The organism is Heyndrickxia sp. MSNUG (genome assembly GCF_049532715.1).
Classification (GTDB): domain Bacteria; phylum Bacillota; class Bacilli; order Bacillales; family Cytobacillaceae; genus Mesobacillus.
Genome location: NZ_CP150978.1, coordinates 703,503 through 761,173 on the forward strand (window position 1 = coordinate 703,503; position 57,671 = coordinate 761,173).

Below are 57,671 nucleotides of genomic sequence, written 5' to 3' on the forward strand. Positions count from 1 at the left end.
ACTGTCAAATCGTATATTCCTTCTGTATATATGGGAATGGGTGTTATTTATATAACGGCAGGATTCATAAGGAATTCGTTTGAGTTCCTTCCATACATTGCGCTTTTATTACAAGTTAGTTTAGGCTTTTTACAGGGTTACCATCATGCATGGCATATCGAGCAGAAAGCCTTCCGACTGCACGCGATTCATCACTATCTCCTAGTTGGAACAATTATGGTCGCACTCTCTTTTGTAAAAATACTATCACCAGTGACCTTTATTACGGTTTTTGGAGCTGTTTTATTCAGTTGCGGGATTTGGCTGACATTTCAAATGAAAGTTCTAGAATCATAATTTAAGAAAGTGGAAGTCTTCTCATGACAACTCGTGGTTGAAAAATCGAGGATGAGTTGTTCTCGGATCGCTTCCCATGACAACTCGCTCGTGAAAAATCGGGATGAGTGGTTGTCGGAGTGCTTCTCATAACCACTCGTGGAAGAAAAATTGGGTTGAATGGTTCTAATAAGTCCTCTCACGACCATTCGCAAAAGAAAAACCGAAATGAATGGTTGTAATAAGTCCTCTCATGACCATTCGCAAAAGAAAAACCGAAACGAATGGTTGTTATAAGTCCTCTCACGACCATTCGAAAAAAAAAACCGAAACGAATGGTTGTAATAAGTCCTCTCATGACCATCCGCAAGAGAAAACCCGAAACGAATGGTTGTAATAAGTTTTCTCGTGCCACCATTCGCAATAGAAAAAGTAAAACCGGGTGACCATCGCTCTAGATGCTCGCCCGGTTTTTATGTATCATCCTTCACGGCGTACAATTAACAACGCTTGGCATCCTGCTACTTTTTCCTCTTTGACATTTTCCTGACATGCAAGAAACGGCAAAAAACATAAATGAATGGCTAGACTTATGCTTTCTAATAAATTTCAGCTTGTATAATATTTTTTTGATTTTTTTCAGTCTGACATTTTGCTGACATATTCAACCGTTACATTATGAGTATAAGGTTCATGTCCACCTTGAACCTGAAAACAAAGAAATTAGGAGGATGTCAAATATGAAGAAATCCGTTTTAGGTTTTACAATCGCGGGAGCATTGCTTTTAGGAGGTTACGCAACAACGTCATTGGCGAATGATGACATCACAAGTTCCACTGTAAGCTCAAAGCTAAGTTTTATGGGAAAAGGGTTTGGACATAAAGGGTTTTTCGGAGGCAATTCTGAGGAACTGATTGCCAAGGCAAAGGATCTTGGAATCAGCACATCAGGTAAAGATGCAGAGACCTTAATGGGAGAGATCCGTGAGGCTACTATCAAGAGTGAAGCGAAAGAGCTTGGAATCAAGACAGCAAATAAGGATATCGATACGCTTGCAGAGGAAGTTCAATTGGCCAAGCTTAAGGAAACAGCAAAGGATCTTGGCATCTCGGCTGATGGAAAAGATGCAGCTGCCCTTCATGATGAGATCCGTTTAGCGAACCTTCAAAAAGAAGCGAAAGAACTTGGCGTATCAACAGCTAATAAAGATGTCCAAACATTAATGGAAGATATTCGAACAGCCTCATTGAATAAAAAGGCTAAGGAACTAGGCGTTTCTACTGATGGAAAAGACCTGCAGACATTGCAGCAGGAATTGTATACAGCTTCAGTAACCAAAGAAGCGAAGAAACTTGGGATCACTGTTGATGGCAAGGACATCAGAGAAGTAGCACAAGAAGTTCAGGCTGCTATAGTAAAAGCAGATGCAAAAGAATTGAAAATCACCATCGATGGAAAAACAATCAGAGAGATTTCACAAGAAGTACAGGAGAAAAAAGTAGTGAACCTCGCGAAAGAGCTTGGAATTTCAACTTCTAATAAAGATGCACATGAACTTATTGAAGCAATCAAGGAGAAAGACGCTGCTAAATTGGATGAATTAACAGATGATGAATTCGGTCTATTCGGAAAAGGCGGATTCGGTCACGGTGGAGAATTCAGAGGAAAAGGCGGTTTCGGGCATGAGGGCGTCTTTGGAGAAAGAGGCGGATTCGGACCTGAAGGCGGCCGTGGCGGTAACCACCATGAAGGCGGTGGACGCGGTTTCTAAGGGATAAAAATAGGTCAGGAAGTCCCCGGTATTAAACTGGGGATTTTTCTTGTAAGATAAGAATAAGGTGCCATTTATAGTCGACGTTATCCACTATTAAGGCGTTTTCAGCTTTTCATGATGGAGGGGCAGCAATGAAGACCATATTAATTATTGAAGATGAACAAACGATTTCTAGGGTATTAGCTGTGTATCTAAAACATGAAGGCTATGATGTGGTTCAGGCATTCGATGGGCTGGAAGGGCTGCATGCGTTTACAGCAAATCAACCAAATCTCGTGTTGCTTGATGTTATGCTTCCTGGAATGGATGGCTGGGATGTTCTGAAGGAGATTCGCAAAACCAGTCCGTGTCCGGTCATCATGCTGACTGCCCTCGGAGATATCGATTATCGGCTGAAAGGACTGAATCAAGGCGCGGACGATTACATTTCAAAGCCGTTTGTTGGAGAAGAAGTGGTTGCCAGAGTCAATGCCGTGCTTCGCCGACCTTCAAATGTCCTGGATTCTGACCACACGAAACAGTTTGGCAGCTTGAAAATTAATTTGGATTCACATGTTGTCTCGATTGGTGGCGAACCAGTTGTCTTAACGCCAAAAGATCTTAACTTGCTCTTTTTTTTAGCAGAGAGACCGAATCGAACCTTTACGAGAGAAGATTTGATTGAAAATATATGGGGAATGGATTATGACGGCAGTGACCGGGCAGTGGATTTATCGGTGAAACGAATCCGCCAGTCGCTGTCAGCCTGGCCTTCATCGCAGGGAGAAATCCGGACGCTAAGAGGATTGGGGTATCAGTTCAGTGTTTACGAAAAGTAAAAAGCAAACTACTTTGCTGCGGTACTGGACAACACGGTACCTCTTCACTCTAATTGCCGGACTAGCTCTTCTTGCGGCTGGTTCGATGTGGTGGATTAAACAAACCACACTGGAGAATCGCTTGAATTTAATGGAGTACCTGGCCGTCGAAACAGCAGACCGCGTTGCTCAATCCAATAATAATGATGATTTTGATCGTTTTGACCGCAGGCTTGAGGAGCGCGCAAAAATCCTTCAAATGGAAAATCAGCCTCAGCTTTATATTACCGATTTGGATGGGAATGTTTTAAACCTTGGGCCATCACACCGTGGTCCAGGTGGCGGTCCGAGACATAATGCTGGGCAAGTCCCTCAAGAGGTGTTTGAAAGGGAAGATACTGTACAGGAAATCGCGGTAAATGGTGTTGACGTTTACGCCGTTAAATCCCCTTTGAAAATTGATGACAGGCAAACCGGCTGGGTTGTCGTCATGCAAAGTAAAGCTGATCTGTCGAACGTCGATCAAGAATATCGGCTGTTGATTATTTTGCTGGTAGGATTAGGTCTGCTTGGGTGGCTCGTCATCTATTTACTTTCCAAAAAAATCCTGAAACCAATCCAGGACGTTGCACAGGCAGCAGCCAGGGTGAGAGAGGGAGATTACGATATCACTCTCGATACAGAGCATACCGAGCTGGAAATCTATCAATTGGTCACCTCATTCAAGGAAATGACCAACCGTCTCATCCAGCTTGAGCAAATGCGTGCAGAGCTATTGGCAGGTGTGACGCACGATTTAAAAACTCCCGTAACTTCCATAAGCGGTCTTGTTCAGGCTGTCAGGGATGGAATCGTGACAGGTGATGAGAGTAAGGGATTTTTGGATATCACGCTAAAAGAGATTCAAAGACTGCAGACGATGATCGCTGACCTGCTTGATTTTAACTCATTAGCTGCCGGTGCTTTTACGATACGTACAGAAAACTGCAATATGAACAAACTTGTTCAGGAGATTGGCAGGCAATGGCAGGTAACACAAAATGAGCCTGTTGATTTGAATGTAATAATGCCTGATTATACCATCGATAAAATGACGGACCCGCTTCGGCTTCAGCAAATCATAATCAACTTATTGAATAACTCTTTTCAGGCAATAGGTAAAAATGGTTCCATATCCATCATTCTTTCCGATGGAAGGATTGATATCAAAGATACTGGTTCAGGCATTCCTGAAGCAGAACAAGCTTTTGTATTTGAACGCTTCTTCCGAGGTGAACAGAAGAAACTCAAAGTCAGAGGACTTGGTCTGGGGCTCCCTTTTAGCAAAATGCTGGCCCGTGCTTTAGGAGCAGATTTGATTTTAAAAGAAAGCAGCCCACAGGGAACTACTTTTTCAATTGTTTGGGATAAAGAGAATTAAAGGGTTAATAGTAGTAAAAGGCTGCAATCATAAAATTGCAGCCCTTTACGATCAAATATTCATTAACAACTCTCTAATTTTAACATCTAATTCAGCAAACTCTCTGGATTCAATCCAGTGATCAGGAATGATGGTGAATCTCGCATTCGTGCTATTCAAATAACTATATATGATTTGAGCTTGATCGAGATTTCCCTTGCTGATAGTGAGGGATTCCCTATGAGCGTTCTCTTGAAAATGTCTCCTGATTGTTTTAGATAGCTGCTCTACATTCTCAAATGCGAATTTTTCGCTGAAGATGATTTCATGCCCCTTAATCAGAAATAATTTCACCGATTGATCACTCAGACGTTCAATGACTGCAATGTTATTATTCTCCTCAGAAAAATGGATGACACTTTCCTTATATATTAGGAGAGATGAGGACTTAATGTAATTCCTGTATTTAACCGCTCTTTCAAATCGAAATTCCTCAGAAGCCTGCTCCATTTTTCTCTGCAATCCTTCAAGAATTTCCGTGTCAGTTCCTTGAAGCAAAGCTATAAACTTATCAACAATCGCGTTGTATTGTCCAACAGCATCTCCACCCAGGCACAAGCCATTGCATTTCCCGAGAGAGTAATTCAAGCATGGAAAACCCTTGAGCGGATGAAGGCAATTCATATGGAAAGCTTCTTTCAGGTTCTCGATTGCTTTTTTTACATAAATTGGACTGGAATATGGTCCGAAATAGAGGGCAGCATCATGTTCTTCCCTGTCTGGAGTGATGAAGACTTGGCGGTAAGGGCCATCTGTTTTTATTTTGATATAGGTATAGGAAAGATGGCTTTTCATTCTCTTATTAAACAAAGGCTTTAATTCTTTGATCAGTTTACATTCAAGCATGAAAGCCTCAAATTCTGTATCTGTAAGGATATAGTCAAAGTCATCGACGTTTGCGACCATTTTCTTTATCTTTTGGGGATGGGAGGCCGTGTTTTGGAAATACGTTTGAACCCTCTTTTTAAGGCTTTTAGCTTTTCCAACATAAATAACGGTTCCTTGTTGATCCTTCATAAGATAAACTCCCGGAGTTAATGGAAGCTGTTTTACTTTTTCTTTTACATTCATCGTTTTCATTCCTTATCTGCATAATAAGTAGAATGACTCGAATCTAGTATATCAATTTCTATTTGAATCGTACGTTTTCTGAACTTGGTATATAGAACCGAAATTATCACTTCTCATATTTACTCTTATTTGGACGAAATCGAGGAATGAGCCTCTTTATCGCCAACAAATCACAGTCATATTCCATTTGTTAGCGCTTTTCTTCACTATCTCGCCCATTTCCTCACCAATCCTGGCAATACCCTTGAATCTATTTTTCAGCGTGTTACCATAAGAACCGTTGATAAAATGCGAACGGTGTACGAACAAAAATACTTTTCGAGGTGAATGCTCTTGTTGAAAAATAAAAAGGTTGCCTTCCTGGGTGCAGGGTCGATGGCGGAATCGATGATTGCCGGAATAGTGAAGTCGGGCAAAATCTGTCCGGAACATGTCTTTGTGACGAATAAAAGCAATGGGGCAAGACTGCAGCGGCTTGAGAACAAGTACGGAATAAATGGAGTCCTTCAAGCTGAGGTTCCTTATGATGAAATTGATTTATTTATCTTAGCGATGAAGCCAAACGGAGCATCGGAAGCTCTAGAGGCATTGAAGGATAAAATTACTCCATATCAGGTTGTTGTATCTGTTTTGGCTGGAATTTCAACAGGGTTTATGGAAGAGAACCTCAAGGATAGACAGCAGGTGGTGCGGGTTATGCCTAACACATCGAGCATGATCAAGGAGTCAGCCACGGCCATGTCTCCGGGAAAGAATACGACAAAAGCAAACATGGACGACGTGAAAGAATTACTGAGCTGCATGGGGAAGGTGTTCCTTATTGAAGAAGCCCAGATGGACATCTTCACTGGACTTGCCGGCAGCGGCCCGGCTTATTTCTATTATTTAATGGAGCATATGGAACAGGTAGGAACTGAAAATGGCATGGAAGAGAAAATGGTCCGCGAAATCATTGCTCAAACGATTTTAGGTGCAGCGAAAATGATCATGGAAAAGGACGAAAACCCAGCCGTCCTCAGAAAAAATGTGACCTCTCCAAACGGAACGACAGCATCAGGACTGAATGCCTTACGAAAGTATAACGGCGGCCAGGCCATTACTCAGGCTGTTAACCATGCGGCTAAAAGGTCCAGGGAAATGAATAGAGAGCTTGAAGGTATTCTAGTATCTTCTTAAAAAATTATCCTCCTGTTTGGGAGGATTTTATTTTTTTACAGAATTATTGAAAAAGTGTAACTCCTTGGCATATAATCACTTGAAGAACGCAAAGGAGATACAGAAATGATTAGAAGATTTTTTACATACTATCGTCCTCATCGGCGGTTATTCATCATTGATTTTAGCAGTGCCGTCATTGTCGCACTGCTGGAGCTGGCGTTTCCGCTTTCGGTCCAGTGGTTCATCGATACGCTTTTGCCAAGCGGGAACTGGAATACGATTGTTGGCGTGAGCATCGGTTTATTGTCACTTTATGTGCTGAGTACCTTTCTCCAGTTCATTGTCAACTACTGGGGGCATAAACTTGGGATTAACATTGAAACGGATATGAGGCAGCAGCTTTTCCAGCATGTCCAAAAGCAATCGTTCCGCTTTTTTGATAATACGAAGACGGGTCATATTATGAGCAGGATCACCAACGATTTGTTTGATTTAGGGGAACTTGCCCACCATGGTCCAGAGGATTTGTTTATCGCGGCGATGACATTCGTGGGTGCGTTCTGGATCATGCTTACGATTAACGTCAAGCTGGCAATGATTACAATGATCATCGTGCCGTTTCTCATCTGGCTGATTACGTATACGAATCTTAAGATGAATGCTGCGTGGAAGAATATGTACAGTGATATTGCTGACGTCAATGCGAGAGTCGAAGACAGCGTCTCCGGGATCCGTGTCGTGCAGTCTTTTACGAATGAAGACTATGAGATTGAGAGATTCACAACGAATAACCGCAAGTTTCGCAGAGCGAAATTGACAGCATACAAGGTGATGTCATTCAGCGCCTCGAGCATCTATATGCTGACAAGATTGATGGTCCTTGTCGTTCTTGTGTATGGTGCGTGGCTAAGTTTCCGCGGCACATTGAGCTATGGGGAACTGGTCGGCTTTGTCCTGTATGTCAATGTCTTGTTTAAACCGATTGATAAAATCAGTGCAATTCTTGAGCTTTATCCAAAAGGAATGGCGGGCTTTAAGAGATTCACTGAGCTGATGGACCAGGATCCGGACGTCGTCGACCGGGAGGATGCCATTGAGGTTGCTCATTTAAAAGGGAATATTGAATTCCGTGATGTTACCTTCAGCTATGATGATAAAAAGCCTGTTCTTGAAGGCATTGATTTGAAAATCAACCATGGAGATACAGTCGCGTTTGTCGGTCCATCGGGGGCTGGAAAGACGACGATTTGCTCGCTGATTCCGCGTTTCTACGATGTGAAAACCGGCGGAATTTTTATTGATAGCATGGATATTCGTGATATTACTAAGAAATCGCTGCGCTCCCAGATTGGAATCGTCCAGCAGGATGTGTTCCTTTTTACGGGCACGCTTCGAGAAAATATCGCCTATGGTTCACTTGGTGCGTCGTTCGAAGATATTGTCCGAGCGGCAAAGCAGGCTCACCTCGAAGATTTCATCGCTTCTTTGCCAGATGGCTATCAAACGCAAATCGGCGAACGAGGCCTGAAGCTTTCAGGCGGACAAAAACAAAGGATTGCGATTGCCCGGATGTTCCTGAAGAATCCGCCGATCCTCATTCTGGATGAAGCAACCTCAGCACTAGATACTGAGACTGAAAGAATCATTCAAGGCGCGCTCGCCGATCTATCAAAAAATCGTACGACACTCGTCATTGCACACAGGCTGGCAACAATCCGAAGCGCTGACAAAATCGTCGTGGTAACGGAAGACGGAATTGCCGAAGAGGGCAGCCATGATGAGTTGATCGAACAGGGTGGCATCTTTGCCAATCTTCATAAAGTACAGTTCGAGACTTCTGTGTAAATATCTGGTTTAATTTTCCTGGTAATTTGCTATGATAGTCCTATAGTCTAAAATAATCTTGCTGGGGTGATGTTCCATGACAGGAACGATAACAATTATCATGGTATTTTCTATACCACTTACCGCCATTGTTACAAGCCATTTCCGAAAAACAGCCAAGATCAAACACAACATGATAAAAGACGAAATCGAACTAGAAAAACTCAAACATGAAAACTTCCTGCTGGAAACAGAGAAAATGAGAATTGAATTGAACCAGATGACGCTTGAGAGCCCTCTGGAAAAAACAAAAATATTATAAACAGGAAATACCCCTTTTTGCTAGCGAAGGGGTATTTTTTATTTGTCCAGCTCCAGCGCCTAGCCCCTCGAGTCGCTTGTCTAGTTTCGCCTCCTAGAAACTCCGAAACTTCAACTCCGCCGGCAGAAGCAAAAAGCGCTTCTTTGTCGGAGTCTCCAGTTTCTGCGTTTCTGGGCAGTCGGCTATACATTTCAATTTCGGTCCTGCCAATGAAGTCAAAGAACGACTTCACTGTCAGGCCCTCCAGCGCTTTTCTTATTTTTTGGGTAAAAAACCCTTGTTAAATTATAGAAAATATTATATAGTACATTACAACAGTAATGTACTATGGAACTGTTAAAGGAGGTACGGTATTGATCCTTAATTCAGATAGCATGAAACCAATTTACATCCAAATAGCTGAGTGGCTGGAAACGGAGATCCTTAGCGAGAGTATCAAGATGGATGAGAAGGTGTATTCCCAATACCAGCTTGCGGAGATGCTGAACATCAATCCAGCGACAGCGGCAAAAGGGTTGAATATTTTAGCGGATGAAAACATCCTATATAAAAAGCGCGGTCTTGGGATGTTCGTATCCGCAGAAGCGAAGGAAATTATTACTGTGAAACGGAGGAATCAGACATTGAAGTCATTGGTGGCAGAATTGGTGAGAGAAGCTGAACACCTCCAGGTGACGGTAGAGGAATTGATTGCAATGATCCAGGAAGCGAAACGGGAACTAAAGGGGGAGTAAACGGTGAGTGTACTGGAATTCAATATGGTAACTAAAGCATATGGAAAGAAAAAAGCCCTGGATGATCTTACTTTTTCACTCGGGGAAAATAAGATTACAGGCCTTATTGGCAGGAATGGTGCCGGAAAGACGACGATGCTGAAAATTGCAGCCGGTTTTATAAAGGAAACGTCAGGGGACGTCAGGGTGTTTGGCGAACATCCATTCAATAATTTAATGGTATCGGCGAATCTGATCATGATTGATAATGACATGAATTTGCCGGCGGCCCTGAACCTGGAGGAACTTCTCGAGACAGCAGCGTACTTTTACCCGAACTGGGACATGAAACTGGCCAGGAACCTGTTCGACTATTTTTCTCTCCACCCAAAGCAGACACATGCAGGGCTTTCAAAGGGAATGAAGAATACATTCAACGCGATTTTAGGATTGGCAGCACGCTGTCCTTTGACCATTTTCGATGAGCCGACAAACGGAATGGATGCAGGAGTCAGGAAGGATTTTTACCGGGCCTTGCTGAAGGATTACATCGCCCATCCGCGGACAATCATCATCTCAAGCCATCATTTGAGTGAGGTCGAGGACATTCTGGAAGATATTTTACTTTTAAAGGATGGAAAACAATTTCTCCATATGCCCGTTGAAGAGCTGCGTGAGTATGCCGTAGTCGTCAGCGGGAAAGAAGAAGCCGTCAACCATTGGATTCGCGGCCATGAGGTATTCCATAAGAGCGAAGAAAGTTTCGGCCGGACGTTTGGAGTGATCCGGAATGAACTTTCCGATGACCAGATTGCGGCTGCGATAAAAAGCGGCCTGGAGTTCTCGACGATTTCAAATGAGGATCTCTGTCTGTACTTGACGAGCCAGGAGAAGGGTGGGATTGATGATGTATTTAACAAAGGTTAGTCTGTGGGATATTGTAAAAAAACAGTTCCGCTTCAAGCTGAAATCTTTTCGAGGTATGTTTACTTCACTGATGATCCTGCAGGTAATGGCCCTCCTGTTCTCTCTTGGCGGAGAAGGGGGAGGGGGCGGCGGCTCTGATACATTCAGCTACGATATGAAAAACTATTCGGGCAATATCATTATTGCTTTCATGATGATCTGGGCGTTCATTTCAGCCATCGTCGTCACCACTCAAGCCTATCGTTTTGATGATTACGCTTTTGTGTCCAACAGACTGAGCAGCCATTTAGCAAACATCCTGTTCCTCGGCTGGGCAAGTGTGATCGGCGGGGTTACATTTGTGCTTGCAAGTCAATCGTTAAAGCTGGCTATTTTTTTCCTGAAGGATCGGGAGTTCATCGTAAGCCAGCATTTGACAGTCCTGCAAATGGCTGAGGGTGCTGCTGCCACCATCCTGTATCTGTTCTTATTCACCGCAATCGGATACCTGGTCGGTATGCTGGTCCAAAGGAGCAAGGTTTTTATGATCATTATTCCTGGGCTCCTTTTCGGCAGTTTGTTCCTAAATGTATTCCTGGCCAGTGAGTCAACTTTTGTGATTGATATCGGACAAATTTTTGTGAGAGAAACTTCCTTTCTGTTATTTGTGTTAAAAGTACTGCTTGCTTCCGCGTTTGCCTACGGAATCTCGGCCTGGGTCTCAAATAGTCTGGAGGTGAGAAAATGAGTGTAGTCTTTCTTTTATTCATTATCATCCTGCTGATGCTCAGTTTCGGAGGGATTTCCAATAAATTTTTTGGTGCGAGGTTCATGAGCGGATACGGGACTACGAAAATTTTCGCGGCATACTTCATGATCCTGCTGGGGGCTGGAATTCTATCTCTAGTGGTATCGGTGGAGGACACCTTCGAAGGTGATCATCTGACTGATAAAGAAATAGAGGAACACGATAGGCTGAATAGCGATATTTATCCCACCCTTGAATCCGGAAAGATTGATGAAGCGGAAGGACTCATCAAAAAAGACTCCTGGGAATTTTCGCTCAAAGAACAGCTTTTAGACGTTAAGAATATGAATCAGAATGCACAAATCTTCATTGAGAAAGTAGATTCCCTTGAGGAGAAAGTACAAGTGGCTCATTACTCCACTTTTTCCTATTTGGACAATATTGATATAACCGACCGTTTCCCATCACCCGAAATCAAACTGGCTGATGCAACTCTGAAAATATTTCCAACCGACCCTGTCGAAATCAAGCTGGTAAAGTTTTCGAATGCTTTTCCATTCACGCAGTTCTCCGAATATGGAGAGCAATCAAGCAATGGATACGGCATGATGCAAGGAATGGAATTCCTTTACATCCGGGTTCCTGCTGATATAGAAATCAGCGGTGACGGGCAAGTGGTTAACTAACTAAACTGGAAACCCCTCTTCATGGAGGGGTTTTTTCTATTCTCCAAGGGATTTATGCACAGCTGCAATAGTTCCCTTTCCAACATGACTTTTGAAAACGATACCAATGCGATAGTATCAATATTTTCGGCTTTGAAAATAAACCTAAAAAATTGGTACCATAAGCAAAATTCGATGGCTTATAAATGCAAGCGCTTTTTTTTACTATAGAGATAGAAAGACAAGAGCAGCCAAGGTGGTGAAACAATGGAAGTCAAAATTCAGCAACCAGTCGAACAACAGGTGAATGGCCCCATTATTGAAACAAGCACGAAACGAGAAAAATTCAAAAAAATAAAAAAGACCATCATCAGTCAAAAGTATTTACAGTTTATGGCCCTGCTTGGGGTCGTGTGGATGTTCATCTTCAACTATGTCCCTATGTATGGTTTAATCATTGCGTTTAAGGAATACAGCATTATCCGCACCATTTCGGAAGCACCGTGGGTCGGACTGATGCAGTTCAAGGAATTCCTCCAGGATGAGAATTTCTGGATTGTCCTGAAAAATACGCTCGGAATCAGCTTGATTAAATTGGTGATCGGCTTTCCGCTACCAATTATATTCGCGCTTATGCTTAATGAACTTACTTCGATGAAATTCAAGAAGGCAGTCCAGACGATTTCGTACTTGCCCCACTTTATCTCTTGGGTCGTACTCGGAGGGATCCTGACTACGTGGCTTGCAGATATCGGTGTCATCAATGATATTTTGCTAGGTCTCGGTTTGATCAGTGAACGCACGAACTTCCTTGCTGAGCCTGATAACTTCTGGGCGATTGTCATCTTATCGGACATATGGAAAGAGCTTGGCTGGTCAGCGATCATCTATCTTGCAGCGATTGCCGGTGTATCGCCAGAGCTTTATGAGTCATCAACGATTGATGGAGCAAGTCGCTTCCAAAAGATGTGGCATGTAACATTGCCATCGATTCGTCCAACGATTACGATTCTTTTCATTCTTGCTGTAAGCGGTGTTTTGAATTCGAATTTCGATCAGATCCTGATTCTCAGGAACTCTTTAAATGAAAGCGCCAGTAATGTAATTGACATCTATGTCTATCAGCTCGGATTGCAAAATGCCAGGTACTCTTACGCAACAGCGGTTGGATTATTAAAAGCGATCATTGCCTTCATCCTGCTTCTATCTGCTAATAAGATTACGAAAAAATTGAATGGAACATCTTTATTCTAAGGGGGTGAGGATTCATGTTTAAGCTTTTTAAACGGAATCGGCGAACCACAAGTGAGTACATTTTTGATAATGTTAACATTTTAATCATGATTTTTATCTGTGCGATTACCGTTTACCCAATCTGGTACGTTGTCGTGAATTCACTGAACGATGGAGTGGATGCGATGAGAGGCGGAATTTACTGGTGGCCGCGGGAATTTACTATCGCCAACTACAAAGCTGTTTTTGAAACCCCTGGGATTGTCACATCCTTTGGCGTGACCATTGCCAAAACGGTGATCGGAACCATCACACATGTGTTTTTTACCGCGATGGTTGCCTACGCAATTTCAAGGCGCGACCTTTACGGCCGGAACTTCTATATGCTGGTCGGTATCATCACGATGTTTTTCAGCGGCGGTTTGATTCCTTACTTTCTATTAATCAGGGATTTAGGGTTGTTTGACAACTTCCTTGTCTATATCATTCCGACTATGTTCAACTTCTTCCATTTAATTATCTTTGTTTCATTCTTTAGAGAATTGCCAACTTCCCTGGAGGAAGCAGCAAAAATAGATGGTGCGAACGACTTCATGATTTTCATCAAAGTCATCATCCCGCTTTCGATGCCTGTTATCGCAACGATTGCATTGTTCCAGGGAGTGTATCAATGGAATGACTACTTTGCCGGAGTCATCTTTGTGAATAACCCGGATTTGCAGCCAATCCAAACGTATTTGTACAAAGTTGTAGCTGAATCCAGTTCCAATCAGATGATGACAAATGCGGCGGGAACAGTTGCGACGAAAACAGTGACTTCACAATCTATCAAACTGGCAACAATGGTCGTCACTACGCTTCCAATCATGCTCGTGTATCCTTTCCTGCAAAAGTACTTTGTAAAAGGAATGCTGATTGGTTCAGTTAAAGGCTGATCCAAACTGAAGTGGATTTAAATTTTCTTCATAGAAGAAATTTAAATAAATCGGCGTCATTATCAATCCTGAGCGCTACCCCCTTTAAATGAGGGAAAGGCTGGCATTTTCCAAAAAGCCTTTCCCATCCTTTTAAAGAAGTGTAAATTGATAATGGTGGCCCAAAAAACAAATAAGAGAGAGGGTCAAAATATGAGGAGAAACATGTTTTCAAAAGGTTTTTCAATGCTGCTTGTACTATCATTGATTTTGGCATTATTTACAGGCTGTACGAGCAAGACAAATGAAAACGCTTCCGATGAGGGAGAAAAGAACGACAAACCAAAAGCTACTGCTGATGCTCCTGGCTGGCAGTCAAACAAGGAACCAATCACCTTCGACTGGTATGTGAACTTCTCCTGGTTCGCACATAAGTGGGGCGACGATGCTGTTTCCAAGTATGTAACAGATAAAACAGGCGTTTCAATCAACTACATTTCTCCAGCTGGAAACGAAGCTGAGAAAATGAACACAATGATCGCATCTGGCAAACTGCCTGATTTCATCACATTAGGCTGGTGGGAAGATGCAGTTAAAAAGATGATTGAAGGAGAACTAGTCCTTCCATTAAATGAACTTGCTGACCAATATGATCCTTATTTCTTTAAAGTGGCAGATGGAGCAAAGCTTGAGTGGTATAAGCAAGAGGATGGCAACACGTACGGTTATCCAAACGCTTCTTCTTCACCAAAGGATTTTGACAAATACAAAGACCTTAAGCCTTCCAATCAGACATTCCTAGTAAGAAAGGATATGTATGAAGCGATTGGCAGCCCGGACATGAGCACACCAGAAGGATTCTTGAAGGCTCTTGAAGCTGCAAAAGAAAAATTCCCTGAAGTGAACGGCGCACCGCTTATTCCGTTTGGTTTAAATGAATTTACTGATGTAGGAAACACATCCCTTGAAGGCTATCTTCAGAACTTCCTTGCTATTCCAATGGAAAAGGACGGAAAAGTGTATGACCGCAGCCAGGATCCTGAATATCTTGCATGGTTAAAGACATTCAGACAGGCAAATGAAAAGGGCCTTCTTGCAAAAGATATCTTCATCGACAAGCGCCCACAAATGGAAGAAAAAATTTCACAGGGCCGATACTTCGCAATGCTTTACCAGCGCAGTGACCTTGCAGCACAGCAGCACGCATTGTATGCGAAAGACCCTAACTCTGTTTATATCGCAGTTGACGGACCAGCGAACTCCAAGGGAGATGGACCGGCATTAGCAGGCGACAGCATCTCAGGCTGGACGGTTACATTGATTTCAAAAGACGTTAAAGACAAAGAAAGAGCGATCCAATTCCTATCTTACCTGATCAGTGAAGAAGGCCAAATGGACCTTTACATGGGTAAAGAGGGCGAAACGTATGATGTAGTGAACGGAAAGCCTGAATTCAAACCAGAAGTATTGGATCTATTAAATAAGGACCGTGCAGCGTTTGACCAGAAGTATGGCGCATCGTTCAAATATTGGATGCTTATGGATACAAACATGAGTCTTGCATGGGCACCTCCTGCTTCAGAACCATTCAAGCAAATGGAAGACTGGACAAAAGGAAAGACAGTCAGCTACGCCGAGTTTGATGGCATCAGCCCGACTGGAACTTCTGCAGAAGGCGTTTCAGCAAGCAAGATCGCACAGGAATGGGGCAAAACACTTCCGAAGCTGCTGCTTGCAAAATCTGATAAAGAGTTCGATAAGACATTCAAGGATTTCTTGAAGAAGCGTGATTCTTATGGATACGACAAAGTCGAAGAATATCAGCAAAAAATGTTCGAACAGAACAAGAAGAAACTAGACGCAGCAAAATAAACCCTTTCACAAGACTGTCCCTTTTAAAAGTTTTTTAAAAGGGGCGGTCTATTCCTGTTATTTGCGGATGGAATAATTGTTCATTCTTTCGTAACACTTCCCCTATTTTTAAAAAGCAAAAAAATTTATACTGTTGGTATCCTGAAAAAATAATGGAAGTGAGAAACATGATAATGCCAGAAACACTGAAAAAGCTTTCTGACGGATTAAACCGGCTTTCCCTGCAGCAAAAACTAATTGGACTTTATATTATCATTATCATAATCCCGATTATCATCTCCACGATCATTTATTCCAGGGATGTTTACGACAGAGCGATACACGAAATCAGCGTTAAAAATGAGAATGCCCTTGAAATCGAACAAGTACATATCAAAAATAACATCGAATCCATGAGACGGACGGCCCAAATGGTTGTTTCTGATATGGAATTCCTTGAATTCGTGAAAACAAGGAATGAAGCAAATGTCGATCAGCTCATCGATTTCAGGATGAATGAACTCTCAAATATCACCAGATTGCAGGCGAACAATCCTGCGATCGAAAATATACGAGTGTATACGACGAACCCCTATATTACCGAGATGTGGCCGATTCTTTTCAGAGAGCAGCGGATCATGAAAAAGCCTTGGAGAGATGAGGTAATCAGCCGGAATGGAATGGAACTCTGGTGGTTTGACCAGCAGACTGAGGACGTGCTTGAAAGGCTGCCATCTCAAAACACATCAAAAATCTCGCTGCTACGGGAACTCGATTTCCCCAAGGATGAACATTTGGGCATCATTGAAATCAATATGTTCCTGAAGAATTTCTTTCCTAAAATGTTCGGAACGAAGAATGACCCTGATTCTGTCTATGTGGTCCTTGACAAGGATATGAATATGATCAGAAATCATCATGATACCTTTTTTGAAGATCATGGAATTGATCCTGAAGCGCTGATACACCATTTCAGCAAATCGAAAAAGGATGGTACAGGGAGCTTTCAATTTGTAAATAAGGGCACCCCGTACCTGGTCATCACTGCCAATATAGAGGATTTGGAAGCTTATATGCTGAATGTGATTTCTCTTGAAAGTCTATATGCAGAGACAGCCAAGACTAGGAATATCATCCTTAGCGGCATCATCTTCCTCGTCATCGTGCTTTCCTTGTTCACGTATGTATTGATTTCCTTGCTGCTGAAAAGGATGTATAAGCTGAAAGATTCAATGGCACGTGTAGAAAAAGGTGATTTCGCCTTTGATGTGGATGTCAGCGGATATGATGAAATTGCTGAATTCGGATTCCATTTTAAAAGCATGCTCGGAAAAATAAACAACTTGATTGCGGATGCGGTCAATAAACAGGCCGCCGCTAAAGAAACAGAATTAAAGGCGCTAAAAACACAAATTGATTCTCATTTTTTATATAACACACTTGAGAATATCAAGATGATGGCTGAAATCGAAGGGAAATACGAGATTTCCGATGCGGTCACCTCCCTGGGAGAAATGATGCGATATAACCTCAGGTGGAAAAATGATTTCGTTGTCCTTGAGGAAGAGCTGAATTATATAAAGAATTATATTGATATAATGAATCTTCGGCTAGATGGTTTGCTTGAATTAAATATCGATGTGGATAAAGATCTGCTTGACCTGGAAGTTTTAAAAATGTCCCTTCAGCCAATTGTAGAGAATGCGATTAAACACGGGATCATTCCGAAAAACCTTTCAAGTAATGGCGTCCTCAATGTAAGCGCCAGGTATTTGGATGAGTCGGTCATCATTGAAATCACCGATAACGGGGTTGGGATGTCAGCTGCTCAAAGTGAATTACTGAATGCAAGCATCCAATCCGGTCAAACAATTGAAACAGCTTCTGTCAACAACGGCAATGGGATTGGAATTGTGAATGTCAATGAAAGGATTAAACTTTACTATGGTGATGGATATGGCATATCTGTAACGAGTGTTGAAGGAGAATTCACGATGGTCACAGTAACAATGCCTTGCAAACTATTGAGGGGAGGCAGCCAGAATGTATAAAATCCTTATAGCGGACGATGAAAAGAATATCCGTCTTGGGATACAGGCGATGATCAAAAGGGAGTACCCTGCATACGAAACCTTTATTGCAGCAGACGGCATGGAAGCCCTAGCAAGTATAAAGCAAATTAAACCTGACATATTGATTACCGATATTAAAATGCCGCATCTAGATGGAATCCAGCTGATCAAGGAACTTGAGAATATGGATAAAAAGCCTGCGCTCGTCATCCTGAGCGGCTATGACGATTTTGCCTATGCAAAAGAAGCCATCAGGCATCAGGTAAAGGATTATTTGCTTAAGCCAGTTAACCGGGGAGAGCTTTTCAAGACATTGGATACAATCACTGAAGAGCTCGAATCCCGTAATCAAAGGTCAAATGAGCATATGAATGATTACCGCGCCAGCCAGCTGAATTACATATTGCTCAATCCAAATCTGCTAAAAGAGGATTTGGTCCAGCTTTTTAATAAAATGCAGATTGATTCCTATTCGGAAGGTTATTATGTAGGAATCATTGATCAGGAAGGTGAACTAGCAGGGGAAGATTTTCTAAATAAAATCAATCAGCTGCTCCCGACAGATTCAGCTAACCTTTCATTTCTCGATAAAGATAATCGGGCAGTCATCATTTCTCCGGACAGTCAGGTGTTTTCACACTTAAAGGAGCAATTCGGAAGAGACAGGTATTTTGCATTTGCAATAGGGATCAGTGAAAAAGCTGAGGATATTAAGGAATTGAAGACGTATTACCAGCAGGCAGAGAATGCTTTAAAATATCATTTTTTATATCCGCGATGCCAGGTTATTTTTTACGAAAAGATTAAAGAGAAACAAGATTCCTCCTCCATGCCAAGCGAGTCAATTAATAAAATTGCCAACATGCTTGGTACAGAGCGGGAAAAGGAAATAAAGTCCTACCTGTTGCAGGTGATGGACTTTGATGTGATTTCGAACAGCAGCATAAGCTATCTTGAAAATCTTAATCAAGAAATCAATGAAATTATCTTTAAAGGTTTTTTTGCCAGGCTGGGAGAGGAATCGCTCGAGACATTCAAGCTATTGAATAAGATAGGCGATATCTACAATTTCCCTAACTTTCACGAGTATGTCCGCGCACTTGAGGATCTGCTGATGAGGATCCATGAATACAACAAACAGATGAAATCGGTTTACTCCGAGCAAAAATACATGGACCGGGCCATCAGCTATATAAGGGAAAATTATCATAAGGATTTAAACCTGGCCGTCGTTTCAAATTACATTTCACTGAACTATTCCTATTTCAGCCACATGTTCAAGGAATACACAGGCCAGAACTTCGTAGATTACCTGAAAATGGTCAGGATTGAAGGAGCAAGACGCTTACTGAAGGAAACCGATTATAAGGTATTCGAAATCAGTGAGATGGTAGGTTATAAGAATCCAAAGCAATTTGCTAGAGTGTTTAGGGAAATTGAAGGGATTTCGCCTAAGGAATTTAGGGAAATGAACTAATGGATGGGATTAATGCTTCCATCCATTCAGACTGAAGGCTGACTCGCTGAGAAATTGAGTCAGCCTTCAGTCTTTTCTTTTGGTTGGAGGTGTGTGGGATCAGGATCTGACATTATTAGAACAACCTACTGGCGGTTTTTCTCCTTCGGAATGTTCCAATGGAGCTTATTGGAACACTGAATTGGCGATTATCTGCTTCGCGATGTTCCAATGGAGTTTAATGGAACACTCTAATGCCGATTTTGTCCTTCTCGATGTTGCAATGGACCTTATTGGAACACTCAACGGGCAATTTTCACCTTCTCGATGTTCCAATGGACCTCATTGGAACACTCTACTGGCGGTTTTCACCTTCTCGATGTTCCAATAGACCTCATTGGAACACTCAACGGGCAATTTTCACCTTTGTGATGTTCCAATAGACCTTATTGGAACACTCAACGGGCAATTTTCACCTTCTCGATGTTCCAATAGACCTCATTGGAACATTCAACTGCCTAATATCTCCTCCGCGATGTTCCAATGGAGCTTATTGGAACATTCAACGGGCAATTTTCACCTTCGTGATGTTCCAATAGACCTTATTGGAACACTCAATGGGCAATTTTCACCTTCTCGATGTTCCAATGGAGCTTATTGGAACACTCTACTGGCGGTTTTCACCTTCCCAATGTTCCAATAGAACTTATTGGAACACTCAATGGGCAATTTTCACCTTCTCGGTGTTCTAATAGACCTTATTGGGACATTCAACAGCAGATTATCTCCTTCTCGATGTTGCAATAGACCTTATTGGAACACTCTACTGACGGTTTTCACCTTCCCGATGTTCCAATGGAACTCATTGGAACACTCAACTGTCGATTATCTCCTTCGCAATGTCCAATGGTAAACACACCGCGTAAGAAATCCATATTATTTCGCAAGTCCTAAAATATCAGCACCCTATTCAAAATTCTCTATCTCAAGAAGTTCTCCCGGCAACGGTAAAATAAGATGTAATCATATGTTTCTAACCATTCTGCTTTAAGAAAGGAGCGGTTCAGATCGATAAGGCAGACGAAAATCCGAATTCTTTAAACAATGAAATGATTACGCTTTCAAAATATGAAAACTCAGATGAATGGGAATTGATTTGGGAGGATTCTTTTACGGAACCTGAGATCGATTCTGGCAAGTGGAATTTTGTTGAGGGCGGCTGGGGATTTGGAAATGAAGAATCCCAGTATTACACGGCACGCAAGGAAAACGCGAGAATCGAGAATGGTATGCTCGTGCTGGAAGCTAGACAGGAAGAGTATGAGGGTATGCCTTACACTTCCGCTAAATTGACGACAAAGGGCAAAGCGGCATGGAAATATGGACGCTTCTCCATTCGGGCAAAATTGCCTGAGGGGCAAGGAATATGGCCTGCGATCTGGATGATGCCTGAAGACATGGAGCGTTATACCGGCTGGCCGGCCTGCGGTGAAATCGACATTATGGAGCAGATTGGACATCAGCCTGATACGGTCTATGGAACGCTGCATTATGGCGTCCCGCATACCTATACCGGGGAAAGTTACCAGCTCCCTGAAAACAAAAAATTCTCAGATGATTTTCATGTTTTTACGTTAGATTGGGAGCCTGGGGAGTTGAGATGGTATGTCGATGGAGTCCTCTATGCCGTTCAGAATGAATGGTTCAGCAAGGCGATCGGAACCGGAGTACAACAGAATGGGTTTGCTCCATTTGACCGGGAATTTTTCATGCAGTTCAATCTCGCTGTCGGAGGGAAGTGGCCGGGATACCCTGATGAAACGACCCAATTCCCGCAACGTATGACCATTGATTATATAAAAGTTTATAAGAAAACAGATAAATAGATTAGGTTGAGGTGTGCATCATATGAACAGATTTTCAATGGATTTTATTTTCGGTACCGCAACTTCTTCTTACCAAATTGAAGGCGCTTACCAGGAGGATGGCAGGACGATGTCCATCTGGGATGAGTTTTCGCGTACGCCAGGCAAGGTCTTCAATATGGATAACGGCGATGTCGCATGTGACCATTATCATCTATATGAAAAAGACATCGAAGTGCTGAAAACGCTTGGAGTGGATTCTTACCGGTTCTCCATTGCTTGGCCAAGGATTTTTCCTGAGCAGGGCAAGTACAATCAGGACGGAATGGACTTTTATAAAAAATTAATCAAACGTTTGATTGAAAATGGCATCAAGCCTGCTGTTACGCTCTATCATTGGGATTTGCCGATGTGGGCACATGAACAGGGCGGCTGGACGAATCGGGAATCTGTTAACTGGTTCCTGGAGTATGCAGAAAAATGTTACGAGGAATTGGATGAACAGGTGGACATGTGGATTACCCATAATGAGCCATGGTGCGCGGGTTTTCTCGGCTATCACCTCGGTATTCATGCACCCGGACATACGAATATGGAAGAAGCTCTAAAGGCAGTTCATCATATTCTTCTTTCCCATGGTGAAGCTGTCGACCTGTTAAAAGGGAAATTCAAGTCATCAACACCAATTGGCATTACGTTGAATCTATCACCAATGTACCCTGCCTCGAGCTCCGTCAACGATCAATTGGCTGCCAATAATGCAGACGGGTATACGAATCGATGGTTCCTTGATTCGGTCTTAAAAGGATCTTATCCTGTCGACATGATGAATTTATTCTCTAAATATGTTCATTCCTATGATTTTATCCAGGAGGGTGACTTGGAGAAGATTTCGATTGACTGTGATTTCTTTGGAATCAACTTTTACAACCGTAGTTTAATTGAATTCCATGCAGCGTCTGATTTCCTGTTCAGGAATGCGTATTCAGACTACCCTAAGACGGGAATGGGATGGGATATTGCGCCGGAAGAATTCAAAGATTTGATTCGCCGACTGAGAAAAGAGTATACGAAACTGCCAATCTATATAACTGAAAATGGCGCTGCGTTTGATGATCACGTTGCGGATGACCACAGAGTACATGACGTCGAGCGCCAGGATTACGTAGAGAAGCATATCCGGGCTGTTGCACAGCTGAATGAAGAGGGCATGGAAATCGCCGGCTATTACTTATGGTCGCTTCTTGATAATTTTGAATGGGCGTTTGGGTACGATAAGCGTTTTGGGATTACTTATGTTGACTTTGAAACACAGGAAAGAATTCTTAAGGATAGCGGACATCGCTATGCCGAAATCATCAGGAACCGTTCAATCTAAATCCAATAGCTTCGGAGTGAGAATGATGGAAAAATATCGTATCAACGATCAGCAATATTTTGTAATAGAGCAGTTCGATCAGGCTAAAACCTTTTCGAGCTTCCTGCCAGGACTTGCAGGATTATACGGGATTCCGGTCTGGTCCTTTTACGTGAACCGTGGCCAGGGAATAGTGAGTTTTGGCGTTCAGGATAAAAACCATGCCATTACCGAGTTTTTCCCTGCTAACCAGGCGTACCAGCGTGTGTCCACGAATGGTTTCCGTACCTTCATAAAGCTGACTAGAGAAAATGGCAGCACTGTTTTTGAACCCTTTTCGGCTTATGGCGGCACGAAGAACCATACGAGGAACATGTATATAAAAGAGAATGAATTAAAAATTGAAGAGGTTAACCACCAATATGGGATTAAAACATTGGTTACCTATTTTACGCTGCCAAATGAGAATTTTGGTGCGTTGGTCAGGAAAGTTGAAATCGAGAATCTTTCAGGCCGTGCGATACAACTCGAAATCCTTGACGGGCTTCCGGCGATCATTCCTTTTGGCATTGATGACGCTGCCTACAAAGCAGTCGGGAACACACTGAAAAGCTGGATGGATGTCTTCAACCTTAAAAACAACATTCCTTACTACCGTGTCCGTTCTTCGACGAATGATTCAGCAGAAGTCGAAGAGGTTTCGAAAGGCCATTTTTACATGAGCTTTTCCGAGGATGGCGAATTGCTTTCACCAATCGTCGACGCTGATTTGATTTTTGGGTTCAACAGCTCGCTTTCTTATCCGAACGAGTTTGAAGCAAAAACGGCAGAGGAGCTTACATCTGCTGAGCCGGTTACATCCAATAAGGTACCGTGCGGTTTTTCTGCCATAGGGCAGGAACTTGAGCAAGGTGGAAAAATCACTTTTCATACTTTGATTGGCCATGTCAGGGATATCGAGATCATGAATAAGAAAGCAGCGAAAATTACCGGGGCTGGCTATATCGAACGCAAGTATCAGGAAAGTCAGAGCCTTGTATCATCCATTACGGACGACGCGCTGACAAAAACGGGTTCTCCGCTCTTTGATGCTTACGTGAAACAGAGTTATCTTGACAATGTGCTGCGCGGGGGCTATCCAATATCACTGGAGACAGATGATGAACCGTACATCTATTATGTTTTTTCCCGTAAACACGGAGACCTTGAAAGAGACTATAACTTCTTTTCGCTTGCGCCTGAGTTCTTCTCCCAGGGGAACGGGAATTTCCGCGATGTGAACCAGAATCGCCGCAATGATGTTTTTTTTCATCCGGAGACCGGAGATTATAACATCAAGCTATTCATGAGCCTGATCCAGGCAGATGGCTATAACCCTCTCGTTGTCAAAGGGGCAAGCTTTGAACTGACAGACAAGGCAGAGTGGGGCTGGCTGGATGAACTGGTTGGTGATTCCGCTGATGCTGAATTCATCAAGAAAAAGCTTGCAGGAACCTTTACACCAGGAGATTTGCTCCAAAGTATTTCGGACAGGGACATCAAGCTGAAGATCGCGCTTCCTGATTTCCTGAAAAAAGTTCTGTCACGAAGCAGCCAAAATATCGAAGCAGAGTTCGGTGAAGGCTACTGGATGGACCATTGGACGTACAATCTTGACTTGATTGAAAACTATCTGAAGGTCTTTCCTGAAAACAAGCAGCAGCTGCTGTTCGAGGATCTCGGTTACAAATACTTTTACAGCCCGGTCGTGGTGAATCCGCGTTCAGAGAAATATGTCCTTGTTAACGGGAAGGTCCGCCAGTACGATGCGATTACGGAACTGGGACATCAAAGTGGTTCTGAATGGGTGAAGAAGCCAGATGGCGAACTTTATACTTCCAGCTTGTACAGTAAACTTTTCATGCTGGCAATGATTAAATTCACCACCCTTGACCCCTATGGCATGGGCGTGGAGATGGAGGCGAACAAGCCAGGCTGGAATGATTCGATGAACGGACTGCCAGGATTGTTTGGTTCGGCAATGAGTGAAACGCTGGAACTGAAGCGTCTGCTAGATTTTGTTGCTGTTTCTGGACAGGAGTCTGAGTTGAAGATTTCCCTTCCGGCTGAGGTCTATTCATTGCTTGATTCTGTAAAAAGAAATCTTGAACAATATAAAACCGGCGAACTAGATGATTTCAGTTACTGGAATCAGATTGCGACTGCCCGCGAACAGTATCGCGAAAAGGTTAGAAATGGATTTGCTGGCGAAGAAGTGAAGGTTACTCTTCAAGAGCTTGCGGCTGATGCAGGTAAAATGCTCGAAAAGACGAAAGCAGGTATTGCTCGTGCCACCCAGATCGGCAACGGACTTATTCCAACTTATTTTGCTTTTGAAGCTGTGAAGTGGGAAAAGTTCATCGACGAAAACGGAGAAGTGAGAACAAATAAAAAAGGACTTCCGCTGGTAAAGGTTCAATCATTTGAAGTCTCGATGCTGCCGCATTTCCTCGAGGGGCCAGCAAGAGAGCTTAAGACTGCCGACCAGGAAACAGCACAATCCATTTATCAGCATGTCAGGAACTCTGAAATTTTCGATTCAAAACTGAAAATGTACAAAACTTCCGGATCTCTGGAAGAGCAAACCTTCGAAATCGGGCGTGCGAGGGCCTTTACACCAGGCTGGCTTGAGCGGGAATCCATTTTCATGCATATGGAATTCAAATATCTTCTCAGCGTCCTGAAGTCGGGCTTGTATGATGAATTCTTTGAGGATTTGAATCATGCCCTGCCTCCATTCATGGATCCAGGTGTATACGGAAGAAGTGTCCTTGAAAACTCATCCTTCATTGCCAGCAGTGTCAATCCGGATCAGGCTGTTCATGGCCAGGGGTTTGTGGCCAGGCTGAGCGGAACGACGGCCGAGTTTTTAAGCATCCTGCAGCTGATGATGATTGGCAAAGAAGCTTTTGCTGTTAAAGATGATGAATTGACGTTAAAGCTGCAGCCTATTTTACCAGCATGGCTTTTTGATGATAAAGGTAACGTCCAGTTCACATTATTGGGCAAGACAGAAGTCACTTACCAGAACCCTGACCGAAAGAACACATATGGCGAGGATGGGGCAAAAACAGTGAAGTACGTCCTGCATATTGATGGCAGCCAGGTTGAACTCGAGGGAGACAGAATCCAAGGATCATATGCGAAAAAAGTGCGCGACGGTCTCGTTGAGAGAATTGAAGTTTATTTAGATTAAGAGAATGTGGGGTGCCGGTCCATGGAAATGAAAATCATACAAACCGCCAAAAATACAGGTGAGCGATTTGCGGAAAAAGAGAATATTCCAGCTGCAGTAAACGCTGAAGTGGAGCTGAAGCTTCAACCAGAAAAGAAGTATCAAAGATTCATTGGTTTTGGGGGAGCCTTCACAGAGGCAGCTGCCTATACCCTTGCCCAAATCCCGGAAGAAGATCGCGCAAGAGTAATAGACAGCTATTTTAACCCGGAAACAGGACTTGGCTACAGCCTTGGCAGAACCCATATCCACAGCTGTGATTTTGCTCTGGAGAACTACACATATGTGGAAGATCATGATACAGAATTAAAAACGTTCTCGATCGACCGTGAGAAAAAATACGTCCTGCCGCTGATCAAGGATGCCGTGAAAGCAAGGGGAGAAGAATTAACGATCCTCTCCTCTCCATGGAGTCCTCCTGCATGGATGAAAACAAATAATGAAATGAATCACGGCGGGAAGCTGAAGACGGAATTCAATGATACATGGGCCTTGTACTATACAAAGTACATCAAGGCGATGGAGTCAGAAGGAATCCCAATCTGGGGAATCACGGTCCAAAATGAGCCAGAAGCCACACAAGTTTGGGACTCTTGCAGATACACAGCAGAAGAGGAACGTGATTTCGTCAAAAACCACTTAGGTCCAATCATGGAAAAAGAAGGGCTCGAGGACAAGAAAATCATTATCTGGGACCATAACCGCGATATCGCCTATGAACGGGCAGAAACGATTTTATCTGATTCTGAAGCTTCTAAATATATTTGGGGAACAGGCATCCACTGGTATGTGTCCGAGGAATTCGAGAACTTAAGCAAAATCCATGAGGCGTTCCCGGATAAGCACCTTATTTTTACCGAAGGATGTATTGAAGGCGGAGTTCAGTTAGGCGCATGGCATACTGGCGAACGGTATGCGCGCAACATCATGGGCGATATCAACAACTGGCTTGAAGGCTGGATCGACTGGAACATCGTACTTAACGAACAGGGCGGCCCGAACCATGTCGGCAATTACTGCGATGCACCGGTCATTGTCGATACGAAGACAGGCGAAGTTCACTATAACAGCTCCTACTACTATATTGGCCATTTCAGCAAATACATCAAGCCAAATGCAGTAAGAATCGGACATGAACTAGACCATGAGACATTGAAGTCCGTCACTTTTGAGAATGAGGATGGCAGCATCGTTGCAGTCGTGATGAATGACGGAGAACAAGCCGAAACGATCACGATTTCGCTAGGCGGAGAAAAGACAACTGCCGTTTTACCGGAACATTCCATTACCACCTTCCTTGTAAAAAATTGATATCAACTAACTGACAAATAAACCGCACTGCCTCCATGTGATTTCAAAATCGTTTTATTTACTAAGATGACAGCTGAAATAAGGGAGGTGGTGTTTTTTTACCTGTACACTCTTTGCACCTTGGTGACCAAAAAGCCAGAAAAGTAGAAAAAAAGGTCGCCAATAAGGCCCCTAGGTGACCAAAAAGAACGAGCGGTGGAAAAAATGGTCATCAATAAGTTCCCTAGGACCAAAAAGAGCGAGCAGTGGAAAAAATGGTCAATAAATAAGGTCCCTAGGTGACCAAAAAGAACGAGCAGTGGAAAAAAAGGTCACCAATAAGACGTCTTGGTGACCCGAAAAAACAAGAAGGAGGAAACAGAATTGAAAAAAACACTGGCCGTGTTGTTGAGTGCAATGATGATTCTGCCTGGTACAAGTTTCGCAGCTCCAGTTGGGCATGCTGATGGAAAAGACGGAAAGAAGCAAGACGGGAAAAACAACAAATCAGAATGGTCCCTTGTGTGGTCTGATGAATTTAGCGGCAAGGAAATTGACCGGAGCAAGTGGACTTATGACATTGGAAACTGGATCGTAGACGAAAATGGTAACGGCATTACACCGGGATGGGGCAACAATGAAAAGGAATATTACACGGATTCAAATGAAAACGCTTTTATCGATGATGGCAAGCTCGTCATAAAAGCAAAAAAAGAGCAGGTAACCGATCAGTTCGGGACATACGACTACACTTCAGCAAAACTGAAGACAAAAGGACTGTTCAGCAAAAAGTACGGACGCTATGAAATCAAAGCGAGGCTTCCTGTTGGCAAGGGTCTATGGCCAGCAATCTGGATGCTGCCTGAAGAAGACAAATACGGAACGTGGGCGGCCTCAGGTGAAATCGATATCATGGAAGCATGGGGCAGCAGACCTAATACTGTCTCGGGAACGATTCACTATGGTGAAGGCTGGCCAAATAATAAGTATATAGGTAAGGAATTCGAACTTCCTGAAAATAGAGGAATCGACAAGTGGCATACATATGCACTTGAGTGGGAACCGGGAGAGCTGCGCTGGTATGTGGACGGAGAACTCTATCAAACTCAGAACAAATGGTATTCAAAAGGAAAGGATAATGCTGCGAATTTTTCCTATCCTGCACCATTCGACCAGGAATTCTATTTAGTTATGAACCTCGCAGTTGGCGGCTGGTTTGACGGGGAAGTTGACGAGACAACGAAATTCCCGAGTCAAATGGAAGTTGATTATGTCAGGGTCTATGACCTGAAAAAACGCGACTATCGTGAACCAGTGGAACCAGTGTCTGGCCCTGTAGAGTTGCCAGCAGACGCGAAACAACCTCTCGAGGATGGCAATTTCGTTTACGACCAAGACTATCAAATGCCATTAACAGTAGTGGATCAACCTGGGATGGATCTGGATCCACTGTATTGGAATTTTGTGACGTTACCAGAGTTCGGAGGAGCCGGCAGCTTAGAAGTGGAAGAAATCGATGGTAAGAATTTTGCAAGAACGGATATTTTAAATCCAGGATCGCAGCTCTATTCCCTGCAAATGATTCAAAACATCTCATTCGCCAATGGCGGCAAGTACAAAGTCAGCTTTGACGCTAAATCAACAGCACCAAGGAATATCATGGTGAAGACGGGAGCAGGTGCTTCAAGGGGCTGGGTTAAGTACTCGAATGAAGAATCGTTTAATCTGACGAGTGAACTGCAAAGCTATGAATTTACCTTTGATATGCTGAATGACACAGATATTGCGTCTAGGCTTGAGTTCAATCTTGGCGGGAACGGTATAAATCCAGTTTGGATCGGAAATGTTCGAGTCGAGGATATCACGGGTACTCCTGTAGACGAAAATGGACCAAAACAACCCCTGCCTAATGGAAACCACATTTATAACGGAACGTTCGACCAGGGCGGCATGGACCGGATGATGTACTGGAATTTCACGGTCGACGATGCAACTGCAACGGCATCTGTTTCTGAAAACGCTCGTGAACTACATGTGGCAATTGAAGATGGAGGCAGCTATCCTGAAGCTGTCCTGCTTGACCAAAAAGGACTGAATCTCGTAAAAGGAAATGATTATAAGGTTTCTTTTAAAGCAAGAGCTGATATGCCGAGAACGATTCAGGTGAGCGTTGTCAATGTGGATGGTACCGTAAATTATTCAGAAATTAAGACGATTGAGCTCACAACTGACATGGAAGAGAAAACATTCAATTTTACAATGAAAGAAGACTTGTCTGACCCGGAAGCTCAAATCGTCTTCAACTTTGGTAAGGGGGACGCTGATGTCTATTTGGATGATGTGGTCATGCTGAAGACATCAAACAAACCTGACTATGGGAACATTGACTTGTCTCCTTTAAAGAATGGAAGTTTCACAGATGGCCTCTCTTCATGGGGCCAATACATCCATTATGATGCCGATGCCAGCATCATTGTTGAAAATGGAGAAGCAAAAGCAGCAATCACAAATGAAGGAAATGAAACATGGAGTGTTCTTTTGGAACAGGGGAACTTAGACCTTGCTAAGGATGTAGTGTATGAGTTCTCCTTTAAGGCTCGATCTACAAATAATAGAGAGGCTGAGGTTACGGTTGAAAACGCTCAGTACACAAGGTTTTTTAGTAAAATAGTTGAACTGACTAATCAAATGCAGCAATACACATATGAATTCACCATGCCTCAAGATGATCTTGCTGCCTTCAAGATGCTTCTAGGCAAAAACGTATTGTCCCCAGTCGGCAGCCATGATGTGTATGTAGACGACGTGGTTTTAAAAGTAAAGGATGCACCGACACAGGAGGAGCCGGTCAAAACTCCTGGAATCGACAACGGTGATTTTTTAAATGGAACAGCAGATTGGTCCAGCTGGTGGGGAGACCAGTGGAGCGGTTATGGCGTAGGTACCATGACTGCTGAAGCTGGAGAATTGAAAGTCGCGATTTCCCAGGTTGGCGGCGCCTCCTATGCTCCGCAAGTGTTCCAGAAGGATCTGCTTTTTGAAAATGGTGCCACCTATACGGTTACGTTTGAAGCGAGAGCAGAACAGCCGAGGAAAGTGAATGTCAATATCGGCAAAGAGCTAACCAATGAACCATGGTTTATCAGCTATATGCCAACACAAACCATTGATTTAACGAGTGAAAAGAAGCAATATACGATCACCTTTGTAATGAACGAGGAAACATATAACGACGGAAAAATCGTCTTCGAACTCGGGAATATTAATGGCGGTAATGCGGCAACAAATGTCTATCTTGATAATGTCACCATTATAAAGAACTAGTTTTACAGAAGGGGCAGAGAAGCAATGGTTTCTGCCCTTTTCACTGTCAATTTAAATTGAAGCTAATGTGGAGGGGAGAAAATGAAGTACAGACAGCTTGGAAGTACCGGGATGAAGGTTTCAGAAATAGGGTTTGGTGCCTGGCAGCTTGGGAATGCAAGGGACTGGGGCAATATGTCGGACAAAGCGGCAGTCAGATTAGTACATGAAGCACTGGATCAAGGCTGCAATTTTTTTGATACAGCCCCGAATTATGGTGGAGGAATGAGTGAATCCATTCTCGGGGAAGCGCTCCATGGAAAGAGAATTGATGTTGTTATTAACACTAAGTTTGGACATCAGCCTGATCAAACAGTGAATTTTGACCCGAAGAATATCCGCAGCTCGGTAGAAGATAGCTTACGTCGTCTGAATACGGATTATCTTGATTCCATTTTACTGCATAACCCGCCTTTTGAATGCCTAACCGGAAATACAGAACATTTTATGGAATTGGAGGCGCTGAAGAGAGAAGGGAAAATTCGTGCTTTCGGAGCCTCGATTGATTCTGCCAAAGAGATGGAGGCACTGTTGGATTTTACAAGCAGCGAGGTCATTGAAGTAATGTTCAACATTTTTCATCAAGAGCCAAGAAAAGCCTTCGAGAAAGCGGCTGATCGAAATGTTGGGCTGATTGTAAAAGTTCCGCTTGATTCCGGATGGCTTTCAGGAAAATATGACGATAGAAGTGTATTTACAGATATACGCAGTCGGTGGGACGGGGAGCAGCTTAAGAAAAGAGCCGAGCTGTTACCAGTTGTCAAGGAAGCTTTGGAACCAGGGGAAACCATGGTCCAGCTCTCCTTAAGATATATTCTTCATTATCAAGAGGTTTCAACAGTGATCCCGGGGACAAAGAATCTTGAGCAGCTGACCGAGAATTTATCTGCAACCGCCGCAAGTATTTCAGCGGATAAAGTGAAAAAGCTTGAAATGATGTGGGAAAAAGAGCTGCAAACGAACCCTCTGGGGTGGTAGAAAAACAATTTGGAGGTTTAACTAATGGCTTATCAACCTAACAACAATCGCTATGATTCTATGATCTATAACAGATGTGGAAAATCCGGTCTGAAGCTGCCGGCCATTTCACTTGGGCTGTGGCATAATTTTGGCGGGGAAGATACTTTCGAGAATGGCCGGGCGCTGATCAGGAAGGCTTTTGACCTGGGCATCACTCATTTTGACCTTGCCAACAATTATGGACCCCCGCCGGGATCGGCTGAGGAGAACTTTGGAGCGCTCCTTAGAAAGGATTTTTCCGGGTACCGTGATGAGATGGTCATTTCAACAAAAGCGGGCTATGGCATGTGGCAAGGTCCTTACGGAGATTGGGGCTCGAGGAAATATCTCGTGTCCAGCCTTGATCAAAGTTTAAAAAGAATGGGACTCGATTATGTCGACATTTTTTATCACCACCGTCCGGACCCGGAGACACCTATTGAGGAAACAATGATGGCTTTGGATCATGTGGTGAGACAGGGGAAAGCATTATATGTCGGGATTTCTAACTACGGAGTTGAGGAAACGCAACAGGCAATCAAAATCCTAAAGGATCTAGGCACACCGTTGCTAATCCATCAGCCTGCCTACTCGATGCTTAACCGTTGGGTTGAGGATGGCCTTACTGATCTCCTACAAGAGGAAGGAGCAGGAGCAATTGCGTTTGTACCGTTGGCGCAAGGATTGCTGACCAGCCGCTATTTAAATGGCATTCCAAACGATTCCAGAGCACTAAAGCCGAACAGTTTCCTCAACGAACGAGATGTATCTAAAGAAGTCCTGCAAAAAGTAAGCAAGCTTAACGGAATCGCGCAGGAACGGGGACAATCTCTTGCCCAGATGGCACTGGCCTGGGTGCTTAGAGGCGGTAAAATCACCTCCGCTTTAATCGGCGCAAGCAAGGTGAGTCAAATTGAAGAAAATGTAGCTTCCCTTCAAAACCTTGAATTCAGTGAAGAGGAATTGAGGCGCATAGATGACATTTTAAGATGATGTCCTTTACGATAATGATTTCATCATCTTCACCAAATTTTAAAGGAACAGATCTAATCAACTAGTTGTGTGGACTCCTCTTATTGGAAAGAGGAGTTTTTTTCTTTTTGGGACATTTCTTCTTTAGGTTATAATGAAGCTTGAAAAGGATTTTAAAATGAGGAATGTCCCATGGCTTTACTAAAAAAAATCAATTTTGTCGGCGGCAGGGTTTTGAAAACGGGGATTGCTGTTTTCCTGACTGCGCTCATCTGTGAGCTGCTTGATTGGCCGCCGATGTTTGCGGTTATTACAGCCATCGTCACCATTGAACCAACGGCGGCTGATTCAATAAAAAAGGCATATGTAAGATTTCCAGCTTCTGCAATTGGCGCAGCTTTTTCCGTTGTGTTCAATTTTGCATTCGGCCACAGTCCGATTACTTACATGCTGGTAGCCGTCGCAACGATCATTGTCTGCCACAGGCTGCATTTGGAGGATGGAGCATTGGTGGCAGTCCTGACAGGAGTGGCGATGGTTTCGACGGTAAATGACCACTATATGTCATCCTTTTTTATCCGTCTCGGAACGACTTTAACCGGACTGACTGTCTCGACACTGGTCAACCTGCTTATGATTAGGCCCGATTACTCAAATACAATTCAGTTTAAGATTCAGCAGTTGATTTTGGAGACCGGCAATCTCATTGAAATGCGCGGGGAAGAAATCGTCAAGCATCATCCTCTCCATCCGGTAACTAAATCTGATTTCCGGAGGATTTTAAAAAATGTCGAGGGAATCGAAACACTGTGCCGGTACCAGAAGCAGGAATGGAAGCTCCATGCATTCAGCAGGAAGGACATGAGGGAATTCCATTATGAATACAAGAAGCTGACTTTATTAAGGCAAATCCATTATCATGTCGGGAATCTATTGGCAATTCCTTCTATCCAACTTGAAAAAGAAAAAACAATCGTAATCACAAGAATGAGTAAATCCATAAAATCGACGTTGCATCATCCGGATTTCAAAATCGATGACCATCATGAAGCACTCTCTGGTGAATTATTGAAACTGTTTAAAAAAGAAGTTGAAGCAAGGGATGAAAGTGCGCACCGTTTCTCTTATGCAAATGTTATTTATTATGAATTTTTATCCATCCATGATCTGCTTGAAGAACTCAATCACATTCATCAGCTTGAGCATAGGCATAAAAAGCTGCTGGACCAATCATGGAAATCAGCTGAAATAAGCTCGGATTAATGTAACTAGCAATGAATAACTGAAATCTGATAGGGTTTCTGCCTTTATTATGAATGAGTTTAATAGGAAAGAAATAATGCGTGTAACCTTGGTTTAATGCCAGGGTTATTTTTTATGAGAAGGAGTCCGAGAACAACTCAATGAGAAAAAAGCGTGACGAGTTGTTATGAGGGAGGTTCCCAGAACAACTCAAAAAGGAAAAAGGCCAACCTGTTAAAATCATGTTGTTCAGAAAGAGAACATAATGTATAATGATAATCGTTATCAATAATAATGAAAATCATTATCAATTACAGCGAGGACGGTTGAAATGAAAAATAGAGCTTGGAAAAGAGCGGCATCCATCTCAATGACAGGCAGTTTGCTTTTTGCCGGAGGATGTACAGAAGATAGTGTGAAGAAAGAAGATTCCCCGAAAAAGACATCTGAGGCAGAAAAGCCATATTCAGTTTCTGTTACTGACTATAATTTTGATACAGCTGGAAACATGTTTGCATATGCGGAATTTGAATTAGCAGGCGAGCCGCTGTTAGAGGGACTTGGTGTCGACCTTGATATTCTCGATTCAAAGAAAGTCGATCAGCCGGCAAAATTCGATTATACCGCTGGAATTGAGGCATACGAATATTCAGAGGAAGCGATGTATGAGGTCGTAGAAAAATCAGGCCTTGGACTTCATTTGATCAACGGACCGGTTGTCGGTGAAATGGCAAAACAAAAAGGGAAAGAAGCACCCGAAATGCTTGCGGAGAGATATTATGAGCTAGCAGATGCCGTTGGCTACCCAAAAGAGGAAATCTTCACGAATATGTTCCCGACCTTGATCGAATATTCAAAAGGAGACCCCCATTACATAGAGAAAGTGGATACCGAGGAGTATGCTTCAGGTGATGGAGATACATATGTCCCTAACTATCAAGTAAACTTCAAATCTCTTCGCTGGGGCCGGGAAAAAATGGATAAAGTCTTGAATCCGGCAGCTTATGGCGGAACATTTTTGAAGCAGGCGCTTTGGGCTGGTGACTTCCTTGGCGGTTATCATACGGTCGACAAGGATGAAGAGCTTGAAGGCGAGACACCAAATGATGATCAGGATGATAATATCAGGCTTGGCGTTAGCTCACCAGATGGCATGCAGGGAATGTTCCTTGTGGAAGGCATTTGGAATAAGCTGAATTTCATCAAGAACGGACTTTTTTATAATGGGAAAGAATTGACGTCAGCTGGTTTTGGAAGCCAGTATGATCCATCTAAAGGATTCGTCTTTTTGCCTCATAAAATCGAAGTTGAAGAAGATGGCAATGAGATGATGCCGAACGCCAAGTCTATGAAACTATCAGACAGCCGGAGCCTGCTTAATGACCAGTGGCTCATGCTATGGCCGGCATCAGAGTTTTACGGAATGACGGACCAGCGCCCAGAGAATAAAAATGTGGCACCATCGTTCCATGCATTGTTTGACAGCAATCCATATCCATCAGCGCCAAAAGAAAATCTGGATAGGGATCCGGCAAATGATATTGCTTCGACCGATCCGTATACAGTCAATAAAGATGTACTTTTACACGTATTTAAAAACATTGACGCCATGCATTTCAATAAAGAAGCCGGAGCATTCGTCACTGAAAATGATGGAACGAAACAAGGGAACTATGTTGACACGTTCCAGGCCGGCTACACCGTTGAGTCACTTCGTATTTTCCAGAGGGCAATTGATGGATTGCCTGTTGGTTATGCAAGCGGAGATGCAGCAGAAGGGTTAAAAACAAAAGAAGGCGAACGTGCAAAAGAGCTGATCAAGGCTCAAGCCGATTTCATCATAAATGAATTGATCATGGATAACGGTCTGGCAGCAAAAGGTTATACAATCGGAACTGGAGCTGACCAGGCAGTTTCCTTACAGGCACAATTAGGAGCGATTCGTGGTCTGACAGCAGCTTACCTCGCAACTTTCGATGATAAGTACCGTGAAGCAGCTCGGGGAATTTATGTCGCGATGGATGAAAACCTGTGGGATGATGAGCTGAAATCCTATAAAACTGGCAAGGACGAAATGAAGTATGATGCTTATACTGTGGGCGGAGTGGCTGCTGTCTTCCGGGTCGCGATCAACAATTTAAGTAACAATGACAGCGACAAAGAGCAGCCAGCTCCTTTGGAAGTTGATGTGATCACAGAAAAATACACCGACTTCTTTGACCGTGTCATCGATGGTCCTTCCCTTGAAGAAGGCATGCAGGCCAGTGAATTCTGGGATACAGGCGATTTCTACTTGAAAAAAGGCAAATCAGAAAATACGGATAACGATCATGTACCGCAGATCCAGGCTGGACATGGCAAGTACGGAATTGCACCTGTTCTTCTGCCTGTTGAAATCACCAAGAAGCATTAATGGTAAATCTTTTACGTGTTACATGAACACGAAATCATTCATAAAGAGGCGTTTCCAATGAAGAAACTGATTCTTTTCCTTTTATTGACCATTACAACAGTATTTATTGCAGGCTGCACGGAAAAGGCGGGCGTTGCTATGGAGTTTGGCAGCACCCGCGACTATGCGGTGAACAGCAATAACATTCTTATGAAAAAGGACGGATCTGCCGTCTATACAGCCAATATCGACATCAATACTGTCTCATTCATGGATCCTGAAAAGGGAAAGGTTTTAGCGGAAGTGAAGGTAGGAAAAGAGCCTAGGCAGATGACATTAAGTCCGGATGAAAAATATCTGTATGTCGCGTGTATGCTAGATAACAAGATTGATATTGTTTCCATCAAGGAAAAGAAGGTTATCGATTCCATTCCTGCAGGCATTGAACCATTTGGGGTCGTGACAAGCCAGGATGGCAGAACATTGTACACTTCCAATTATCGTTCGGGGAGCATTTCTGTTTTTGACCTTGAGAACAGGAAGCAGGTAAAGGAAATCGAAGTGGGCGACCGTCCGCGGACGCTTGCTATTACGGCAAATGGCGATAAGTTATATGTGCCTCACTATTTAAGTGGTGCGATATCTGTCATTGACACGTCGAAAAATAAGGTAGTAAAAGAGATTCAGCTGGCAAATTCTCCTGATAAAAAGGATCAGAAAAAAAGCCAGGGAATTCCGAATACGCTTGAACAATTGGTCATCAGTCCTGATGGTAAAACGGCATGGGTTCCTCACTTGTTAACGAATGTCGATACACCGATTCATTTCGAGGAAACCATTTTCCCGGCAATCTCGGTCCTTGATCTTGAAAAAGATGAGGAAATCGTAGAAGAGCGAAAAGATCTGTTCGAAGAAATAAATGTAACTGATAACCAGAATAAGACGATGATTGTTTCCAATCCTTATGACGTTGTTTTTAAGCCGGATGGCAGCAAAGCGTATGCAGTTATGTCCGGAAGCGAGGATTTAGTTGTTTTTGATCTAAAGCGCGGAGGTAACGCGACCCAGCTTGTCCGGAGAATTGCCGGGAACAATCCAAGAGGGGCGGTCTTATCCCCTGACAGCAAAAGCCTGTATGTGCACAATGCGATGAGTCATGACCTCGCTGTATTGAACGCTGGCGGTGAAAGTTCATATTCCCGGGTAAAAGCAACGGGTAAAAACATTGCACTTATCTCAAAGGATTCAATGGACCCGCTCGAACGGGAAGGGAAGACGATTTTTTACAGTGCCAACAGTGATGAATATGCAACGAATATCACTGGGAACAACTGGATGAGTTGTGCATCCTGCCATGCGGATGGAGATATGAATGGCCAGACGCTGACAACGCCAAAAGGGCCAAGGAATGTACCGAGCAATGTAAGGACAACGGAAAATGGATTATTCATGTGGGATGGCAGCCGAGACGATTTTGAGGATTACCTCCTGACGGTACAGGGTGAAATGGGCGGGATGATGGATTACAATCCCGGTGAACCGCTCCCTGAAGATGTGAAGCATATGTACGATGCGATGTTTGCTTACTTGGATAATCCTGAATCCTTTCCTCCTCCGAAAAGTCCTTATCGTTCAAAGGATGGAGAACTGTCCGATGCAGCCTTGGAGGGCAAGAAGCTGTTCGAGGGCAAGGGCGGCTGTATCACCTGCCATGGCGGTGAAAACTTCACTGACAGCGTGAGTGCTGTGGATCCCAGTGGAAAGTTAACAACCAATAACAAGGATTTTCTTCACGATATCGGGACTTCAAATCCAAAGGATGTAGACTCTGCCGGGGATGCAAGGGCGGCCATGAAAAACCCGAGGGACAATAAGTCCTTCGATACGCCAACATTAAGAGGAGTGTGGGCAACTGCTCCTTATTTCCATGATGGCAGCGCGAAAACACTTGAGGAAGCCATCCGCCGCCATAAAACTGAAGAAGTCTCAGGTTTAACAAAAGGCGAAATCGCTAAAATTGCTGAATATGTTAGTTCGATTGAGTAATGTTGCTAAGCTCCTCTTATTGGATAAGAGGAGCTTTTTTATGGCTCGAATTAGGGAGTTTTTAGAAACTCTGGCAAAACAGAAATCTTTCTAAATCGCGGATTAACTACATTTGAGAAGCCGTGACCAGAAAGAGATCAAATCCCAGCTGAATGTCCAGAAGAGGGAATGCTGCTGGGTTTTGCATAACGTTTCCAATAAGATTGTGGAAGCATAAGATACGTCCCCATGCTCCCACAATTATCAACAATATCAACTTGTAATTGTAATAAATTCGTCAATGTCTTCATGATGAAAAGGACATCCACCATGATATTCTAAGTTATAGATATTGTTAATTAATTCACAAACTAAAATATTTCAACATAGATCCAATTTCGGGGGAATCAACATGGAAGGCATTTTGGGTTTGCTAGAAGAACCATTAATCTTATTGTTTGCGATTTTATTTGTAGGATCTGCGATAGGAGAAATCAAAATTCGCGGACTGAGCCTCGGCACATCCGGGGTTTTGCTTGCGGCAATGATATTTGGCCATTTTGGTTATCAGGTTTCACCTGTCATTCAACAATTAGGATTGGGTATGTTTATTGTAGCGGTTGGATTGTCAGCTGGTCCGCGCTTTTTCAGGATGATGAAAACGAGCGGAATGGTGTTTGGCATCATCGGCCTTGCGATTACCGTGATTGCTGCTGTCACTACGATTGTCGTATCTAAACTATTCCATTTATCGCCTGCCCTTAGCATTGGCATAATGACTGGGGCGCTCACGAGTACACCAGGTTTGGCAGCCGCGCTTGAAGCCACGGGTGATCCGCTGGCCTCAGTCGGATATGGGATTGCCTATCCCTTTGGCGTGCTTGCTGTTGTCCTTTTCGTTCAGCTTTTACCTAGATTATTGAAAGTTGATTTAGCGGAGGATTTAAAAAAGAAATCAGGCCCTGTTCGCAATGATGAATCTCCTGAAGTCATGACCATAGAGGTTACAGCACCATTAATTAATAAACGTACGCTAAAAGAACTTAAGTTCAATCGATATCATTCAGTGGTCATAAGCCGCGTCATTCGCGGTGACCGGAATATCATTGCCCTTAATGATACCGTTATTTTAAAAGGAGACCGCCTCGTTGCTGTTGGTTTGCAAAAGGACTTGAATATGCTATGCAAAGATATTGGACGAGAAGTAGAGACGAACACTGAAAATCACGACAATGTCACGCTTCGCAAAGTGACGGTGGATGCATTGGAGCTGATTGGAAAGACGATAAAAGAGCTGCAATTAAGAAGAACTTACGGGGTGACCGTAACAAGGATCGAGCGCGGAGGATTTGAGTTCAATCAGAATCCGAAATGGCGTTTGGAGCGGGGAGACGTACTGACATTGGTGAGCAGCCAGGACCGCTTGAATGATGTAGAAAAGCTCTTCAGCCGAAAGAAGCTTACCATTACAAATATCCATATTCTTTCGTTGAGCCTTATCCTGCTGCTGGGTGTTCTTGTTGGGATGGTGCCTATTCATTTACCAGGACTCGGTACGATTACTTTCGGGGTCGCCGGCGGGCCGCTATTTTTAGCGTTGATCATTGGCCACTTTGGCAAGCTAGGTCCAATCCACGCTAGATACTATCAGCCGTCCAATCAGGTCATCCGTGATATCGGACTCGTCCTGTTCCTGGCCGGAGCGGGTACGACCGCTGGACAGGGGATTGTTAAGGTCATCCAGCAAGAAGGTTTCAGCCTGTTGATCGGCGGCGCCATTATAACGATTGTCCCGATGCTCGCTGGTTATTTGCTTGCTAGAAAATGGCTCAGATTAAGCGTGATCCATTCTCTTGGAGCGATTTGCGGCGGTATGACTAGCACTCCAGGCCTGGGGGCAGCGAATCAGCTGATGGATACCGAGGATCCATCGATTGCGTATGCAGCCGCCTATCCATTTGCACTAATATCAGTAGCAATCGCTTCACAAGTCCTTGTGTTCTTTTTATAAAAGGTTGAACTCCCGCAGAGGTTAAAAACTTGCGGGAGTTTTTCTATGTATCCGGAAAAGTATCTGGATGCCAAAAAGGAAACGTAGAGAGATCCTGCTTGCCCGTAAAATTGCCAGCAGACCGAAAAAAAAGGTTCTATGCCTGAATACATAGAACACAGGCTAATCTCTAATAGAAAAACTCAGCAAGTCCCTTTAAGGTAGGGAGCCCAAATCATTCAGCACTGAAGAAAATTTTACCAAAGTATATTGACATTATTTTCAAAACCAATTATATTATCATTATTGATAATGATAATATTCGCAAATTCAAATACAACAGGTGATTTCGATGAAGGAAACAAAAGCAGATTTAATTTTACATCCAGTTCGAATGAAGATTCTTCAGACGTTAGCCAGCGGAAGGAGGAAGACGGTACAGCAAATAGCGGAGCAGCTGACTGAAGTTCCCCAGGCCACCTTGTATCGCCATCTAAAAAAAATGCTTGAAGCAAAAGTGATTGAGGTCGTGGACGAGAATCAAGTGCGGGGGACGGTCGAGAAGGTGTACGCACTTCCTCAAAACAACCAGTTGCTTTCAAGGGAAGAACTGCTTAAAAGTGGACCAGATGAACACCTGAACTATTTTATAAGGTTCCTTAGCAGTGTATTAATGAACTTTGAAGAATACATCCGGCAGCCGAATTATGATTTTGAAAAGGATATGGTCAGCTTCAGGATGGCGAGTTTATATGCCAGCGACGAGGAATACAGTGAATTCATCAGGAAATATGTAGAGCTGATCACCCCGCTGCTCCAGAATGAGCCAGCAGCGGACCGTAAGAAACGGACGATTACCAATATATTAACCACCCAAAATAACAGTGCAAAGGGGAATACAAATGAACGCCCAGATGATTAGAGAAGAAATTTCATTTAAAAGTGATGTGAATCTTAAAGGAACAATGTTGATTCCAGACTTAGGAATGCTAAGCTACCCAGCGATTGTTTTCCTCCCAGGGTCCGGGCAGCTGAACCGTGATGGCAGCACACCAAAGGGTAAGTTCAAATTCAATCTTTATGCAGATCTCGCTGAACTGTGCACATCCCTTGGCTTTGTCACATTCCGCTATGATAAAAGAGGTGTCGGTGAAAGTGAAGGGGACTTTCATACCGCGGGGCTGTCCGATGCAATGAATGATGCAGAAGCCGCACTTGATTTGCTGGCAAATCATCCGAAAGTGGATCCGAACAAATTGATTATTGCCGGTCATAGCGAAGGGTGCATGGTCGGTACGGCACTCAATGCAAGAAGGCCTGCAGCTGGACTGATTCTCCTGTCTGGCGGCGGTGAGACCTTAAGAGAGGCACTCGATTTCCAAAGAAAAGTTACTTTTAAAGAACTCGCGCAAAAGAAGGGATTCCAGGGATTTATCATCAAAACGTTCAATACGCTTGAAAAAGGGGAGAAACAAGCACAGTCAACCTACCAAAAAATGCTAACATCTGATAAAGACGTCGTGAAAACAATGGGCTTTATCAAAATGCCGGCAAAATATTTCAGGGAGCATTTTGCCTTGAATATAGAAGAAGCGCTGGCAAAAGCGACCTGCCCTGTCCTCGCCATCAGCGGCTCGAAGGATTGGCAGACAAACCCGAAGAACCTAAAGCGAGTGGAGGAATTCGTCCAGGGTGAATACGAAACGCATGTCATTGAAAACATGGATCACGGCCTGAAGGTACAGCTTACGCCAATCTCACCAACAACGTATAAAAAGGACTACCTAAAAACAATCGGCCAGCCGCTCCACCCTGAAGCCGTCAAGCATCTGACAGCATGGCTAAATAGATACCTATAAGAAACAATGAAAAAGTCCTTTTGTCTATAAAAGGGCTTTTTACTTTGTTTCGTTTTCTTGCTTTTTCATTAATAAAAACGCAGTATCACCTTGGTTTGGTTTATACTGTTTCTTGAGGTGAGAAAGATGCCGCACATTCCTGATGAGTATTGGAATGCGATTGTAGAGTGCGATTCTTCATTTAACGATTCGTTTATTTATGCTGTAAAAACAACCGGAATCTATTGCAAGCCTTCCTGCAAATCGAGGGCACCGAAGCGGGAGAATGTCCACATTTTTAAAAATGCCTATATGGCGACTGAAGAAGGCTTCAGGCCGTGCAAAAGATGCAAGCCAGATGGAGCGATTTTGCCTGCAGAGGAATGGGTCGGGCAGATCAAGGACTGGATTGATGAAAACTATCACGAGTACATTACACTTGAAGGATTAGCCGAGCTTTTCCATGGCAGCCCGTTTCATCTTCAGCGTCTGTTCAAACAGGTGCAGGGTATGTCGCCGAATGAATACATCCAAAAGGTCCGAATGGAAAAAGCGATTCAGCTCTTGGAGGAAGATAAACGGAAAGTCAAGGATATATCCGAAGCCGTCGGGTTCCAGAGTGTACCGTATTTTATAACGCTGTTTAAAAAGAGGTATGGCTGTACGCCTGCTGCTTATCGTAAAAAAGGTGGAGAAAAACAATGACAAATGAGATTTATTGGACGGTTTTTGAACATGCTCACTTGAAGCTTTATATTGCGGCTACAGAAAAGGGGCTTTGTTATGTAGGTTCACCAGGGCACTCCTGGGAAGAAATGGCGAGCGCAATCCATAAACGATATCCTGCCGCTGAGGTAAAAGAAAACATCGAAGTCATGCAGCCATATATAGAAGAGCTTCACGAATACTTCTCGAGAAAACGCCAATCCTTTTCCGTTCCTGTTGATGTAAAAGGAACCCCTTTTCAGGAAGCCATTTGGAAGGCACTGATGGACATACCCTATGGACAAACTTTATCGTACTCAGACATTGCCCATAAAATTGGCAAGCCAGCAGCAGTAAGAGCCGTCGGAACTGCAATCGGCGCGAACCCAGTGCTGGTCACGGTCCCATGCCATCGCGTGATTGGCAAGAATGGAGCCATCACAGGCTACAGAGGCGGAACAGAGATGAAGCAATATTTGCTTGATTTAGAAGGGAAGAAAAGATGACCATTTAATTTAAGAGGCCATCTCAGCTTGTCGACAAAGATTCAAGTCAACAATTATTGAAAACCTGTTGATTGGAGTAGAAGGCGCGCAGACTCCTGCGGGCGCAGCTGGACAGGTGAGACCCCGCAGGAGCGAAGCGACGAGGAGGCTCAGCGCCAGCCCCGCGGAAAGCGAAGCGCCTGGAACGGAAATCAACAGACCTGTTTTATTTCCCACCTAAGATAAACATACTAGACAAGCTCGGCTGTAATCGAGTTTGTTTACAGCCTGAGAATAACCTCGTTATTTTAGAGATCATCTATCGTTATATAATGGCTCTCACCACATTAATTCTTCTGATCAATATACTAAACAAAAAGGTAGCAATAATCGTAACAATGGATACCACGACAAATTTCATAAATGGAGCCAAATCCACCGAAGTGAATAAATACTGCATCAACACAGCCATCGGAAGATGAAAAATATAAACAGCAAAGCTGTTATCTGCAAGTATTTTCAGGAAAGAGTTTGTTTTATTCAGAGCCATTTTAAAGAGGAAAATAAGCCCAAATCCGAGACCGAAACATAAAAAGGTTTCATAAAAGCTGTAAAGAAGATTGATTGAGTTAGCGCCACCCTGTGAATAGGGGACAATATTTGTGAGATATCTTGCTCCGGCAAGAATCAATCCGATTGCAAGCCAGGCTCCACCTAAATTGACGGTCAGTTTGTCCCACCATTTATATTTAAAGGCAAGGACCCCAAGAAAGAAAAACGACGCATATTGCGGAAGGTGAGCGTATTCGACTTGGATAAAACCCAGTAATCCCTCCCAGTGGTCGATTGGATATTTGATCCGAACAGCGAAAGTGATGATCGAAACAATCACTGCGATTAAGAAGAGTTTACTATTATTCAAGTCTTCCAGGAATCCGAAAGAAATCCTTCCTTTAAGCAGGCGATAGAATACAGCATATAAAAGGGCATAGATTAATAGGTGTTCAATGAACCACAGATGACCGAATTGCATATCCGGGAAAACCGGGCCGGTCCAGCCATCTGGCATATATCCAAAGCCTAAATAAATAGAGAAGAAGTAATCAAAGAATGAAATATTCCCATATTGCCTGAAGTTAATATAGAAGAAATACATCAATACTGGCATGATCACCAGGAATCCAAATAGAAGCGGAATACCTAGGCGGATCAAACGGTCTTTCAAAAAAGTCTTCGTCCCTTTTTTCCTGAACGAAGCAGGCAGAAAATAGGCTGAAATCAAGAAAAATAGACTCATGAAGAATCCTGCGTTTACTGAGAAAAACCTTCCTAAATTAAAATGATCATCTGAGATGTAGTACCAAAAACCATTGGAGCCTCCATAAGGCTGGCCAACGTGATGGACGACAACCAAAATTGTTAAAAAAATTTTTAAGTTATCCAGGAAAAATAACCGTTCTTTCCCCATTCCAATCCTCCTATTTACACGCGTAAATGACAATTTTTAACACCACTTAACCATTATATTCCGGCTGATAAATTCATACAATCATATATTAAAAGGTGCTTAATAATATTTTTACAGACAGAAAGATCTTCCAATGTTGTATAATTTATTTAATTTGCATATTATAGGGGTGTTTTAATTTCATGAGTTTTACAGAATTGAATGTACAATCCTTCAGGATGATCAATGATTTAGGGAAGCAATTTGAAGGCTTTAACCCATTGATGACTTTAATAGCAGAAAACATGATTTTCGTTTTGGCAGCTGCCGTGGTTTTCTTTTTATTCAGCCGTAAAGCCGTCAACCGTTTGATGATTGTCACTGGTTTTATCGCGCTGATTTTTGCCGAAGCAGGGGGCAAGATTGCAGGTTCATTTCATTCGAACAATCAGCCGTTTGCCGAGCTTTCCGAGGTTAATAAGCTGATAGATATGGGTGTGAACAATTCATTTCCGAGTGACCACACCATCATCTTTTTCACGATGACAGTTTCTTTCTGGCTTTTTAAAAGAAAGTTTCATTATTACTGGGTGGTTCTTGCATTCGTAGTAGGTTTTTCACGGATCTGGGCGGGTGTGCATTATCCAGCGGATGTGGCTGCAGGTGCATTAATCGGTGCAGGTACAGCGTTTCTTGCTTACCGCTTCATCCCTAACCTGAGTTTTATGAAGAAATTAGTTAAAACGGAAGAATATAAGAATCTTCCAGGTAATGAGATGAAAAATTACTAATCTGAAACCATTTTACAGTTTCAAACGTAAATAGATAATGCAGTGGTAAGGAGCCAGAGTATTTGATTTATATTCATCAGAACAGTAAAATTATTTATGACAAAATTTTTTTCGGAGAGTGAATTTTTTTGGAAGTTCCCATAGGTTTAATCATTTTATTAGGTGTTTTAATTCTTTTATCTGCCTTCTTTTCATCGGCGGAAACGGCTTTTTCCAGCGTCAATAGAATCAGGCTGAGAAATTATGTGAGTGAAGGCCGTTCTGGAAGCAAGAATGCGTTGTTTATTTCTGAGAATTTTGATGACGCTTTGTCTACAATACTAGTAGGTAACAATATAGTGAACATTGCGGCGGCAAGTATTTCTGCCAAGGTAGCTACCGATATTTTCGGACCAAGCACCGGACTTCTCATCAGTACATTTGGCATGACGATCCTGATCTTGATTTTCGGAGAAATTTTGCCGAAATCGATTGCGAAGGAGAATGCAGAAAGCTATTCCTTAAAGATCTCGGGAATCTTGCTGATGCTGATAAAAGTTCTTACGCCAGTCAATTTCTTGTTCAGCAAGCTGAAGGCTTCTGTTTCAAAGGTTTTCTCGAAGGATGGAGAGGTAACCCCATCTGTCACGGAAGAGGAAATCAAAGTGATGGTCGACATCAGTGAAGAAGAAGGTGTCATCAATAAAAATGAGCGGGAGCTAGTACACCGATCCCTGGAATTCAACGAAATACTTGTCGGTGAAGTATTAACCCACCGAATGGACATGATTACGATCGAAGTGAACCAGCCTCTCGAGGAAATCAAAGAAATCTTCTTGACGGAGAGATTTTCGCGGATCCCGGTTTACGAAGAAAATATAGATAACATCATTGGATTTTTATCGGAGCGCGAGTTTTTTGCCGAGCTGATCCAGCATAATGAAGTAAATGTACGCGAGCTGCTGCGTCAGCCGATGTTCGTTGTGAAATCAATGAAAGTTGCCACGCTGCTCCCAGAACTTCAAAGGACGAAGAGCCACATGGCCATCGTCGTCGATGAGTTTGGCGGAACATCCGGACTCATCACTTTAGAGGATATCCTGGAAGAGCTGGTAGGCGAAATCTGGGATGAGCATGATGAGAAAATCAACATCATGACGAAGATTGATGAAAACACATACGAATTCGATGCTCAGTATGATCTCGATGACTTTGCGGAATTATTCAATGTGCCGATGCCTGAAACAACGTACCACAATCTTGGCGGCTGGATCTTTGAGACGCTCGAAAGCATCCCTGAAAATGGTGATACCTTCGATTATGAAAATCTCAAAATTATAGTCCAGGAAGTAGAAAGCCATCGAATCCGTAAAATCAAGGTCGAAAGAAAGCCCGTTGTTGAGACGGAAGAATAAAAATAAGGTGGAATCAGGCTATTTGAAGCTTGGCTCCACCTTTTTTGTTGGCTGGAAAAATTATTCTCTCAATCATACGTGATAATTGCCTGGAGATTGTCTGTAATTTACCAATAAAGTTGGAGAATCTCCTGAAAAAGTTCGTTAATTGCCCCAAAAGAGAATCATAATCGTGCCGTCTTCCTTATATTGTAATTAAAACTAGCAGCATTTCGTATCCCCACCGCAGCAAGCTTCGTTTTTCTCTTCATTTTCCTCAACTTCTTTGATTTCGATCTTGCAGCAGTCTGACTTTGATTTGTTGCTGCCCATTAGAATTTGGATGAAGTTAGCCATTAAATTCACCTCCTTTCATCAATAAAATTTGATTAATTAAACGAGATAAAAGATAAATCCGGATACTGTAGACATAGTGATGACGGATAGGATGAATGCTAAGACGAGCTGCTTTTTGAAAATCGATTTTAACAGGATAACTTCAGGAAGGCTTGCGCCAGCGGAACTGATCATCATCGCCATTACCGGGCCAAGGGCCATTCCTTTTAAAATAAGCATCTGTGAAATAGGAATCATGCTTGATAAGCGGATGTATAATGGAATTCCGACGACCGCAGCGACCGGGATGAGCCACCAGGCGTCGTGGCCGAACCATTTTGTAATGAACTCCGTTGGGACAAGGCCATGGATGACGGCTCCGATGGCTGCACCAATAAGCAGGTATGGATAGACACTTTTCATTAGAGACCATGTTTCTTGAAGGGCAAAGCGCCAATTGAATTTTTGATTTGATTCTTCATAGCCAGACATCATCACATTTTTTACATAGCGCTGGAAACCAAGCTTGTCGAGAGTGAAGCCGATTGCGATTGAGAAGACACTTGTGATAACGGTGTAAAGGATCGTGACCTTCCAGCCCATTACGACACCCATGATGGTCAGTATCGTTGGATCCAGTACCGGAGAAGCGAAGAGAAATACCATGACGATTGAAAACGGGATTTTCTTTTTCAGCATATTGACCACTACCGGGATCGTGGAGCAGGAGCAGAATGGTGTGATAAAAGCGAACAAGATGGCGGCAAAGCTTGCGAATAACTTGTTGCTGCCTGTTAATTTCTTTTCAATTTTTTCGTATGGGATGTATCCTTGCAGCAGGCTGATCAAAAACGAGATCCCGATGAACAGGACTGTTAATTCAAGGGCAATCCAGAAAAAGCTCTTTAAGAATTCAATCATCTTACTCTACCTTCTTCCTTTTAGTTAAAAATGTTGTTGGGTTTGTTTAAGCGTTCGCTGGCGTTACACAGCAGTTTGGTTGTTTACTAGAGTCAGCTGGCATTGGGGTTTCTTTCATTTCGGACTGCTCGAAAAACTTCCACGCATGCTTTGCCTTTCTTTCTACTTCCTGCTGTTTTAGCTTTGCGAATGTCTGATAATCTTGATAAAACATGTATATCCTCTCCTTAATCAAATTATGTTGATTTATTAATCAAAAAAAATTGATTAATACTTTGAAAATGAAACCTAACTAACAACAGCTAGGTCTGAAAAGGCAGCAAAGCTCCGGAGATAAAAGATGATTGATTTCTTTCGTGTTGACTTGATAATAGCTCCAGGTTCCTCTCGTTTCCTTTGTAATCAGATTCGCCTCGAGCAGAATCTTTAAGTGATAAGAAAGCTTCGATTGAGGCATGTCGATCATCTCGCTTAAGTCACAAACACAGCTGGAGTCTTGCTGGCATAACAGGTTCAGGATTTGCAGGCGTTTTTGATCGGCAAGGGCTTTGAACTTTTTTTCATAATTTTCAAAGGTGCTCTGAAGCGGCGGTTCCTTAGTGGGTTTGGAGTTATTGGTCAGGTCTGTTAAAGGAATGAATTTTTCCACTGTCAGCTCTCCTTAATCAAATTTACTTGATATATTGTATTATATTTCCTGAAAAACCATTTTGCAATTATTAAATCAAAAATTTTTGATTTATTTTTTTCAATAGCAAGTTCTTGGACTTTATAAAATAAAATCACTACGTTTTTATTGATATTCGCTACAAAAACCAGGATAATTGCTACGGAAAATCCCATAATTACTACAGTTTTCAAATAATCGCTACGAAATACAAGATAATCGCTACTTTTTACAAAATTCAGGATATCTACTTTTTAAAGAAACTATTAATCCTAAACTCTTACCCCATATCACATATCAGCATAAGACGAAATATTAAAACTTTGTAAACCTCCTTTTACACGCTTGAACATATAAGCAAATCATTATATGATAATGCGAGAATCACAGGGACGTACCTACTGCCCCCGAAAATCCTTTTTTAATTCATGGAAGCATTAGATACGTCCCCATGCTTCAAGGGGGTGTAGAGGAATTGAATAAACAAATTATTGATATGGATCAGGCTGCTTCAATCCTTAAGCTGCTTGGAGATAAGACGCGGTTAACGATGATGAGAATTCTGACTGACCATGATTGTTGTGTGTGTGAGTTTGTAGCGATCTTTGAGGCGAGCCAGCCGGCGATCAGCCAGCACATCAGAAAACTGAAGGACGCAGGATTGGTAAAAGAAAGCAGAAGAGGGCAGTGGATTTTTTACTCACTGAACCAGCAGTACGAGCATTTCGAGTTTGTTCAATTGCTATTGAGTGCACTGCCAAGTCAGGAAGAAAAATTAACAGAACTTGAGCGGCAGGGTAAGAGGATTTCTTGTGATTAATGGTACACAGGAAACAAATCTTGTCGTTTGGATGAATTACGGAGGTGTTTTGATTTGTCATTAGCGATTATTGCTTCACTGATTTTTCTTGTGACTTTGACTCTGGTTATTTGGCAGCCTAAGGGGCTCGGGATTGGCTGGTCGGCAACAGGTGGAGCGCTTTTAGCATTATTATTTGGTGTTGTCTCTATACAGGACGTCGTAAATGTAACAGGCATCGTCTGGAATGCGACGCTGACGTTTATTGCACTCATTATTATTTCACTTATTTTAGATGAGATTGGTTTCTTCGAGTGGTCGGCCTTGCATATGGCAAGGGCAGCTAAAGGAAACGGAGTAAGGATGTTCATTTATGTCACCTTGCTTGGTGCAGGGGTTGCAGCATTGTTCGCCAATGATGGCGCTGCATTAATCTTGACGCCGATTGTCCTGGCAATGGTGCGAAATCTGAAGTTTGAAGAGAAAATGGTTTTTCCTTTCATCATGGCGAGCGGATTCATTGCCGATACGACTTCACTGCCGCTGATTGTCAGCAACCTGGTGAATATCGTGTCAGCTGACTACTTTAATATTGGGTTTGTCGAGTATGCTTCAAGAATGCTTGTGCCGAACTTATTCTCATTGGCAGCAAGTATTCTGGTTTTGTACTTATTTTTCCGTAAAAGCATTCCGAAAAATTATGAGCTGTCCGATATAAAAAAGCCAGCAGAAGCGATTAAGGATTTAAAAATGTTCCGATTGTCATGGCTCGTCCTTGGAATCTTGCTTCTTGGATACTTTACAAGCGAATTCGTGAAAATCCCGGTTTCGTTCATTGCTGGTGCAGTGGCTATTTTCTTCTTATTGATGGCAAGAAGAAGTCATGCCGTTCACACCTCAAAGGTGGTAAAAGGTGCGCCATGGGCAATCGTGTTCTTCTCGATTGGAATGTATGTCGTTGTTTATGGACTTCGAAATGCCGGACTGACGAAGCTTTTGGCTGATGTGATCCAGTCTGCTGCCGACCAGGGATTGTTCGTCGCAACGATTGCGATGGGCTTCATTGCGGCTATCCTGTCTTCAATCATGAACAATATGCCAACCGTCATGATTGATGCGCTGGCCATTGCGGATACTAACACAACTGGTGTTGTTCGTGAAGCGCTGATTTATGCGAATGTTATCGGATCTGATCTCGGTCCGAAAATCACCCCAATCGGTTCATTGGCAACACTGCTATGGCTGCATGTTCTTTCATTAAAAGGCGTGAAAATTTCCTGGGGCACTTATTTTAAAACAGGTATCATCTTAACCATTCCTACTTTGTTCATCACTTTGGTAGGTCTATATATTTGGTTGTTAATTATATAACAAAGGAGCTATTCAACTATGTCTAAAAAAACAATCTACTTCTTATGTACAGGTAACTCTTGCAGAAGCCAAATGGCTGAAGGATGGGCAAAAAAATATATGGGTGATGAGTGGAATGTGAAAAGTGCAGGGCTTGAAGCTCATGGTTTGAACCCTAATGCCATCAAGGCTATGAACGAGGTTGGAATCGATATTACGGGCCATACTTCTGATGTGATTGATCCTGAAATCCTGAACAATGCTGACCTTGTTGTAACACTTTGCGGCCATGCAGATGAGCATTGCCCAGTGACACCTCCACATGTTAAGCGCGAACACTGGGGGTTCGATGATCCTGCAAAAGCGGAAGGAACAGAAGAAGAAAAGTGGGCAGTATTCCAAAGCGTCCGCGACCAGATCAGCGACCGTATCAAAACATTCGCTGAGACGGGCAAATAATTGTTCACCCAAAAAAAGAAGGTGAAGAGGCAATGAGAATTACCGACAGAGCAAGAGACTACTTACAGCAAGCTTTGCATGAGATGGCCGTATCAGGAATTCGATTATATTTTGCGGGAATCAGCTGAAGAAGCTCTAAGATTGGACTGGCTCTGGATGAGCCGGAAGAAGATGATGAGTTTTTGGTGGTGAATGGAATCAGGGTAGCTGTTGATCCTTCGATTGAATATGAAGTAAAAAGTCTAACCGTAGATTTTAATGATAGGACCAAAGAGTTGGTCTTAACGAATAACAATAAAGATTTTTGTTAAGGGAAGCCGCTGTATGATGCAGCGGTTTTTATTTATGGAAATAATAGAAAAAGTGTAGTGCCCATCATGGTTTAGGTTGTTTGTAAAAAGAGCCCGATATGCTGATTTTTCAAAATGACAGGGCTCATTTCGTCGAATTTTGTAATATCCTTTGCTGTATTGTCATGTTAGCTTAAAACCACCTTTACAATGCCATGCTACGATAAAGGCAGAAAAGGAGGTTATCAACCAGTGAAAAACATGTTGAAAATACTTATGATTGGTTCCATCCTGCTATCGCTTATACCTTTAGCTTCCGTTGCAAATGGCAGCCTTTTGAGTGCGGCAGGAAAACAGGATGGCGGCATTGGAAACAGTACGAATTATCTTGACGCGGTGCCGAACATCGCAGTCGATCCAAAAGTGAACGAAATCATTTATCCTCTTTTCGCGACACCAGCCATTAAACAAAAGGGCAAAACGCTGACCGTTAAGGTGGACAGCAAAGGCGCAGAGGCTGGTGCCTGGAATGTGAAATTGAAGCAAACAAATCATTCTTCATTGACGAAGGAATATGACCTTCCTGTTCAAAAAGCAGAGGCAGGAGACTCTTATTGGAAAAAAAGCTCATCTATATATAATGTAACCGTCCAAATCCCGGACAGCGTGCCGGAAAAATTATATGATCTGGAGGTTTCTTTTACAGGGAATGGCAAGCGAATCACAGATGAGCAGCCGCACTCTGTTAAGGTAGTTGACACATTTAAAAAGGATTTCACGTTTTTACATCTGACAGATACACACGTTGGTTCACCGCGAAATCTGGGGGATCCAGATAATGTTTCTGGCACAGACCCAGCACTGGCTAAAGAAGCTGGAATGTGGGATCCGGATGAGAAGAAGCGCTGGCTTTATCTGCAAAAAACAATCAAGGAAGTAAACCTTGCGAATCCAGACTTTGTTGTTGTGACTGGGGACTTGATGTATGGGCAGATGAACCCTCAGGAATATATTTATGAGTATGAAGAGACATACCGTGTACTGCAGAAGCTGAATGTTCCTGTGTACATCGTTCCGGGCAACCATGATTATTATGCACAGGATGCCACGCTTGCTGACGGTGCGAAGTATTGGGAGCAATACTTTGGGCCACAGTATTTCTCATTTGATTATGGACCATATGCCCACTATATTGGCTACAATTCATTTGACTGGCATAAGTTTGACCGCTCAGGCAATGGTACTGTGTCCGTGCCGACATGGGGCGGGCAGATCAGGGATGAACAGCTTAACTGGGTAAAAGAAGATTTGGCTGCAAACGCTAAATCAGCACAGCCTGGGCAGATCAAAGGGTTATTCTCACATCATAATCCTTTATGGCGCGACCGCGATATCTGGCCGCAAAGCGATCCTGAAGTGCAAAGCTACTGGAAGCAATACGATGCGCAGCATAATCCGCAGTCATTATCGACGTTAGTGCTTGGTGAAAAGCTTGGCATTAAATATGACCAGCAATGGCATGGGGAGAATGCGCAGGAACTAGTCGATGTCATGAAACAGTTTAACGTGAACCTTAGCCTTCACGGTCACACTCATACAGATGATGTCACTGAAAAAGATGGGATCCTGTACACGACAACAACGGCGGTCGAGCTGACAGGCAAGCCTTGGGTAGGATTCAGACCATTTAAAATGAAGAACGGAGAGATTACCTCTTACAAATACGATGACCTTGGACATTCGATCCCCGTCTATCAAAATGGGGATACGAAAAGCGGGGTCATGTCATTTGATGCGAATTACAGTGCAGTGAATGATGGAAAAGCCACGAGCCAAGAAGCTGCTGTAACAAACAGGCTGGACAAGCCGATTACCGTAACAGTGCCATTTTATATGGCTGCAGGAAGCTACCGTGCGTCTGCCGGTTCGGTTAAGCAAAATTATACCGATGGTGCAGTGCAGTATATGGAAGTTGAAATAACGGTACCTGCGAATAGTGAGCAGAAGATCAATATAGTTAAATAGAACAATGGGCTGCCTTCTTTCAGGAGGGCAGCCCATTGTTTATGTAATATGCTTGAATACAACAGGTGAGGACAGATTTCAAAGTCGATGAAGGGCATCTTTGTTCATGTAATCGTTTTGAATTCAACTGGAGAAGACAGATTAATCAAGGTAGAAGGATGCCCATAGGCCATCGATTCATCAATGAACTCCTCGAGATGTTCCACTGACTCTGCGAGAATCTTAACTAGATAGCTGTATTGTCCTGCTAATCTATGACATTCCACGACCATCGGATGCAGTATGCAAAACTCGCGAAATTCCTTGCAGCGCTTGGAATCGAACAGGATGAAAGCCAGAACACTCTTGTTCACTTTTTTAGGATTAAGGACAGCCCGGTATCCAAGAATCGTCCCGTTTTCCTCCAATCTTTTGACACGCTCCTTCACTGCTGGAACCGATAATCCTACGCGCTTTCCAAGCTCAGTCATCGAAACCCGGCCGTTTTCCTGAAGAATATGAAGAATGTTTTGATCTACTTGGTCCATGTCTGCCACCTCGTTTTCATTTTTGAAACTTCTTGTCTATTTTTACGTCTGTATATTAGTCTATTATAAGAAAAAAAATTCCATAAGGGGAAAAAGAAATGGATCACCTGATTACAAATCTCGTGCTGGGAGCAATCGTTCTGAGTCCGGTACTGCTGCCCGCTTTAACAAAAAAATGGGTTGCGTTCTGGATTACGCTCTCAGGTTATGTGCTCTATATTTTGTGGGGTGTGAATCTTTATTTTACAGAAGATATCCAGGACTACGGCACAGGTTACGGCCTGTTTATTATTCCGTATATCATCATCTTTACGATTGTCAGCTCTCAGTTTCAGAAGCGAGCAGACAGGAAAAAGGTTTTTTAAGGGGAAATACCTGAAATAAAGTAAATTTTAAAGAAATAGGATGCAAATAACGAAGAAACTTTATGTAAATGAGATCATCCTTTAAATAAAATGATCTTATAAACATTTGAAGGGATGATGAATATGAATATTACGAAAAACGACCCATTGATTGTCATTGATGTGCAAAAGGCATTTTTTGATCCGGCGTGGGGGAACCGGAACAATCCTCACGCTGAAGAGAATATTGAAAAATTGATCCGGCATTGGCGGGAGATGGGGCGACCGATCATTTTTGTCCAGCATAGATCACGGAATAAGGATTCCTTCTTTTATTATGAAAAAGAAGGGGTGGAGTTCATGGATTTTATCCAGCTGCTTGAAGAAGATATCGTGATCACTAAATCAGTCAATAGCGCGTTCATCGGGACTGATTTGCACAGCATCCTTACTGAAATGGAAAGCAAACAAGTCGTGATTGTAGGATTGACGACGAACCACTGTGTAGAAACGACAACCCGAATGGCCGGCAATTACGGATTCAACCCAATCCTCGTATCCGATGCGACAGCTACGTTCGATCGAAAAGGTCTGAATGGCGAAGTTTTTGCGGCAGAATTGATCCATGCAATGACGATGGCGAACCTGAATGAGGAGTTTGCGGTGATTGCGGATACGGAATTTGTTATAAAAGGATAAAATTTTTGGAGGACCTTCATGGAGAGGGTTCTTTTTTATATTTGGCTCTGTTAAACAAGGCTGTTGATTTTCGTTCCAGGCGTTCGCTTTCCGCGTGGCTGGCGCTGAGCCTCCTCGTCGCTGAGCCTCCTCGTCGCTGCGCTCCTGCGGGGTCTCACCTGACCAGCTGCGCCCGCTGGAGTCTTCGCGCCTTCCACTACAATCAACTTGGGTTTAAAATCAACATTCAGCTTTAACAGAGCCTTATATTTTAACAATTAATCTGGCGAACTGGAAATTTTGCTTAAATAAATACTCCCTGTATGAAATGGGGACAACAAAGTAAACAGCATGTGAAAAAGCCCGGGCGAAACACCCGGACTTTTACCATAAGTGAGGCTTCACAACCATAAACCACAGCATCGACATCAGCAAGATGATGTAGGTCCATATTGTCCGCTTCAATTTTGCCGAAAGTTCTAACTTGTTCGCACCCTCTTCGGTGAATTTCCGAAGGGTAGGCGAGAATGCCCTTGCCAGAAAGAAAAGTGATGAAAAGAGCAATACTAATGTCATCACAATCCACGGTGTTTTCCAAGTCCATGGACCAAGAACGACAAGCAGGACTCCAGTTCCCACAAGCACATGGCCGGAGTGCATGGAAAGACGGACGACCGACTTCAATGTAGCGAGGTGGGCGCCCAATTCTTTTCCCTCAGCGGCGGGCAGTTTTTTTACAATTGGCATTAGAATGAAGAAAGGGCCAATTGAGGCGATCACGCTGGAAACGTGCAAATAAATGATGATTCGGTAAACTAAATCCATTACAAATGCCTATTATTCGTTAACAGGGCTGAACTCGTGTACCCAGACTCTCATTTGCGGAAGCCAAGGCATTCCTGGGTGGTAGGCTAAAATGGACTGCTTGTATTCTTCAACTGTTTCAAAACCTTCACGGCGCGCATCTTCATCAGTCAATTCTCCAAGAGACTGGGAATATACCTTGTCCACTACGAACTTCTTGCCTTTCAGCTCCATGATTTCGCCAACATCAGCGTAGCGGCCGTTACGGCGTGTTGCCGTCTTTTTACCTTCTAATACTTTATTAATGTCATCTTCCATTGTCACCAGACGCTCGATTTCACACGTTTTTGGCGGTAATGCGTTATTTTGTTCTTCATGGTTTGTCATTAAAAAAACTCCCTTCCGTATGTTCCTATATAATGTACCATATTTTGAAAAAGGAAAGCCAAGGGACGGCCGAAATAATCATTAAAAATAACCAACTTTAAATAAAGTGGATTTTGCTGTATTGTTATACGATACCTTATAACGGCAAAATGCAATTCCATTTAAAAAGAAAAGCCGAGTTAAATGTCATTTAAATAACTACATGATTGGAGCAGCAATGAGAATCAATAAATATATAAGCGAAACAGGTTATTGCTCTCGAAGGGCAACCAATCGCTTAATTAATGAAAAAAGAATAACCGTTAATGGAGAGGTGTGCGAACCTGGGAGGATGATCTGTCCAGATGACGTTGTCCTGATTGATGGGAAGGTCATTCCTGAAAAAGCTGAAGCAGTCTATATCGCGCTCCATAAACCGGTGGGCATTACGTGTACGTCCGCCACCCATGTAGAAGGAAATATCATTGACTTTATGAATTACCCTGGCAGGATTTTTCCGATCGGACGTCTGGACAAGGATTCGCAGGGGCTGATTTTGATGACGAATGATGGAGCCATCGTCAATAAAATGATGCGTTCCGAGTTTGGGCATGAGAAAGAGTATGTGGTGACAGTCGATCACCTGATTACCGACGATTTTTTGAAGAGAATGTCCAGAGGAATTGAGATTCTCGGCACGACGACCAAGCCTTGCGAGGTTTCGAGAATCAGTGATTATGAGTTTCGGATTATCCTCACACAGGGACTCAATCGCCAGATTCGCCGTATGGCAAAGGAGTGCGGATACAGGGTCATACGGCTTGAGCGCATTCGAATTATGAATGTGACAATGGAAGGTTTGGAAATGGGAGAATGGCGGAACCTTACTAAAATAGAATTAGCGAATATGCTTGATCAGTTAGCTGACACCGTTCACTTGTGAATGGTGTTTTTTACATTTCTGCCAAAAGATTTCAAATTAGGTGTAACATTTAAAGTGGATGAGCGTTTTAGTTATGAGAATTAAATAAAAGACTGTGTTAACGATTAAAATTGAACAGTGGCAAGTGAACGTTCGCACCGGTCAAATATAATGTGACAACTTTAAAGGGGCAATAGGATGGACTTTAGCAGAAGCAATGAACTAGATAAATTATATAGAAGGTATACAAAGTCCCTTTATTATTTTTTATTAAAGCTTTCGGGGTCACATCAGCTTGCGGAAGATTTGACGCAGGAAACATTTGTGCGTGCTACGGTTTCATTATCATTTTACAACCAGGAGGATGTTAGGGCATGGCTGTTCAAGGTGGCTCGCAATGCTTATCTCGATGAGTGGCGGCGGCGCAAGCGGAGAAAATGGGTGCCATTTGCTGATTATTTATTTTCAGGCGACGAAATGGGGAGTCCATATGGTT

At 43.0% G+C, this 57,671-nt stretch carries 50 protein-coding genes (2 of these 50 cut by a window edge); 41 read left to right on the forward strand and 9 right to left on the reverse strand.

Translation table 11 applies throughout. The annotated features are described in order from the left end of the window. The 4 genes from AABM38_RS03530 to AABM38_RS03545 form a co-directional block, all read left to right on the forward strand. Positions 1–336: the 3' portion of a hypothetical protein gene (locus tag AABM38_RS03530; protein WP_423409161.1), read on the forward strand. The gene continues 183 nt to the left of window position 1, outside the view; 336 of the gene's 519 nt are visible here — the last part of the coding sequence; its start codon lies off the left edge, out of view; it ends in the stop codon at positions 334–336. Positions 337–1,055: 719 nt separating this feature from the next. After that, positions 1,056–2,087 carry a hypothetical protein gene (locus AABM38_RS03535; RefSeq protein WP_423409162.1) on the forward strand — a complete coding sequence of 344 codons (1,032 nt, stop codon included), beginning with the start codon at positions 1,056–1,058 and terminating at the stop codon, positions 2,085–2,087. Positions 2,088–2,221: 134 nt separating this feature from the next. Beyond that, positions 2,222–2,908, forward strand: coding sequence for a response regulator transcription factor (locus AABM38_RS03540; RefSeq protein ID WP_423409163.1), 687 nt, complete (start codon positions 2,222–2,224; stop codon positions 2,906–2,908). Continuing rightward, the gene (locus tag AABM38_RS03545; RefSeq protein WP_423409164.1) at positions 2,892–4,307 is read left to right on the forward strand and encodes a HAMP domain-containing sensor histidine kinase; all 1,416 of its coding nucleotides are present in this window, start codon (positions 2,892–2,894) and stop codon (positions 4,305–4,307) included. Before AABM38_RS03540 ends, AABM38_RS03545 begins: the two co-directional genes overlap by 17 nt. Before the next feature lie 51 nt (positions 4,308–4,358). Here AABM38_RS03545 and AABM38_RS03550 read toward each other — a convergent pair whose 3' ends face one another. After that, positions 4,359–5,363 (reverse strand): UvrB/UvrC motif-containing protein, encoded by a 1,005-nt coding sequence (locus tag AABM38_RS03550; protein ID WP_423409165.1) that lies wholly within the window; start codon positions 5,361–5,363, stop codon positions 4,359–4,361. A gap of 381 nt (positions 5,364–5,744) precedes the next feature. Here AABM38_RS03550 and proC point away from each other — a divergent pair, with 381 nt between their 5' ends. From proC to AABM38_RS03685, 27 genes are all read left to right on the forward strand, one after another. Next, positions 5,745–6,593, forward strand: coding sequence for a pyrroline-5-carboxylate reductase (gene proC, locus AABM38_RS03555; RefSeq protein ID WP_423409166.1), 849 nt, complete (start codon positions 5,745–5,747; stop codon positions 6,591–6,593). 105 nt (positions 6,594–6,698) lie between these two features. Further along, the gene (locus AABM38_RS03560) at positions 6,699–8,420 is read left to right on the forward strand and encodes an ABC transporter ATP-binding protein (protein ID WP_423409167.1); all 1,722 of its coding nucleotides are present in this window, start codon (positions 6,699–6,701) and stop codon (positions 8,418–8,420) included. A gap of 76 nt (positions 8,421–8,496) precedes the next feature. Further along, positions 8,497–8,721: a hypothetical protein gene (locus AABM38_RS03565; protein ID WP_335378030.1), complete on the forward strand. Its 225-nt coding sequence runs from the start codon at positions 8,497–8,499 to the stop codon at positions 8,719–8,721. 353 nt (positions 8,722–9,074) lie between these two features. Next, positions 9,075–9,455 (forward strand): GntR family transcriptional regulator, encoded by a 381-nt coding sequence (locus tag AABM38_RS03570; RefSeq protein ID WP_335378029.1) that lies wholly within the window; start codon positions 9,075–9,077, stop codon positions 9,453–9,455. A gap of 3 nt (positions 9,456–9,458) precedes the next feature. After that, positions 9,459–10,361, forward strand: coding sequence for an ATP-binding cassette domain-containing protein (locus AABM38_RS03575; RefSeq protein WP_423409168.1), 903 nt, complete (start codon positions 9,459–9,461; stop codon positions 10,359–10,361). Beyond that, positions 10,336–11,088, forward strand: a complete 753-nt coding sequence (locus AABM38_RS03580; protein ID WP_423409169.1) for a hypothetical protein — start codon at positions 10,336–10,338, stop codon at positions 11,086–11,088. Before AABM38_RS03575 ends, AABM38_RS03580 begins: the two co-directional genes overlap by 26 nt. Continuing rightward, positions 11,085–11,774: a hypothetical protein gene (locus AABM38_RS03585; RefSeq protein ID WP_423409170.1), complete on the forward strand. Its 690-nt coding sequence runs from the start codon at positions 11,085–11,087 to the stop codon at positions 11,772–11,774. Before AABM38_RS03580 ends, AABM38_RS03585 begins: the two co-directional genes overlap by 4 nt. 246 nt (positions 11,775–12,020) lie before the next feature. After that, complete coding sequence (locus tag AABM38_RS03590) at positions 12,021–13,007, forward strand: ABC transporter permease (RefSeq protein ID WP_423409171.1); 987 nt, start codon at positions 12,021–12,023, stop codon at positions 13,005–13,007. Positions 13,008–13,021: 14 nt separating this feature from the next. Then, complete coding sequence (locus tag AABM38_RS03595) at positions 13,022–13,921, forward strand: carbohydrate ABC transporter permease (RefSeq protein WP_423409172.1); 900 nt, start codon at positions 13,022–13,024, stop codon at positions 13,919–13,921. Between the two features lie 204 nt (positions 13,922–14,125). Then, on the forward strand, positions 14,126–15,772 hold the full coding sequence (locus tag AABM38_RS03600; RefSeq protein ID WP_423410640.1) for an ABC transporter substrate-binding protein: 1,647 nt from the start codon (positions 14,126–14,128) through the stop codon (positions 15,770–15,772). A 167-nt stretch (positions 15,773–15,939) separates the two neighbouring features. Next, on the forward strand, positions 15,940–17,802 hold the full coding sequence (locus AABM38_RS03605; protein WP_423409173.1) for a sensor histidine kinase: 1,863 nt from the start codon (positions 15,940–15,942) through the stop codon (positions 17,800–17,802). Next, positions 17,795–19,300 (forward strand): response regulator, encoded by a 1,506-nt coding sequence (locus tag AABM38_RS03610; protein ID WP_423409174.1) that lies wholly within the window; start codon positions 17,795–17,797, stop codon positions 19,298–19,300. The genes AABM38_RS03605 and AABM38_RS03610 overlap by 8 nt, the downstream gene beginning before the upstream one ends. A gap of 1,130 nt (positions 19,301–20,430) precedes the next feature. Continuing rightward, positions 20,431–21,165 carry a glycoside hydrolase family 16 protein gene (locus AABM38_RS03615; RefSeq protein WP_423409175.1) on the forward strand — a complete coding sequence of 245 codons (735 nt, stop codon included), beginning with the start codon at positions 20,431–20,433 and terminating at the stop codon, positions 21,163–21,165. Between the two features lie 22 nt (positions 21,166–21,187). Then, positions 21,188–22,522, forward strand: a complete 1,335-nt coding sequence (locus AABM38_RS03620) for a GH1 family beta-glucosidase (RefSeq protein ID WP_423409176.1) — start codon at positions 21,188–21,190, stop codon at positions 22,520–22,522. Further along, positions 22,491–25,736 carry a cellobiose phosphorylase gene (locus AABM38_RS03625; RefSeq protein WP_423409177.1) on the forward strand — a complete coding sequence of 1,082 codons (3,246 nt, stop codon included), beginning with the start codon at positions 22,491–22,493 and terminating at the stop codon, positions 25,734–25,736. Before AABM38_RS03620 ends, AABM38_RS03625 begins: the two co-directional genes overlap by 32 nt. A 21-nt stretch (positions 25,737–25,757) precedes the next feature. Beyond that, positions 25,758–27,086, forward strand: coding sequence for a glycoside hydrolase family 30 protein (locus tag AABM38_RS03630; protein ID WP_423409178.1), 1,329 nt, complete (start codon positions 25,758–25,760; stop codon positions 27,084–27,086). Positions 27,087–27,449: 363 nt separating this feature from the next. Next, positions 27,450–30,389, forward strand: a complete 2,940-nt coding sequence (locus tag AABM38_RS03635; protein ID WP_423409179.1) for a carbohydrate binding domain-containing protein — start codon at positions 27,450–27,452, stop codon at positions 30,387–30,389. Between the two features lie 81 nt (positions 30,390–30,470). Then, positions 30,471–31,406, forward strand: a complete 936-nt coding sequence (locus AABM38_RS03640; RefSeq protein WP_423409180.1) for an aldo/keto reductase — start codon at positions 30,471–30,473, stop codon at positions 31,404–31,406. A 24-nt stretch (positions 31,407–31,430) separates the two neighbouring features. Next, positions 31,431–32,420: an L-glyceraldehyde 3-phosphate reductase gene (gene mgrA, locus AABM38_RS03645; protein WP_423409181.1), complete on the forward strand. Its 990-nt coding sequence runs from the start codon at positions 31,431–31,433 to the stop codon at positions 32,418–32,420. Between the two features lie 171 nt (positions 32,421–32,591). Continuing rightward, positions 32,592–33,662: an aromatic acid exporter family protein gene (locus AABM38_RS03650; protein ID WP_423409182.1), complete on the forward strand. Its 1,071-nt coding sequence runs from the start codon at positions 32,592–32,594 to the stop codon at positions 33,660–33,662. A gap of 310 nt (positions 33,663–33,972) precedes the next feature. Next, positions 33,973–36,054: a hypothetical protein gene (locus AABM38_RS03655; protein WP_423409183.1), complete on the forward strand. Its 2,082-nt coding sequence runs from the start codon at positions 33,973–33,975 to the stop codon at positions 36,052–36,054. Positions 36,055–36,111: 57 nt separating this feature from the next. After that, positions 36,112–38,079 (forward strand): beta-propeller fold lactonase family protein, encoded by a 1,968-nt coding sequence (locus tag AABM38_RS03660; RefSeq protein ID WP_423409184.1) that lies wholly within the window; start codon positions 36,112–36,114, stop codon positions 38,077–38,079. Between the two features lie 391 nt (positions 38,080–38,470). Continuing rightward, a complete protein-coding gene (locus AABM38_RS03665) occupies positions 38,471–40,069 on the forward strand; it encodes an aspartate:alanine exchanger family transporter (protein WP_423409185.1) in 1,599 nt (532 codons plus the stop codon). A gap of 331 nt (positions 40,070–40,400) precedes the next feature. After that, positions 40,401–40,970, forward strand: a complete 570-nt coding sequence (locus AABM38_RS03670) for a helix-turn-helix domain-containing protein (RefSeq protein ID WP_423409186.1) — start codon at positions 40,401–40,403, stop codon at positions 40,968–40,970. Continuing rightward, a complete protein-coding gene (locus AABM38_RS03675; RefSeq protein WP_423409187.1) occupies positions 40,951–41,907 on the forward strand; it encodes an alpha/beta hydrolase in 957 nt (318 codons plus the stop codon). Before AABM38_RS03670 ends, AABM38_RS03675 begins: the two co-directional genes overlap by 20 nt. Positions 41,908–42,033: 126 nt before the next feature. Continuing rightward, a complete protein-coding gene (locus tag AABM38_RS03680) occupies positions 42,034–42,591 on the forward strand; it encodes a bifunctional transcriptional activator/DNA repair enzyme AdaA (protein WP_423409188.1) in 558 nt (185 codons plus the stop codon). Then, positions 42,588–43,097 carry a methylated-DNA--[protein]-cysteine S-methyltransferase gene (locus AABM38_RS03685; protein WP_423409189.1) on the forward strand — a complete coding sequence of 170 codons (510 nt, stop codon included), beginning with the start codon at positions 42,588–42,590 and terminating at the stop codon, positions 43,095–43,097. The genes AABM38_RS03680 and AABM38_RS03685 overlap by 4 nt, the downstream gene beginning before the upstream one ends. 304 nt (positions 43,098–43,401) lie before the next feature. On the opposite strand, the gene AABM38_RS03690 is transcribed toward AABM38_RS03685, so the two are convergent. Beyond that, the gene (locus AABM38_RS03690; protein ID WP_423409190.1) at positions 43,402–44,544 is read right to left on the reverse strand and encodes an acyltransferase family protein; all 1,143 of its coding nucleotides are present in this window, start codon (positions 44,542–44,544) and stop codon (positions 43,402–43,404) included. A gap of 182 nt (positions 44,545–44,726) precedes the next feature. Here AABM38_RS03690 and AABM38_RS03695 point away from each other — a divergent pair, with 182 nt between their 5' ends. Both AABM38_RS03695 and AABM38_RS03700 read left to right on the forward strand, forming a co-directional pair. After that, the gene (locus AABM38_RS03695) at positions 44,727–45,314 is read left to right on the forward strand and encodes an undecaprenyl-diphosphatase (protein WP_423409191.1); all 588 of its coding nucleotides are present in this window, start codon (positions 44,727–44,729) and stop codon (positions 45,312–45,314) included. A 128-nt stretch (positions 45,315–45,442) separates the two neighbouring features. Next, entirely contained in the window at positions 45,443–46,708 is a 1,266-nt protein-coding gene (locus AABM38_RS03700; protein ID WP_423409192.1) for a hemolysin family protein, read from the forward strand. Positions 46,709–46,909: 201 nt separating this feature from the next. Here the strand turns inward: AABM38_RS03700 and AABM38_RS03705 are convergent, their stop codons facing one another. From AABM38_RS03705 to AABM38_RS03720, 4 genes are all read right to left on the reverse strand, one after another. Further along, positions 46,910–47,044: a hypothetical protein gene (locus tag AABM38_RS03705; protein ID WP_423409193.1), complete on the reverse strand. Its 135-nt coding sequence runs from the start codon at positions 47,042–47,044 to the stop codon at positions 46,910–46,912. A gap of 36 nt (positions 47,045–47,080) precedes the next feature. Further along, a complete protein-coding gene (locus AABM38_RS03710) occupies positions 47,081–47,944 on the reverse strand; it encodes a permease (RefSeq protein WP_423409194.1) in 864 nt (287 codons plus the stop codon). A gap of 46 nt (positions 47,945–47,990) precedes the next feature. Then, positions 47,991–48,158, reverse strand: a complete 168-nt coding sequence (locus AABM38_RS03715) for a hypothetical protein (protein ID WP_423409195.1) — start codon at positions 48,156–48,158, stop codon at positions 47,991–47,993. Positions 48,159–48,236: 78 nt separating this feature from the next. Continuing rightward, a complete protein-coding gene (locus AABM38_RS03720) occupies positions 48,237–48,566 on the reverse strand; it encodes an ArsR/SmtB family transcription factor (protein WP_423410641.1) in 330 nt (109 codons plus the stop codon). 496 nt (positions 48,567–49,062) lie between these two features. Between AABM38_RS03720 and AABM38_RS03725 the strand changes: the two genes are divergently transcribed. The 4 genes from AABM38_RS03725 to AABM38_RS03740 all read left to right on the forward strand — a co-directional run bounded on the left by AABM38_RS03725 (position 49,063) and on the right by AABM38_RS03740 (position 53,534). Beyond that, a complete protein-coding gene (locus AABM38_RS03725; protein WP_423409196.1) occupies positions 49,063–49,431 on the forward strand; it encodes an ArsR/SmtB family transcription factor in 369 nt (122 codons plus the stop codon). Between the two features lie 54 nt (positions 49,432–49,485). Further along, a complete protein-coding gene (locus AABM38_RS03730) occupies positions 49,486–50,781 on the forward strand; it encodes an arsenic transporter (protein ID WP_423409197.1) in 1,296 nt (431 codons plus the stop codon). 18 nt (positions 50,782–50,799) lie between these two features. Further along, complete coding sequence (arsC, locus tag AABM38_RS03735) at positions 50,800–51,219, forward strand: arsenate reductase (thioredoxin) (RefSeq protein ID WP_423409198.1); 420 nt, start codon at positions 50,800–50,802, stop codon at positions 51,217–51,219. Between the two features lie 551 nt (positions 51,220–51,770). Continuing rightward, entirely contained in the window at positions 51,771–53,534 is a 1,764-nt protein-coding gene (locus AABM38_RS03740) for a metallophosphoesterase family protein (RefSeq protein WP_423410642.1), read from the forward strand. 104 nt (positions 53,535–53,638) lie between these two features. On the opposite strand, the gene AABM38_RS03745 is transcribed toward AABM38_RS03740, so the two are convergent. Then, complete coding sequence (locus AABM38_RS03745) at positions 53,639–54,061, reverse strand: Lrp/AsnC family transcriptional regulator (RefSeq protein ID WP_423409199.1); 423 nt, start codon at positions 54,059–54,061, stop codon at positions 53,639–53,641. A 98-nt stretch (positions 54,062–54,159) separates the two neighbouring features. Here AABM38_RS03745 and AABM38_RS03750 point away from each other — a divergent pair, with 98 nt between their 5' ends. Then, positions 54,160–54,426, forward strand: a complete 267-nt coding sequence (locus AABM38_RS03750) for a hypothetical protein (RefSeq protein WP_423409200.1) — start codon at positions 54,160–54,162, stop codon at positions 54,424–54,426. A gap of 129 nt (positions 54,427–54,555) precedes the next feature. Continuing rightward, the gene (locus tag AABM38_RS03755) at positions 54,556–55,104 is read left to right on the forward strand and encodes a cysteine hydrolase family protein (protein ID WP_423410643.1); all 549 of its coding nucleotides are present in this window, start codon (positions 54,556–54,558) and stop codon (positions 55,102–55,104) included. Positions 55,105–55,467: 363 nt separating this feature from the next. On the opposite strand, the gene AABM38_RS03760 is transcribed toward AABM38_RS03755, so the two are convergent. Then, entirely contained in the window at positions 55,468–55,908 is a 441-nt protein-coding gene (locus AABM38_RS03760) for a hypothetical protein (RefSeq protein ID WP_423409201.1), read from the reverse strand. 12 nt (positions 55,909–55,920) lie between these two features. After that, positions 55,921–56,274: an ASCH domain-containing protein gene (locus tag AABM38_RS03765; RefSeq protein ID WP_423409202.1), complete on the reverse strand. Its 354-nt coding sequence runs from the start codon at positions 56,272–56,274 to the stop codon at positions 55,921–55,923. A 217-nt stretch (positions 56,275–56,491) separates the two neighbouring features. On the opposite strand from AABM38_RS03765, the gene AABM38_RS03770 reads away from it, so the two are divergent. Both AABM38_RS03770 and AABM38_RS03775 read left to right on the forward strand, forming a co-directional pair. Then, positions 56,492–57,196 (forward strand): pseudouridine synthase, encoded by a 705-nt coding sequence (locus AABM38_RS03770; protein WP_423409203.1) that lies wholly within the window; start codon positions 56,492–56,494, stop codon positions 57,194–57,196. A 177-nt stretch (positions 57,197–57,373) separates the two neighbouring features. Next, positions 57,374–57,671, forward strand: the 5' portion of a protein-coding gene (locus AABM38_RS03775) for a sigma-70 family RNA polymerase sigma factor (protein ID WP_423409204.1). It continues 248 nt past the right edge of the window; 298 of the gene's 546 nt are visible here — the first part of the coding sequence; it begins with the start codon at positions 57,374–57,376; its stop codon lies beyond the right edge, outside the window.

Coding starts and splice junctions, on each gene's coding strand:
- AABM38_RS03590 (WP_423409171.1), top strand. CDS start 12,021: ATGGAAGTCAAAATTCAGCAACCAGTCGAACAACAGGTGAATGGCCCC.
- AABM38_RS03715 (WP_423409195.1), bottom strand. CDS start 48,158: ATGTTTTATCAAGATTATCAGACATTCGCAAAGCTAAAACAGCAGGAA.
- AABM38_RS03685 (WP_423409189.1), top strand. CDS start 42,588: ATGACAAATGAGATTTATTGGACGGTTTTTGAACATGCTCACTTGAAG.
- AABM38_RS03535 (WP_423409162.1), top strand. CDS start 1,056: ATGAAGAAATCCGTTTTAGGTTTTACAATCGCGGGAGCATTGCTTTTA.
- proC (WP_423409166.1), top strand. CDS start 5,745: ATGCTCTTGTTGAAAAATAAAAAGGTTGCCTTCCTGGGTGCAGGGTCG.
- AABM38_RS03770 (WP_423409203.1), top strand. CDS start 56,492: ATGAGAATCAATAAATATATAAGCGAAACAGGTTATTGCTCTCGAAGG.
- AABM38_RS03675 (WP_423409187.1), top strand. CDS start 40,951: ATGAACGCCCAGATGATTAGAGAAGAAATTTCATTTAAAAGTGATGTG.
- AABM38_RS03740 (WP_423410642.1), top strand. CDS start 51,771: ATGTTGAAAATACTTATGATTGGTTCCATCCTGCTATCGCTTATACCT.
- AABM38_RS03670 (WP_423409186.1), top strand. CDS start 40,401: ATGAAGGAAACAAAAGCAGATTTAATTTTACATCCAGTTCGAATGAAG.
- AABM38_RS03625 (WP_423409177.1), top strand. CDS start 22,491: ATGCCGAAATCATCAGGAACCGTTCAATCTAAATCCAATAGCTTCGGA.
- AABM38_RS03665 (WP_423409185.1), top strand. CDS start 38,471: ATGGAAGGCATTTTGGGTTTGCTAGAAGAACCATTAATCTTATTGTTT.
- AABM38_RS03660 (WP_423409184.1), top strand. CDS start 36,112: ATGAAGAAACTGATTCTTTTCCTTTTATTGACCATTACAACAGTATTT.
- AABM38_RS03585 (WP_423409170.1), top strand. CDS start 11,085: ATGAGTGTAGTCTTTCTTTTATTCATTATCATCCTGCTGATGCTCAGT.
- AABM38_RS03750 (WP_423409200.1), top strand. CDS start 54,160: ATGGATCACCTGATTACAAATCTCGTGCTGGGAGCAATCGTTCTGAGT.
- arsC (WP_423409198.1), top strand. CDS start 50,800: ATGTCTAAAAAAACAATCTACTTCTTATGTACAGGTAACTCTTGCAGA.
- AABM38_RS03650 (WP_423409182.1), top strand. CDS start 32,592: ATGGCTTTACTAAAAAAAATCAATTTTGTCGGCGGCAGGGTTTTGAAA.
- AABM38_RS03630 (WP_423409178.1), top strand. CDS start 25,758: ATGGAAATGAAAATCATACAAACCGCCAAAAATACAGGTGAGCGATTT.
- AABM38_RS03595 (WP_423409172.1), top strand. CDS start 13,022: ATGTTTAAGCTTTTTAAACGGAATCGGCGAACCACAAGTGAGTACATT.
- AABM38_RS03760 (WP_423409201.1), bottom strand. CDS start 55,908: ATGGATTTAGTTTACCGAATCATCATTTATTTGCACGTTTCCAGCGTG.
- AABM38_RS03560 (WP_423409167.1), top strand. CDS start 6,699: ATGATTAGAAGATTTTTTACATACTATCGTCCTCATCGGCGGTTATTC.
- AABM38_RS03745 (WP_423409199.1), bottom strand. CDS start 54,061: ATGGACCAAGTAGATCAAAACATTCTTCATATTCTTCAGGAAAACGGC.
- AABM38_RS03600 (WP_423410640.1), top strand. CDS start 14,126: ATGTTTTCAAAAGGTTTTTCAATGCTGCTTGTACTATCATTGATTTTG.
- AABM38_RS03540 (WP_423409163.1), top strand. CDS start 2,222: ATGAAGACCATATTAATTATTGAAGATGAACAAACGATTTCTAGGGTA.
- AABM38_RS03605 (WP_423409173.1), top strand. CDS start 15,940: ATGATAATGCCAGAAACACTGAAAAAGCTTTCTGACGGATTAAACCGG.
- AABM38_RS03710 (WP_423409194.1), bottom strand. CDS start 47,944: ATGATTGAATTCTTAAAGAGCTTTTTCTGGATTGCCCTTGAATTAACA.
- AABM38_RS03610 (WP_423409174.1), top strand. CDS start 17,795: ATGTATAAAATCCTTATAGCGGACGATGAAAAGAATATCCGTCTTGGG.
- AABM38_RS03765 (WP_423409202.1), bottom strand. CDS start 56,274: ATGACAAACCATGAAGAACAAAATAACGCATTACCGCCAAAAACGTGT.
- AABM38_RS03690 (WP_423409190.1), bottom strand. CDS start 44,544: ATGGGGAAAGAACGGTTATTTTTCCTGGATAACTTAAAAATTTTTTTA.
- AABM38_RS03705 (WP_423409193.1), bottom strand. CDS start 47,044: ATGGCTAACTTCATCCAAATTCTAATGGGCAGCAACAAATCAAAGTCA.
- AABM38_RS03620 (WP_423409176.1), top strand. CDS start 21,188: ATGAACAGATTTTCAATGGATTTTATTTTCGGTACCGCAACTTCTTCT.
- AABM38_RS03695 (WP_423409191.1), top strand. CDS start 44,727: ATGAGTTTTACAGAATTGAATGTACAATCCTTCAGGATGATCAATGAT.
- AABM38_RS03725 (WP_423409196.1), top strand. CDS start 49,063: ATGCTTCAAGGGGGTGTAGAGGAATTGAATAAACAAATTATTGATATG.
- mgrA (WP_423409181.1), top strand. CDS start 31,431: ATGGCTTATCAACCTAACAACAATCGCTATGATTCTATGATCTATAAC.
- AABM38_RS03565 (WP_335378030.1), top strand. CDS start 8,497: ATGACAGGAACGATAACAATTATCATGGTATTTTCTATACCACTTACC.
- AABM38_RS03640 (WP_423409180.1), top strand. CDS start 30,471: ATGAAGTACAGACAGCTTGGAAGTACCGGGATGAAGGTTTCAGAAATA.
- AABM38_RS03680 (WP_423409188.1), top strand. CDS start 42,034: ATGCCGCACATTCCTGATGAGTATTGGAATGCGATTGTAGAGTGCGAT.
- AABM38_RS03550 (WP_423409165.1), bottom strand. CDS start 5,363: ATGAAGGATCAACAAGGAACCGTTATTTATGTTGGAAAAGCTAAAAGC.
- AABM38_RS03655 (WP_423409183.1), top strand. CDS start 33,973: ATGAAAAATAGAGCTTGGAAAAGAGCGGCATCCATCTCAATGACAGGC.